Annotated in this window: 55 protein-coding genes and 3 pseudogenes (1 of these 58 cut by a window edge); 37 read left to right on the top strand and 21 right to left on the bottom strand. The window is 73.7% G+C overall.

Going from position 1 to position 55,600, the window contains the following annotated elements:
* The 12 genes and pseudogenes from LWC35_RS23240 to LWC35_RS23190 all read left to right on the top strand — a co-directional run.
* Nucleotides 1-27: the final stretch of an NAD(P)-dependent oxidoreductase gene (locus LWC35_RS23240; RefSeq protein ID WP_232872366.1), read on the top strand. It extends 864 nt beyond the left edge of the window; only the last 27 of its 891 coding nucleotides appear in the window; its start codon lies beyond the left edge, outside the window; the stop codon is at nt 25-27.
* 13 nt (nt 28-40) lie between these two features.
* Entirely contained in the window at nt 41-1,162 is a 1,122-nt protein-coding gene (locus LWC35_RS23235; protein ID WP_232872365.1) for an NDMA-dependent alcohol dehydrogenase, read from the top strand.
* A 31-nt stretch (nt 1,163-1,193) separates the two neighbouring features.
* Nucleotides 1,194-2,291, top strand: a complete 1,098-nt coding sequence (locus LWC35_RS23230; protein WP_232872364.1) for an ABC transporter substrate-binding protein — start codon at nt 1,194-1,196, stop codon at nt 2,289-2,291.
* Nucleotides 2,288-3,820 carry an ATP-binding cassette domain-containing protein gene (locus tag LWC35_RS23225; protein ID WP_232872363.1) on the top strand — a complete coding sequence of 511 codons (1,533 nt, stop codon included), beginning with the start codon at nt 2,288-2,290 and terminating at the stop codon, nt 3,818-3,820. Before LWC35_RS23230 ends, LWC35_RS23225 begins: the two co-directional genes overlap by 4 nt.
* Entirely contained in the window at nt 3,817-4,827 is a 1,011-nt protein-coding gene (locus tag LWC35_RS23220; protein WP_232872362.1) for an ABC transporter permease, read from the top strand. The genes LWC35_RS23225 and LWC35_RS23220 overlap by 4 nt, the downstream gene beginning before the upstream one ends.
* Entirely contained in the window at nt 4,824-5,810 is a 987-nt protein-coding gene (locus LWC35_RS23215; RefSeq protein ID WP_232872361.1) for an ABC transporter permease, read from the top strand. The genes LWC35_RS23220 and LWC35_RS23215 overlap by 4 nt, the downstream gene beginning before the upstream one ends.
* A pseudogene (locus LWC35_RS39495) lies at nt 5,807-5,959 on the top strand (SDR family oxidoreductase); the annotation flags it as partial. The gene LWC35_RS23215 and the pseudogene LWC35_RS39495, both read left to right, overlap by 4 nt.
* Before the next feature lie 38 nt (nt 5,960-5,997).
* A pseudogene (locus tag LWC35_RS39490) lies at nt 5,998-6,510 on the top strand (NAD(P)-dependent oxidoreductase); the annotation flags it as partial.
* A gap of 9 nt (nt 6,511-6,519) precedes the next feature.
* Entirely contained in the window at nt 6,520-6,954 is a 435-nt protein-coding gene (locus tag LWC35_RS39485) for an NAD-binding protein (RefSeq protein ID WP_269804655.1), read from the top strand.
* Nucleotides 6,954-7,346 (top strand): cupin domain-containing protein, encoded by a 393-nt coding sequence (locus LWC35_RS23200; RefSeq protein ID WP_232872359.1) that lies wholly within the window; start codon nt 6,954-6,956, stop codon nt 7,344-7,346. Before LWC35_RS39485 ends, LWC35_RS23200 begins: the two co-directional genes overlap by 1 nt.
* Nucleotides 7,347-7,374: 28 nt before the next feature.
* Nucleotides 7,375-8,091: a GntR family transcriptional regulator gene (locus LWC35_RS23195; protein ID WP_232872358.1), complete on the top strand. Its 717-nt coding sequence runs from the start codon at nt 7,375-7,377 to the stop codon at nt 8,089-8,091.
* Between the two features lie 30 nt (nt 8,092-8,121).
* Entirely contained in the window at nt 8,122-8,436 is a 315-nt protein-coding gene (locus tag LWC35_RS23190) for a Dabb family protein (protein WP_232872357.1), read from the top strand.
* A gap of 238 nt (nt 8,437-8,674) precedes the next feature.
* Here LWC35_RS23190 and LWC35_RS23185 read toward each other — a convergent pair whose 3' ends face one another.
* Complete coding sequence (locus LWC35_RS23185) at nt 8,675-9,619, bottom strand: LysR family transcriptional regulator (protein WP_232872356.1); 945 nt, start codon at nt 9,617-9,619, stop codon at nt 8,675-8,677.
* A gap of 93 nt (nt 9,620-9,712) precedes the next feature.
* Here LWC35_RS23185 and solA point away from each other — a divergent pair.
* Nucleotides 9,713-10,936: pseudogene (gene solA / locus LWC35_RS23180) on the top strand (N-methyl-L-tryptophan oxidase).
* A gap of 39 nt (nt 10,937-10,975) precedes the next feature.
* Entirely contained in the window at nt 10,976-12,328 is a 1,353-nt protein-coding gene (locus LWC35_RS23175) for an aromatic ring-hydroxylating oxygenase subunit alpha (protein ID WP_232872355.1), read from the top strand.
* A 9-nt stretch (nt 12,329-12,337) separates the two neighbouring features.
* Here the strand turns inward: LWC35_RS23175 and map are convergent, their stop codons facing one another.
* The gene (gene map / locus LWC35_RS23170; RefSeq protein WP_232872354.1) at nt 12,338-13,135 is read right to left on the bottom strand and encodes a type I methionyl aminopeptidase; all 798 of its coding nucleotides are present in this window, start codon (nt 13,133-13,135) and stop codon (nt 12,338-12,340) included.
* A 188-nt stretch (nt 13,136-13,323) separates the two neighbouring features.
* Between map and LWC35_RS23165 the strand changes: the two genes are divergently transcribed.
* Together LWC35_RS23165 and LWC35_RS23160 are read left to right on the top strand one after the other, a co-directional pair.
* Nucleotides 13,324-13,701 (top strand): hypothetical protein, encoded by a 378-nt coding sequence (locus LWC35_RS23165; RefSeq protein WP_232872353.1) that lies wholly within the window; start codon nt 13,324-13,326, stop codon nt 13,699-13,701.
* A 67-nt stretch (nt 13,702-13,768) separates the two neighbouring features.
* Nucleotides 13,769-14,341 (top strand): TetR/AcrR family transcriptional regulator, encoded by a 573-nt coding sequence (locus LWC35_RS23160; protein WP_232872352.1) that lies wholly within the window; start codon nt 13,769-13,771, stop codon nt 14,339-14,341.
* 20 nt (nt 14,342-14,361) lie between these two features.
* Here the strand turns inward: LWC35_RS23160 and LWC35_RS23155 are convergent, their stop codons facing one another.
* From LWC35_RS23155 to LWC35_RS23125, 7 genes are all read right to left on the bottom strand, one after another.
* Nucleotides 14,362-15,138, bottom strand: a complete 777-nt coding sequence (locus LWC35_RS23155; protein ID WP_232872351.1) for a methyltransferase — start codon at nt 15,136-15,138, stop codon at nt 14,362-14,364.
* The gene (locus LWC35_RS23150) at nt 15,131-15,514 is read right to left on the bottom strand and encodes a pyridoxamine 5'-phosphate oxidase family protein (RefSeq protein WP_232872350.1); all 384 of its coding nucleotides are present in this window, start codon (nt 15,512-15,514) and stop codon (nt 15,131-15,133) included. Before LWC35_RS23150 ends, LWC35_RS23155 begins: the two co-directional genes overlap by 8 nt.
* Nucleotides 15,515-15,576: 62 nt before the next feature.
* Nucleotides 15,577-15,996 (bottom strand): tautomerase family protein, encoded by a 420-nt coding sequence (locus tag LWC35_RS23145; protein ID WP_232872349.1) that lies wholly within the window; start codon nt 15,994-15,996, stop codon nt 15,577-15,579.
* A 1-nt stretch (nt 15,997) separates the two neighbouring features.
* On the bottom strand, nt 15,998-16,738 hold the full coding sequence (locus LWC35_RS23140; RefSeq protein WP_232872348.1) for an SDR family NAD(P)-dependent oxidoreductase: 741 nt from the start codon (nt 16,736-16,738) through the stop codon (nt 15,998-16,000).
* Nucleotides 16,735-18,210: an aldehyde dehydrogenase gene (locus tag LWC35_RS23135; protein WP_232872347.1), complete on the bottom strand. Its 1,476-nt coding sequence runs from the start codon at nt 18,208-18,210 to the stop codon at nt 16,735-16,737. Before LWC35_RS23135 ends, LWC35_RS23140 begins: the two co-directional genes overlap by 4 nt.
* Nucleotides 18,207-19,226 (bottom strand): 4-hydroxy-2-oxovalerate aldolase, encoded by a 1,020-nt coding sequence (dmpG, locus tag LWC35_RS23130; RefSeq protein WP_232872346.1) that lies wholly within the window; start codon nt 19,224-19,226, stop codon nt 18,207-18,209. Before dmpG ends, LWC35_RS23135 begins: the two co-directional genes overlap by 4 nt.
* On the bottom strand, nt 19,223-20,095 hold the full coding sequence (locus LWC35_RS23125; RefSeq protein ID WP_232872345.1) for an acetaldehyde dehydrogenase (acetylating): 873 nt from the start codon (nt 20,093-20,095) through the stop codon (nt 19,223-19,225). The genes dmpG and LWC35_RS23125 overlap by 4 nt, the downstream gene beginning before the upstream one ends.
* A gap of 199 nt (nt 20,096-20,294) precedes the next feature.
* Between LWC35_RS23125 and LWC35_RS23120 the strand changes: the two genes are divergently transcribed.
* The 3 genes from LWC35_RS23120 to LWC35_RS23110 are packed head-to-tail and all read left to right on the top strand — an operon-like array spanning nt 20,295 to nt 23,489.
* Nucleotides 20,295-21,365, top strand: a complete 1,071-nt coding sequence (locus LWC35_RS23120; protein ID WP_232872344.1) for a VOC family protein — start codon at nt 20,295-20,297, stop codon at nt 21,363-21,365.
* Nucleotides 21,366-21,396: 31 nt separating this feature from the next.
* Nucleotides 21,397-22,947 (top strand): 4-hydroxyphenylacetate 3-hydroxylase family protein, encoded by a 1,551-nt coding sequence (locus LWC35_RS23115; protein ID WP_232872343.1) that lies wholly within the window; start codon nt 21,397-21,399, stop codon nt 22,945-22,947.
* A gap of 41 nt (nt 22,948-22,988) precedes the next feature.
* Nucleotides 22,989-23,489: a flavin reductase family protein gene (locus LWC35_RS23110; RefSeq protein ID WP_232872342.1), complete on the top strand. Its 501-nt coding sequence runs from the start codon at nt 22,989-22,991 to the stop codon at nt 23,487-23,489.
* Between the two features lie 62 nt (nt 23,490-23,551).
* Here LWC35_RS23110 and LWC35_RS23105 read toward each other — a convergent pair whose 3' ends face one another.
* Nucleotides 23,552-24,556, bottom strand: a complete 1,005-nt coding sequence (locus LWC35_RS23105; RefSeq protein WP_232872341.1) for an AraC family transcriptional regulator — start codon at nt 24,554-24,556, stop codon at nt 23,552-23,554.
* A gap of 105 nt (nt 24,557-24,661) precedes the next feature.
* Here LWC35_RS23105 and LWC35_RS23100 point away from each other — a divergent pair, with 105 nt between their 5' ends.
* From LWC35_RS23100 to LWC35_RS23085, 4 genes are all read left to right on the top strand, one after another.
* Entirely contained in the window at nt 24,662-25,477 is an 816-nt protein-coding gene (locus tag LWC35_RS23100) for an IclR family transcriptional regulator (protein ID WP_232872340.1), read from the top strand.
* Between the two features lie 110 nt (nt 25,478-25,587).
* On the top strand, nt 25,588-26,310 hold the full coding sequence (locus LWC35_RS23095) for a 2-keto-4-pentenoate hydratase (protein ID WP_232872382.1): 723 nt from the start codon (nt 25,588-25,590) through the stop codon (nt 26,308-26,310).
* Complete coding sequence (locus tag LWC35_RS23090; RefSeq protein WP_232872339.1) at nt 26,307-27,119, top strand: 2-keto-4-pentenoate hydratase; 813 nt, start codon at nt 26,307-26,309, stop codon at nt 27,117-27,119. Before LWC35_RS23095 ends, LWC35_RS23090 begins: the two co-directional genes overlap by 4 nt.
* Nucleotides 27,106-27,312 (top strand): tautomerase family protein, encoded by a 207-nt coding sequence (locus LWC35_RS23085; RefSeq protein WP_232872338.1) that lies wholly within the window; start codon nt 27,106-27,108, stop codon nt 27,310-27,312. The genes LWC35_RS23090 and LWC35_RS23085 overlap by 14 nt, the downstream gene beginning before the upstream one ends.
* An 18-nt stretch (nt 27,313-27,330) precedes the next feature.
* Here LWC35_RS23085 and LWC35_RS23080 read toward each other — a convergent pair whose 3' ends face one another.
* The 3 genes from LWC35_RS23080 to LWC35_RS23070 all read right to left on the bottom strand — a co-directional run bounded on the left by LWC35_RS23080 (nt 27,331) and on the right by LWC35_RS23070 (nt 30,337).
* Entirely contained in the window at nt 27,331-28,155 is an 825-nt protein-coding gene (locus tag LWC35_RS23080) for an alpha/beta fold hydrolase (RefSeq protein ID WP_232872337.1), read from the bottom strand.
* Between the two features lie 153 nt (nt 28,156-28,308).
* Complete coding sequence (locus LWC35_RS23075) at nt 28,309-29,298, bottom strand: CHASE3 domain-containing protein (protein ID WP_232872336.1); 990 nt, start codon at nt 29,296-29,298, stop codon at nt 28,309-28,311.
* A gap of 199 nt (nt 29,299-29,497) precedes the next feature.
* Nucleotides 29,498-30,337, bottom strand: coding sequence for a nuclear transport factor 2 family protein (locus LWC35_RS23070; protein ID WP_232872335.1), 840 nt, complete (start codon nt 30,335-30,337; stop codon nt 29,498-29,500).
* 911 nt (nt 30,338-31,248) lie between these two features.
* On the opposite strand from LWC35_RS23070, the gene LWC35_RS23065 reads away from it, so the two are divergent.
* From LWC35_RS23065 to LWC35_RS23055, 3 genes are all read left to right on the top strand, one after another.
* A complete protein-coding gene (locus LWC35_RS23065) occupies nt 31,249-33,795 on the top strand; it encodes a Pls/PosA family non-ribosomal peptide synthetase (protein ID WP_232872334.1) in 2,547 nt (848 codons plus the stop codon).
* Between the two features lie 236 nt (nt 33,796-34,031).
* Nucleotides 34,032-34,811, top strand: a complete 780-nt coding sequence (locus LWC35_RS23060; protein WP_232872333.1) for a polysaccharide deacetylase family protein — start codon at nt 34,032-34,034, stop codon at nt 34,809-34,811.
* A 199-nt stretch (nt 34,812-35,010) separates the two neighbouring features.
* The gene (locus tag LWC35_RS23055; protein ID WP_232872332.1) at nt 35,011-36,036 is read left to right on the top strand and encodes a YncE family protein; all 1,026 of its coding nucleotides are present in this window, start codon (nt 35,011-35,013) and stop codon (nt 36,034-36,036) included.
* Between the two features lie 226 nt (nt 36,037-36,262).
* On the opposite strand, the gene LWC35_RS23050 is transcribed toward LWC35_RS23055, so the two are convergent.
* From LWC35_RS23050 to LWC35_RS23035, 4 genes are all read right to left on the bottom strand, one after another.
* Nucleotides 36,263-36,868, bottom strand: coding sequence for a YoaK family protein (locus tag LWC35_RS23050; RefSeq protein WP_232872331.1), 606 nt, complete (start codon nt 36,866-36,868; stop codon nt 36,263-36,265).
* Nucleotides 36,869-36,992: 124 nt separating this feature from the next.
* A complete protein-coding gene (locus tag LWC35_RS23045) occupies nt 36,993-38,093 on the bottom strand; it encodes an acyl-CoA dehydrogenase family protein (RefSeq protein ID WP_232872330.1) in 1,101 nt (366 codons plus the stop codon).
* An 11-nt stretch (nt 38,094-38,104) separates the two neighbouring features.
* The gene (locus tag LWC35_RS23040; RefSeq protein ID WP_232872329.1) at nt 38,105-39,307 is read right to left on the bottom strand and encodes an acyl-CoA dehydrogenase family protein; all 1,203 of its coding nucleotides are present in this window, start codon (nt 39,305-39,307) and stop codon (nt 38,105-38,107) included.
* A gap of 5 nt (nt 39,308-39,312) precedes the next feature.
* Nucleotides 39,313-40,056: an enoyl-CoA hydratase/isomerase family protein gene (locus LWC35_RS23035; protein ID WP_232872328.1), complete on the bottom strand. Its 744-nt coding sequence runs from the start codon at nt 40,054-40,056 to the stop codon at nt 39,313-39,315.
* 285 nt (nt 40,057-40,341) lie between these two features.
* Between LWC35_RS23035 and LWC35_RS23030 the strand changes: the two genes are divergently transcribed.
* Nucleotides 40,342-40,719 (top strand): cupin domain-containing protein, encoded by a 378-nt coding sequence (locus LWC35_RS23030; RefSeq protein WP_232872327.1) that lies wholly within the window; start codon nt 40,342-40,344, stop codon nt 40,717-40,719.
* 21 nt (nt 40,720-40,740) lie between these two features.
* On the opposite strand, the gene LWC35_RS23025 is transcribed toward LWC35_RS23030, so the two are convergent.
* Nucleotides 40,741-40,932, bottom strand: a complete 192-nt coding sequence (locus LWC35_RS23025; RefSeq protein WP_232872326.1) for a hypothetical protein — start codon at nt 40,930-40,932, stop codon at nt 40,741-40,743.
* A gap of 167 nt (nt 40,933-41,099) precedes the next feature.
* On the opposite strand from LWC35_RS23025, the gene LWC35_RS23020 reads away from it, so the two are divergent.
* Together LWC35_RS23020 and LWC35_RS23015 are read left to right on the top strand one after the other, a co-directional pair.
* Entirely contained in the window at nt 41,100-42,938 is a 1,839-nt protein-coding gene (locus LWC35_RS23020) for a chloride channel protein (RefSeq protein WP_232872325.1), read from the top strand.
* Entirely contained in the window at nt 42,935-43,492 is a 558-nt protein-coding gene (locus tag LWC35_RS23015) for a MarR family transcriptional regulator (RefSeq protein ID WP_232872324.1), read from the top strand. Before LWC35_RS23020 ends, LWC35_RS23015 begins: the two co-directional genes overlap by 4 nt.
* Before the next feature lie 98 nt (nt 43,493-43,590).
* On the opposite strand, the gene LWC35_RS23010 is transcribed toward LWC35_RS23015, so the two are convergent.
* Nucleotides 43,591-44,640 carry a LacI family DNA-binding transcriptional regulator gene (locus tag LWC35_RS23010; protein ID WP_232872323.1) on the bottom strand — a complete coding sequence of 350 codons (1,050 nt, stop codon included), beginning with the start codon at nt 44,638-44,640 and terminating at the stop codon, nt 43,591-43,593.
* Nucleotides 44,641-44,765: 125 nt separating this feature from the next.
* Between LWC35_RS23010 and iolG the strand changes: the two genes are divergently transcribed.
* On the top strand, nt 44,766-45,764 hold the full coding sequence (gene iolG, locus LWC35_RS23005; RefSeq protein ID WP_232872322.1) for an inositol 2-dehydrogenase: 999 nt from the start codon (nt 44,766-44,768) through the stop codon (nt 45,762-45,764).
* Between the two features lie 172 nt (nt 45,765-45,936).
* Here the strand turns inward: iolG and LWC35_RS23000 are convergent, their stop codons facing one another.
* Nucleotides 45,937-47,289 carry an MFS transporter gene (locus LWC35_RS23000; protein WP_232872321.1) on the bottom strand — a complete coding sequence of 451 codons (1,353 nt, stop codon included), beginning with the start codon at nt 47,287-47,289 and terminating at the stop codon, nt 45,937-45,939.
* Between the two features lie 382 nt (nt 47,290-47,671).
* Between LWC35_RS23000 and LWC35_RS22995 the strand changes: the two genes are divergently transcribed.
* Nucleotides 47,672-48,454, top strand: coding sequence for an SGNH/GDSL hydrolase family protein (locus tag LWC35_RS22995; protein ID WP_372463083.1), 783 nt, complete (start codon nt 47,672-47,674; stop codon nt 48,452-48,454).
* Here LWC35_RS22995 and LWC35_RS22990 read toward each other — a convergent pair.
* Entirely contained in the window at nt 48,424-49,173 is a 750-nt protein-coding gene (locus LWC35_RS22990; RefSeq protein ID WP_232872319.1) for an FkbM family methyltransferase, read from the bottom strand. The two genes, LWC35_RS22995 and LWC35_RS22990, sit on opposite strands and share 31 nt — an antisense overlap.
* 195 nt (nt 49,174-49,368) lie before the next feature.
* Here LWC35_RS22990 and LWC35_RS22985 point away from each other — a divergent pair, with 195 nt between their 5' ends.
* The 6 genes from LWC35_RS22985 to proS all read left to right on the top strand — a co-directional run.
* Entirely contained in the window at nt 49,369-50,715 is a 1,347-nt protein-coding gene (locus LWC35_RS22985) for an RraA family protein (protein ID WP_232872318.1), read from the top strand.
* Nucleotides 50,715-52,127 carry a TRAP transporter large permease subunit gene (locus LWC35_RS22980; RefSeq protein ID WP_232872317.1) on the top strand — a complete coding sequence of 471 codons (1,413 nt, stop codon included), beginning with the start codon at nt 50,715-50,717 and terminating at the stop codon, nt 52,125-52,127. The genes LWC35_RS22985 and LWC35_RS22980 overlap by 1 nt, the downstream gene beginning before the upstream one ends.
* 45 nt (nt 52,128-52,172) lie before the next feature.
* A complete protein-coding gene (locus LWC35_RS22975; RefSeq protein WP_232872316.1) occupies nt 52,173-52,463 on the top strand; it encodes a nuclear envelope integral membrane protein in 291 nt (96 codons plus the stop codon).
* On the top strand, nt 52,456-53,442 hold the full coding sequence (locus LWC35_RS22970) for a cyclase family protein (RefSeq protein ID WP_232872315.1): 987 nt from the start codon (nt 52,456-52,458) through the stop codon (nt 53,440-53,442). Before LWC35_RS22975 ends, LWC35_RS22970 begins: the two co-directional genes overlap by 8 nt.
* A 62-nt stretch (nt 53,443-53,504) precedes the next feature.
* A complete protein-coding gene (locus tag LWC35_RS22965) occupies nt 53,505-54,281 on the top strand; it encodes an IclR family transcriptional regulator (RefSeq protein ID WP_232872314.1) in 777 nt (258 codons plus the stop codon).
* A 109-nt stretch (nt 54,282-54,390) separates the two neighbouring features.
* On the top strand, nt 54,391-55,600 hold a 1,210-nt coding region (proS, locus tag LWC35_RS22960; protein ID WP_232872313.1), incomplete at its 3' end, for a proline--tRNA ligase.

Here is a 55,600-nt window from a genome sequence, read left to right as displayed (position 1 = left end):
AGCGGGCAGAACAGTACCGACGAGTGAGGACGAGGACGTCATGAAGACACGCGGTGCGATCATCCGGAAGGCGCCGGGCACCTACGAGACCGTCGACCTCGAGCTCGACGCCCCGCGCCAGGGCGAGATCCGGGTGCGGATGGTGGCCACGGGCATGTGCCACTCCGACGACCACTTCGCCACCGGCGACATGGTCCCGGCCGTGTACCCCTGGCTCGGCGGCCACGAGGGCGGCGGCGTCGTCGAGGCCGTCGGCCCGCACACCCCCGGCTGGGAGGTCGGCGACCACATCGTGACCTCCTTCCTGCCCTCGTGCGGGCAGTGCCGCTGGTGTGCGGCGGGCATGCAGAACCTCTGCGACCTCGGCGCGACCCTGCTGATGGGCGGGCGCTTCGACGACCTCGGCAGCTACCGCGTGCACCTGGACGACGGCTCGCCCGTCGGCCAGATGTGCGGGCTGGGCACCTTCGCCGAGCGCACCGTGATCAGCACCCAGTCCGCGGTGAAGGTGCCGAAGGACGTGCCCCTGGAGAAGATCTGCCTGCTCGGCTGCGCGGTGGGCACCGGCTGGGGCTCCTCGGTCAACGCCGGCCAGGTCGCCGCGGGCGACGTCGTGATGGTGATGGGCGTCGGAGGTGTCGGCATCAACGCGGTGCAGGGCGCCCGCCACGCGGGGGCGGACCACGTGATCGCCGTCGACCCGGTGGAGTTCAAGCGCGAGAAGGCCCTCGAGCTCGGCGCCACCCGCGCCTTCGCCGACGTCGACGAGGCCATCGAGTACGGCCGCAGCCTCACCGACGGGCAGGGTTGCGACGTCGCGGTCGTCACCGTGGGCCGCACGACCGGCGAGCACATCGGCAGGGGCTTCGCCGCGATCCGCAAGGCCGGGACCCTGGTCTGCACCGGCATCGGCGACATGACCGAGGTCGGCATCCCGGCGCCGATCACCGAGCTGGTGACCTACCAGAAGCGGATCCAGGGCACCCACTTCGGCTCGTGCAGCCCGATGGGCGACATCCCGCGCCAGATCCAGATGTACCGGGACGGCCGGCTGAAGCTCGACGAGCTGATCACCAAGGAGTACTCGCTCGACCAGGTCGCCTCGGCCTACGAGGACATGCACAACGGCACGATCATCCGCGGCGTCGTCCGCTTCGACTAGGTCCGATCCACCCCACCAAGGAGGTTGGGCTGTGAACGTCAGATCTGCCCGGCGGCGCCCCGCGCTGCTGGCGGCGGGCCTCGCCGCACTGACCTGCCTGGCCGCCGCGTGCGGCGCCGGGCCGTCGACGGAGCCCGGCGCAGCGCCGAGCATCGGGCTGTCGACCTACTACACCGGCAACAACTGGCGCAAGGAGATGGTCTCCAGCTTCCAGAGCGGGGCGACCGGTGCGCAGAAGGCCGGGATCATCGGGAAGTACTCGGTCGCGGACTCCAACGGATCCGTGCCGCAGCAGGCCGCGCAGATCCAGTCGATGATCATCCAGGGCTACAAGGCGATCCTGGTCGAGGCGGCCTCCCCGACCGCGCTCAACGGCTCGATCCAGAAGGCCTGCGACGCCGGGATCACCGTGGTGGCGTTCGACTCGCTGGTCACCGCGGACTGCGCCTACAAGGTCGCCACGGACTACGTGAAGTACGGCGAGCTGGAGACCGAGTACGTCGCACAGCGCCTGGGCGGCAAGGGGAACATCCTCATGGTCCGGGGCATCCCGGGCAACTCCGTGGACAACGACGTCTACGCCGGCGTCCAGAACGTGCTGAAGAAGTACCCGGACATGAAGCTGGTGAGCGAGGTCTACGGCCAGTTCACCGAGTCCGTCGCCCAGCAGCAGGTCGCCGGGGTGCTCCCGTCCCTGCCGAAGATCGACGCCGTGCTCACCGAGGGCAACGACGGCGGCGGCGCGATGCAGGCCTTCCGGCAGGGAGGTGTGCACCCGCTGCCGCTGGTCGTCATGGGCAACACCGGACAGGACCTGCAGATCTGGCAGAAGGTCGCCCAGCAGGTCCCGGACTACACCACGATGTCGGTCTCCTCGTACCCGTCGATGTCGACCGTGGCGATGTGGGTCGCGGTCAACGTGTTGGCGGGCACGCCGGTGCCGAAGCTGGTGTACGCGCCCGTGCTCACCATCCCCGAGCAGAACCGGGACGCGTGGGCGAGCCACCTCGGCTACGGCGAGGTCGCGAACAAGGTGCTCTCGCGCGAGGACTCGCAGCGCTTCATCGACGCGTCGGCCTCGGGCAACCCGCTGCACGTCGACTCCCCGTTGCCGGAGGCGGCGCAATGACCACCGGAGGCGGAAACATGCGCGAGACCCTGCTCTCGGTCGAGGGCGTGACCAAGCGGTTCGGGTCGACCCTCGCGGTCGACGACGCCGCGTTCCGGCTGGCCAGGGGCGAGCTGATCGGCATCGCCGGGCACAACGGCGCCGGCAAGAGCACCGTGCTCAACGTCGTCACCGGCCGCTTGGCCGGGGACGCCGGCACGGTCACGCTCGACGGCACCACCCGGGACGCCACGGCTCCCGTCGCGTCGGCGGACGCGCTGGGCATCCGGATCGTCTTCCAGGAGCTGTCGCTCTGCCCGGCGCTGCGCGTCGACGAGACCGCGGCCGTGTTCGACCGTTCCGTACGCGGTACCTCGTGGCGCACGGCCGCCTGGAACCACCTGCAGACGGTGCTGGACGAGATGTTCCCCGGGCACGGTATCCGCCGACAGCAGCAGATCCGGGACCTCTCGATCGCCCGCCGCCAGATGATCGAGTGCGCGGCGGCGATGCTCCCGGGGGAGGTGCCGGCGAAGCTGGTGATCCTCGACGAGCCGACGTCGTCACTGGACGCCAGCTCCACGGAGAGCTTCTACGCCTACCTGCACCGGCGCGCGGCGGAGGGCCTCTCGGCGATCGTCACCACGCACCGGCTGCACGAGATGATCGACAACCTCTCGCGGCTCTACATCATGCGGGACGGGCGGATCGTCTCCGAGGAGGTCGCGGCCACGTCGACCAAGGAGTCGCTGGTCGCGGCGATGGGCGTCGGCGGGCACGAGGCCGCGCGCGAGCGCACGGTGTCCGACGTGGAGCGGCCCCCGGTCCCGGACGGCGCCCCCGTGCGAGTGCGCATCGGTGACCGCGCCACCGGTGCCGAGGTCGAACTCCGCGCCGGGGAGATCATCGGCCTCGGCGGGCTCGAGGGCCACGGCCAGGTGGCCGTGCTGGAGGCGCTCGCCAAGGCCGCCCGCTCCCGCCTGCCGGGACCGAAACGGACCCTGCGCCAGGACGTGACCGTCGACGGCACCGTGGCCTACGTCAGCGGCGACCGTGGCGACCGCGGCATCTTCCGCTACTGGGACGTCGGCCAGAACGTCACGATCGCGAACCTCAAGCGGCTCAGCACCGCCGGGTTCGTGTCGCGGGGAGCCGAGCGCAGGCTGGTCGACGGCTGGTGGCCCAGGCTGGGCATCAAGGGCGGCCCGGAGGACCCGATCGTCAGCCTCTCCGGCGGCACACAGCAGAAGGCGCTGATGGCCCGGGCCATGGCCGAGGACCCGGACCTGCTGCTGCTCGAGGACCCGACCCGCGGCGTCGACCAGTCCACCAAGGAGGACGTCTACGCCCTGCTGCGGCGGCAGGCCGCGGAGGGCCAGTGCGTGGTCTGGTACTCCACCGAGAACGAGGAGCTCCGGCACTGCGATCGGGTGCTCGTGTTCCGCAGCCACGAGATCGTCGCCGTCCTGGCGGGCTCCGAGGCCACCGAGGACGCCATCCTCTCCTCCTCCTTCGCCGGAGTCTCCTCGTCCGTGGCAGGTGCGTCATGACCCAGAGCGTCCAGACCCGGCCCGGGATCCGGGCCCCCGAACCCCGGCCCGCCCGCCGCCTCACCGGCGGCTCGCTCGGCTCCTGGTTCCTGCCCGTCGTCGCCGCGGTGATCATGTTCGTGGTGATCTTCGCGGTGGCCCCGGCGGCGTCGAGCTACCTCGGCCTGTCGCTGCTGCTGTCCAGCCTCCTGCCGCTGGTGCTCGCGTGCCTGGCGCAGATGTTCGTGATCGCCGCCGGCGACGTGGACCTGGGCATCGGCTCCTTCGTCGGACTGGTCAACGTGACCGTCGCAACGATCCTGCCCACCCACACGCTGACCGGCATCCTGCTGCTGGTCGGGCTGGTGGTGGCGTACGCGCTGATGGGGATGCTCATCGCGGTGCGGCGGCTGCCGTCCATCATCGTGACGCTGGGCATGTCGTTCGTGTGGCTCGGCCTGGCCATCCTGATCCTGCCGACGCCGGGCGGCACCGTGCCGGAGGGCATCGTGTCCTTCGTGGACTGGTCGCCCCCGTTGGTCCCCGGGACGATCGTCGCGATCGTCGTGGTGACGGTGGTCGTCGCGCTGTTCCTCAACCGCACCCGTTACGGCGCAGTGCTGCGCGGCTCCGGGAGCAACCCCGAGGGCATCCGCCGGGCCGGCTGGTCCGTGGTGCGCACCAAGATGGCGCTCTACGGCATCGCCGGACTGCTCGGCGTGCTCTCCGGGATCGTGCTCTCCGGGCAGGCCGCCTCGGGCGACCCGAACATCGCCACCAGCTACGTGCTGCTGTCCATCGCCGGCGTGATCGTCGGCGGCGGCAGCTTCCGCGGCGGTGACGTCTCGCCGGTCGGCACCGTGGCCGGTGCACTCGTCATCGGCCTGATCGCCACCCTTCTGCAGTTCCTGGACGTCCCCTCCAGCTACCAGGTCGGCACCCAGGGCCTCGTGCTCGTCCTGATCCTCGTCCTGCGGGCAGGCGTGACCTGGTGGCGCCGCCGTATCGAGACCGGAGGCCTGGCATGACCGCCACCCTCGCCGCGCCGTCGCGCGAGCCCGTGCTCACGAAGATCACCCGCTCGCCGGCGCTGCCGGCCTTCGTCGGAGCGCTCGTCATCTGGCTGGCCACCTGGCTGGTCTCCGGCAACGGGCTGTGGGGCACGCTGGCCATCGGCGCCAGCGTGGCCACCTACCTGGTCATGGTCGGCATCGGCCAGCTCTTCGTGATCACCTCGGGCAACGGCGGCATCGACCTCTCGGTGCCCTTCGTCATGACGATCAGCGCCTACCTGGGCAGCCAGGTCATGAACGGCGACGACGGCAACCTCGTGCTCGGCCTGATCGTCGCGATCGCGGTCGGCATCGGGGCGGGGCTGGTCAACGCGCTGCTCGTCGAGGTCGTCGGGATGCCGCCGCTCGTCGGCACGCTGGCCGTCGGCTTCACCATCCAGACCGCCGTCCTGGTGTTCTCCAGCAACAGCACCGGCGTGCCGAGCCCGGGCCTGTCGAGCTTCGTCGACGGCAACTGGGGCCCGTTCCCGATCTTCGCGATCTTCGGCGTCCTGCTGACGATCGTGTTCGCGGTGCTGCTCAAGCGCACCAGCTACGGGCGGCGCACCGAGGCCGTGGGGCAGAGCGCCACGGCGGCGCGGCTCGCCGGGATCGACCCGCGGCTCGTCCGGGCCGGGGCGTTCGTGCTCTCCGCGGCGCTGGCCGGGCTGGCCGGCATCCTGCTGGCGGCGCACGCCGGCGGCCCGTCGCTGGAGCTCGGCACGCCGTTCCAGCTGGAGTCGATCGCCGTCGTCGTGCTCGGCGGCTCGCTCATCGCGGGCGGCCGCGGCGTGGTGCCGGGGGTGTGGGCGGGCGCCATGCTGCTCACCCTCCTGGTCACCCTCGTCAACGTCGCGCACGTCAGCTCCGCGGTCCAGAACATCGTCGAGGGCCTCCTGATCGTGGTGGTGCTCGCCGTGGCCCGCAACCCCGCGTTCGGCAGGTCCTGGACCCGGTGATCGAGTTCCTCGGCGGGCAGCAGGCGGTGGACGCGGACGTCGCGACCAGCGACCCGCTGCGCCGGCAGGGGAGCCCGGCGGAGATCGCCGCCGCCGTGGTGTTCCTGGCGTCGGCGGTCTCCTCGTCCATGACCGGCCGGGCGACGGTCGTCAACGGCGGCGCGGGCCGAGCCATCAGCTCGTCCGCTCGTCATACAATGCGGGCCACCCCCCGCGGAAGGAGGCCGACGACGTGCCCAACCGTCGGATCGGATTCATCGGTGTCGGGAACATGGGCGGCCGCATGTCCCGCTGCCTGGTCGCGGCCGGCCGCCGGGTCCTCGCGTACGACAGGGACCCGGAGGTCGCCAGGGCCTCGGGCGGTGACGTGGCGGAGTCCGTGGCCGCCGTGACCCGCGACAGTGACGTGGTCCTGCTCAGCCTGCCGGACAGCACGGTCGTCGAGGCCGTCGTCCTCGGCGAGGACGGGGTCCTGGACTCGTGCCGGGAGGGGCAGGTCGTCGTCGACCTGAGCACGGCCGCGCCCGGGTCGACGCGGCGGATCCACGGCCTGCTGGCCGAGCGGGGCGTCCGGTACGTCGACGCCGGGATCTCCGGCGGCGCCGCGGCGGCCGAGAAGGGCGCGCTGACGATCATGGCGGGCGCCGACCCGGGTGTGCTCGCCGAGCTCGAGGACGTCTTCGAGCCCATCGCGTCCACGGTCCACGACATGGGCGGACCCGGTACGGGCCACACCGCCAAGCTGCTCAACAACTTCCTCAACGCGGTCGCGCTCGCGTCCACCGCGGAGGTCATGGTCGCGGGGAAGAAGGCCGGGCTGGACCTCGACGTGCTGCTGGAGGTCCTCAACACCTCCAGCGGCGTCAACTTCGCCACCCTCAACCGCTTCCCGAAGATCGTGCACGGGGACTACCTCGAGGGCGGCCTGACCAGCGCCCTGATGACCAAGGACGTCACGCTCTACGTCGATCTCGTGCAGCAGCTCGGGGTGGCCTCGCTCAACGCGGCCGGTCCGCTCGCGAGCTTCGGGCTGGCCAACAACACCGGCTACGCCCAGGAGATCAGCAACCGGGTCGTCGACGCGATCGGCGACGTCTCGGGCGGCGTGCGCGTCGCCGAGCCGTGGCCCGCGAAGGAGAACTGATGTATGTCGCACGACGCCGGCTCGAGGGTTCCGCCTCGACGGCCAGGACCGACACCTTCACCGGCGCCGTCTGGGCCGACCCGGTCGTCCCGACCACGGACGGCACCACGATCAACGACGTGTTCTTCTCCCCGCGGGCGCGCACGTTCTGGCACCATCACGAGCACGGCCAGCTGCTGATCGTGCTGTCCGGCAGTGGGTTCGTGTGTCCCGACGGCGCCGAACCGGCTCGGATCGAGCCGGGGGACGTCGTCTGGGTGCCGCCGGGGGAGCGACACTGGCACGGCGCGGCGCTGGACAGCTATCTCCTCCATCGCGCGGTCTCCCTCGGCGCCACCGCGTGGGCCGAGGCCGTCGTCGACGCGGACTACGCGGCCGTCGTCGGCGGCTGACCGTCACGTTCTGCGGGGGAGGACAGGGATGAGCAGAGCCGTGCAGGCCGCGGAGCAGTCGTCCGCATGGAAGAACGCGCAGGTGGGGCGGGTCGCAGCACCGCTGCGCGACCAGGTGCTCGGCATCGTGCGCCAGGCGATCATGGACTTCGAGCTCAAGCCGGGCCAGCGCCTGGTGGAGCGGGAGCTGATCGAGCACCTCGGCGTGTCGCGGTCGACCGTGCGCGAGGTGCTGGGCCAGCTCTCGGCCGAGGGGCTGGTCACGATCGTCCCGCAGAAGGGCGCGGTCGTCACCGTGCCCACCGCGGAGGACGCGGCCGACCTCTACGAGATCCGGGCCAGCCTCGAGGCCCTGGCCGTGCGCCGGTTCGTCGAGCGGGCCACGGAGGCCCAGCGGGCGGCCCTGCGCGCCGCCTTCGACGAGTACGCCCGCGCGTCCGAGGACGGCGCCCTCCCGGCCCTGGTGGCCAAGGACGAGCTCTACCGGGTGCTGCTCGACGGGGCCGACAGCGCACCGATCCAGCAGCTGCTGGCCAGCGCCCAGGGCCGGGTGCGGGCGATGCGCGCGACGTCGCTGTCCGAGCCGGGTCGCGCGAGACAGGCCGTGGAGGAGCTGCGCCTGGTCGTCGAGGCGATCGAGGCGGGCAAGGCGGCGCAGGCCGCGAAGCTCTGCGCCGCCCACGTCCGCGCCGCGGCCCGCTCCGGTCTCCGCCGCCTCGCCGAGATCGAGTCCGACCTCACCTGAACGACCCCACGACCCACGGGAGAACCGATCATGCTGTCCCACACCGTCCTGTTCCGCCTCCGTCGTCCCCTGGGGGAGGGCGACAAGGAGAAGTTCGTCGCCGCCCTGCAGGAGTTCGCGGCCGACGCCCCGCTCGCGGCGGGCCCGGCCCGGGTCGACACCGATCTCGGGCTCCGCGACCCCGAGAACCTCCGGGTCGCCGATGCGACGCTGTCGACCACGTTCGCCGACGCGGACACCTTCGCCCGCTATCTCGACCACCCCCGCCACCGCGCGCTCGTCGCCGAGGTCCTCGAGCCGCTCTGCGAGAGCTGGCTCTCGGTCCAGGCCGACGTCGAGGGGTAGCGCGGGCCGGGGTAGCCCGGACCGGATCCCCGCGCCCGGCCCGCCGAGGGCGACGCCGGCCCGGATCCGGGTCGAGCCTCCACGAGTTCGACATCGACGACGGGGCACCGCTACGGGCTCACGAGACCATCTCGCCGTCGCACGCGGTGCCGCACGGACGCGGTCCTGATCCCACGGCGTCCGGGTGGTGCCGTCCCCTCGGGACCCCCGCCCGCCCGCCCGGCCGGCCGTCGTTCGTTCACGGCGGCCGGGCTCGGCGGGGCCGGGTGAGCTCGGGCAGCTCGGTGGCGCAGACCTGCCGGAGGGCGTCGAGACCTGCGGAGACGGCAGGGCGTCCCGCCGATCCCGCGCGGACCGCGGTGAGGACGTGCCGGGTGGGCAGGGGCGGGCCGTCGACCGGGATGCGGCGGGTGTCGTGGCGGCCGGGCAGGTCGGCGAGGCGGGGGACGAGGGCCACGCCGAAGCCGCCGGCGACCAGCGCGGCACCGGTGTCCCACTCGTCGGCGTGGTGGGCGACGCCCGGCTGGAAGCCCGCACTGGTACAGGCCAGCACGACCAGCTGGTGGTAGGCGCCGCCCGGCGCCCCCACGATCCAGGGGTCCGCGGCGACCTCGTGCAGGGCGACGGCGTCCCGGTGGGCCAGCGGGTGTTCGGGGCCCACCAGGACGTCGAGCGGCTCGGTGTAGAGCGGCTGCTGTTCGAAGGCGGGGTCCGCGCGCGGCGGGATGTCGGGGGTCGCGACGACGATCGCGATGTCGACGTCGCCGCCGGCGAGGAGGTCGAAGGCGCGAGCGGGTTCGTGCTCGCACAGCCGCACCCCCAGGGCGGGGTGGTGCCCGCGGAGGCGGACGAGCGCCCGCGGGGCGACGACCGCGGCGGCGGTGGAGAAGGCGCAGAGGCGGAGCGACCCGGTGAGATCGCCGGTGCGGTGGGCGGCGAGATCGGCCTGCGCCCGCTCCCAGGCGGCAGTGAGCGTGGCGGCGTGCTCCAGCAGGGTGTGGGCCGCGGGGGTGAGCCGGACGGTGCGGCCCACGGGCTCGAGGAGGGGGACGTCGAGCTCGCGCGCGAGGGCCTGCATCTGGTGCGAGACCGCGGAAGGCGTCAACCGGCACACCTCGGCCGCGGCGGTGACGGTGCCGTGGCGCGCGATGGCCTGCAGGACCTTCAGCCGCCGGTCGATCATGTACGAAGCGTACAAGGTCAGCTGCACGAAGTTCCGATGGACGTGAACATTCACCGGCGGTGACACTCCTCCGGCGACAGACCGGCGCGGGATGTGCGGACCGGTCTGTCCTCGAGAGGCATCGGGGGCGTGCGTGGACCGTTGTCAGGTGATCGTCGTCGGGTGCGGGGGCCTCGGCTCGGCCGCGCTCTACCGGCTGGCCCGCCGGCTGGGGAGCGGGGTGGTCGGCCTGGAGCAGTTCGCGCTCGGGCACGACGTGGTGCCTCGCAGGACCACTCCCGGATCATCCGGCTCGCGCAGCACCAGCGCGAGTACGCCGCCCTGGCCCGGCCGGCCTACGCCGCGTGGGCCGAGGTGGAGGCGGAGTCGCGGCAGACGCTCGTGACCCGCACCGGTGGGCTCGTCATCGAGGACCGCGCCGCGCGGCGGGACGTCGACTCCGGGACCCGCAACATCGAGGGCTACACCGCGGTGTTCGACGAGTTCGCCGTCGACCACGAGCTCCTCGACGCCGACGCGCTGCAGGCCCGCTGGCCGCAGTTCCGGCTCGACGGCGGCGAGCAGGCGCTCTACCAGTCCGAGTCCGGCCTCGTCGACGCCGCCCGGGCCAACGCGGTGCACGTCGCGCTCGCCCGGGCCCACGGCGCGCAGGTCCACGAGCACACCGCCGTCCGGGCGGTGCGGCCCGACGGGGAGGGCGTGCTGGTGGAGACCGACGACCGGACCTACCGCGCCGACCGCGTCGTGGTCGCCGCCGACGCCTAGACCAACCAGGTGCTGCGGGACTGCGGCCTCCGGCTGCCCCTGACGGTGACGCAGGAGCAGGTCACCTACTACGCGACCCCGCACCTCGCGGAGTTCTCGCCCGCCCGGTTCCCGGTGTTCATGTGGCACGGCGAGCACAACTTCTACGGGTTCCCGGTCTACGGCGAGGTGGCCACCAAGCTGGGCCAGCACATGGGCGGGCACGAGACCTCCGCGGACGAGCGCACCTTCGAGCCCGATCCCGTGCGCCGGAAGCGGTACGCGCGGTTCGTCGAGCAGCACCTGCCGCGCTTCGGCGGCCCCGAGCTGTACACCAAGACCTGCCTCTACACGGTGCCTCCGGACCAGAACTTCGTGCTCGACACGGTTCCGGACCATCCGCAGGTCACCGTCGCCGTCGGCGCCGGGCACGCCTACAAGTTCGCCGCGCTCCTCGGCGAGCTGCTCGCCGACCTCGCCCTCGACCGGCCCCCCGCCCATCCGATCGAGGCCTTCTCCCTCACCCGCCCGGCCCTGACCGACCCGACGTTCGTGCGCTCCTTCCACGTCTGAGCGTCGACTTCCACCACACCCCCGGAGGGGCCGACCACGATGAACACCGGGACGAGCACCGGGACGAGCACCGGGACGACGCCCGCGAGTCCCTACGGGCCTCCCTACGCGGCACTGCCGGCCCGCCCGGTCGACCCGGCGTCGTTCACCGACGAACGGCTCTACGCCCCCACCCGGCTGCCGGTCGGGTCGGCCTCGACGCTGCTCCCCGACGCCTACACCAGCCCGGAGTTCTTCGCCCTCGAACGGGAGAAGGTCCTTGCCACCAGCTGGGTCGCCGTCGGGTGCACCGCCGAGCTCGACCGGCCCGGCGCCTGCCTGGTCGCCGAGGTCGCCGGGCGCTCGGTCATCGTCACCCGCAACCGGGCGGGCGAGCTGCGCGCCTTCCACAACGTCTGCCGGCACCGGGCGACCGCGCTCCTGCCCGCCGGTGCCGAGCACGTCGGGCGGGGCGACCGGATCCGGTGTCCGTACCACGCGTGGGCCTACGACCTCGACGGCACGTGCCTGGGCACGCCCCTCTTCGAGGGCTCCGACATCCCCGTGGGCGAGGAGCCGGTCTTCGACACCGCTCCGGCGCAGGACTTCGACCGGAAGGACTACGGCCTGCTCCCCGTCGCCGTCGACAGCTGGGGTTTCCTGGTGTTCGTCTGCCTCGAGCCCGCGCCTGCGCCCCTCGCCGAGCAGCTCGGCGACCTGCCGCAGCGGTTCGCCGCGTACGAGCTCGACCGGTGGCTCCCGCAACGCCGCCGCACCTACGAGGTCGCCGCCAACTACAAGCTGGTCGGCGAGAACTTCATGGAGTACTACCACCTGCCCTGGGTGCACCCCGAGCTCAGCAAGGTCTCCCGGTTCTCCGACCACTACCGCTGGCAGGGTCCCGGCATGTACACGGGCATGTGCACCACCCCCGTCTCCCGGAACACCGACGCCGGCGGCTGGGAGGGACTGCACCCGGCCGGCTCCCTCACAGGGTCCGACGCCGAGAGCGGCCGCTTCGTCTGGCTGTTCCCGACGACCGCGCTGGCGGTGCTGCCCAACCACGCCTTCGTGCTGTTCAACCGGCCGGTCGGTCCGGCCCGGACCGTCGAGACCGCGGTCCTGCTCTGCCATCCCGACTCCGTGGCCCACCCGGACCGGGAGGACGACCTGGACCGGCTCGAGAAGTTCTGGGACCACGTCAACCGCCAGGACCTGGAGATCGTCGCGCGCGTCCAGGAGGGCTTGCAGAACCCCGCCTACCGCGGCGGCCGGATGTGCTTCCGGTTCGAGGAGCCCCTGCACCGCTTCCAGAACATGGTCGTCGACCGGATGGTCGGCCTGCGCCGGGTCCCGGAGGGCGACGCCGACACCGCGACGCGGATGTTCCCGGACCCGCCCACGCCGGACTGACGGGACCGGTTACGCGGCGCCCCGGGTCGCGGGCTCCTCCGTTTCGCGGCGGGTGAGCACCAGGGGCACGTCCTCGGTGACGGCGACCGTGTGCTCGGAGTGGGCGGTGCGGGAGCCGTCGGCGGACCGGATGGTCCAGCCGTCGGGGTCGTAGACGATCCGGTCGGTCGTGCGCGCGAACCAGGGTTCGATCGCGAGGGTCAGGCCCGGCCGGAGCGGCAGGCCGCGCCCCGCCCGGCCCTTGTTGGAGACGTGCGGGTCCTCGTGCATGGTGCGGCCGATGCCGTGACCACCGAACTCGTCGTTGACCGGGTAGCCGTGGTGAGCGGCCACCGCCGAGATGGCGGCCGAGATGTCGCCCAGCCGGTTGCCCGGACGCGCCACCGCGATCGCCGCCTCCAGCGCCTCCTCGGTGGCGCGGACGAGCCGCAGGTCCTCCTCGGCCGGGGTGCCGACGACGACCGTGCGCGCGGAGTCGGCCACCCAGCCGCCGATGCCGACCGCCAGGTCCGCGGTGAGCACGTCCCCGTCGCGCAGCGTGTAGTCGTGCGGCAGGCCGTGCAGGACGGCGTCGTTGACCGCGAGGCAGATGACGTTGCGGAAGGGCCCGCGCCCGAAGGAGGGCGCGTAGTCCCAGTAGCACGAGTCCGCCCCGCGCCGCTCGATCATCCGGCGCGCGTGGTGCTCCAGGTCCAGGAGGTTGACGCCCACGTCGGCGAGCCGGCCGACCTCGGAGAGCACCTCGGCGACGAAGCGCCCGGCCACGTGCATGCGCTGGATCTCCGCGGGCGTCTTCAGTTCGATCACGAGTACCTCGCGTCCCGGGTGTCGGTATAGTTATACCGGGACCCTAGCACGGATCGGTATAGTTATACCGATACCCTCGGAAGCGCGGCCTCCACGGTCGGGCCGGGACGTCGACCTCGAGGCCGAAGGGCTGCGCCGGCGGGCCGGGACGCCACCGGAACGACCCCGGTACCGCCTATGGTCGGAGGATGACGGCACGGACCCCGCCGCGCGTCCTGGTGATCGGCCTCGACCCCTACCGGGTCCCCGGCCCCTGGGACCCGGAGCCGGTCGCGACCGCGATCGCGGAGTGGACGGCACGGTTCGCCGAGCAGGGGATCGGCGTCCGGAACTGCCTGATCGGGCTCGACGGCAGCGACGACGTCGAAGCCGTCGTCGGCGCGGCCCTGCGGGACCACCCGTGGGAGTGCGTCGTGGTCGGCGGTGGCATCCGGAAGTCCGAGGAGCAGCTGGACCTGTTCGAGACGGTCGTCAACCTGGTCCACCGGCACGCGCCGGGCGCCGCGATCGCCTTCAACCGCACGCCGTCCGACGTCGTCGAGGCGGCCGTGCGCCGGCTCCCGTGAGCGACGGGGCCGGCTGCGGGTGCCCGTCGGCCCGACGGGACAAGGGTCGCGTCACTATGCTGGCCGCATGCCCCGCTGGCGACCGGATGCGCGAGAACGGCTGGTCCTCGCCGCGCTCGACCTGTTCACCGAGCAGGGCTACGACAACACCACCGTCGCCCAGATCGCGGAGCGCGCCGGGCTGACCAAGAGCACCTTCTTCCGGCACTTCCCCGACAAGCGGGACGTCCTGGCGGCCGGGCAGGGCACGCTGTCCCGCCTGCTCACCGAGGGGATCGCGGCCGCACCCGCCGACGCCACGCCCCTGGCCGCGGTGGCGGCCGGCCTGGAGGCGGCCGGGCGGGCCATGACGTCCTTCAACCGCGAGCTCGCCCCCAGGCTCGGCGCGGCCATCGCCGCCAGCACGGAGCTCCAGGAGCGCGACGCGCTCAAGCAGGTCGGGCTGGCCGCGGCGATGGCCGAGGCCCTGCGGACCCGCGGCGTGCCCGACCCCGCCGCCGGCCTCGCCGCCGAGCTCGGCGTCCTCGCCTTCAAGACGGCCTACGCCCGCTGGTCCGCTCCCGACAACGAGCTGGAGCTCGGCGAGCTGGCCCCCGCGGCGCTCCGGGAGCTGCACGCGGCGAGCGCGGAGCTCACCTGAGCCGGTGTCCTCCCGGGAGTTCAGGCACCGGCGCGGCGCCCGACCAGGTGGAACGCGCGGCTGAGTTGCCGGTACGGGTCCTGGGACGCGGCCCGGAGCTCGACCTCGGCCACCGCCGCCACGTCGGTGGTCCCGAGGGGGAGCTCCATCCAGTCGCTGAACAGCCACACGCCGTACCAACCCTCGACCTCGACCCCGCCGTCGCGGAGCAGCGCCGACAGGCCCTCGACGGTGTCGCCGCGGGTCTCGGCCCCGAGCACCCCGACCTCCGTGGCGGCGTCGAAGGCGGCCAGGGCGTCGGCCCACCGCCGCTCGAGCGCCGGCCGCACCGCGAGCGTCCTCGCGTTCAGCGCCATCAGCGACACCACGCCTCCGGGCCCGGTGCACCGGCACACGGCATCCACCATCGGCCGTGGGTCCTGCTGGTACAGGAGCACGCCGTGGCAGAGGACCGCGGCGAACCGCCGGCCCCCGGTGAGGACGTCGGCCTGCTCGCCCGCGCCCTCGACCAGGCGGACGCGACGGCGCACCTCCTCCGGCTCGCCCCGCAGGCGCTCCTCCGCCCGCGAGAGCATCGCCGGCGACGAGTCCAGCACCGTGACGTCGTGGCCGAGCCGGGCCAACGGCAACGACTGGTGCGCGGCGCCGCCGCCCACGTCGAGGACCGCGACCGGCGGCGACGGGAGGTGGCGGAGCAGCTGGCGGTGCAGGACGTAGGTCCGCACCCGGCCCTTGACCGAGGCGTACGCGCCGTCGACGAACGCGTCCGCCAGCGGAGCCCAGTGATCCTCAGCCACCCTCGGCGACCGCGGGGATCTCGACACAGTCGGCGCCGCAACCGGGTCCCGGTCCGGGCGCGGGCGCGGGCCGGTGCAGGACCGCCCGCGTGGGCGTGACCACGAGCGAGTCGCCGGACAGCCCCGCTCCGCCGTCGACGATCAGCGAGTACCCCTCCGCGGAGCCCGGCGGCCAGACCAGCGTGACGACGGGTCGTGCGGCCAGGTTGCCGCGGGTCCTGCGCCCCAGGTCGCCGACGACGAGGACGGCGTCGGTCACCACGGGGGACACGGCGGTGACGTGGGGCCTGCCGTCGTCGCCGATCGTCACCAGGTACGCGAAGTCGTAGCGGGCGACGGTCGCGGCCAGTTCGGCGGTGGGGACGGCGATGCTCACGCCGCCGAGCCTAAGGTCGGGCCCGGCGGATGGACAGCACGTCGGGAGCCCGACCCGATCGGCTACGCGCGGGCGTCGTCGGCGGAGGGGAGCCGTCCGGCCCGCGCCACGCTCGCGGGCGTCCCCCCGATTCCCCAGTTCTCGGGGTGGACCTCGACGACGTGCCCGCGCACCGCGGACGCGGGTACGTCGAGGAGCTCCACGAGCAGCCCAGTGAGGCGGCGGAGCAGCTCGGCCCGTTGCGGCGCAGGGCGACCCGCGAGCACGACGGCGGTGAAGTACGGCGCGGGTGCGCCGCCGTCGGCGACGGGGACACCGCCGACGGCGAGCAGGTCCGGCTCGACCGGCACGAGGACGACCCGGATCCGCTCGATCGGCGAGTCCAGGACCTCGGCGTACACCGCGCTCGCCCGGACCAGCAGCTCACGGCCCTGGTCCGGGGTGAAGGTCCCCCGGACCAGGTGGAAGTGCGCGACGGGCATGTCACTGCACCCCGTGCCGGGTACCGCCGTCCACCGCGATCACGCCGCCGTGCAGGGCGGCGGCCTCGGGCGCCAGCAGGGTCTCGACGGTCCAGGCGATCTCGTCGAGCGTCGGGAGCCGGCCCAGCGTTGTCCTGCCCAGGTACCCCGCCCGCACCTCCTCCGGGTCGACGCCCTGCTCCGCCGCCTGGGTGGCGATGATCGCGTCGAGCCGCGGGGTGTCGACGGGGCCCGGCGCGATCGTGTGGGTCGTGACCCCGCGTGGTCCGTAGAGGGCGCTGACCTGCCGCATGAGGTTGAACAGCGCGGCGTTCGCGGTGCCCGGTCCCGCGTCGAGGGGCCCGGGCTCCAGCCCCAGCGAGCCGCCGATCGCGACGAACCGGGAGCCCGCCTCCAGGCGGTCGCGCACCGCGTGCAGCAGCCGCAGCACCCCGCCCGCCTTGAGGTTCACCGCCGCGCCGAGTGCGTCCGGGTCGATGGTGTCCGCCGAGCCGCGCACCGGGAGACCGGCGGCGAACACGGCGAGCCGGACGGGCCCGTCGAGGGCCTCCCGGATCGCGTCGACGGAAGAGTTGACCCCGATGTCCGCGACGCACGGCCGCACCCCCGGGTGGTCGGCCGCGAGCGTCGCCAACGCGCGGCCGTCGCGGCCGACCGCCACCACCGGGTGCCCGGCCTCGGTGAGTCGGGCCGTGATCGCGGTCCCCATGGCGCCGGAGGCGCCCACCACCACACACGTCATCGCAGAACCTGATCCCGAAGCCGCAGCATGACCGCGCGCGGCTCCGTGAAGAACTCCCTCGAGTACCGCCCGCCCTCGCGCCCGACGCCGCTGATGCCCTCCCCGCCGAACGGCAGCCGCAGGTCGCGCTCGAAGAAGGTGTTGATCCACACCGTCCCCGCCCGCCAGCGCGCGGCCATCCGGTGCGCCCGGTCGAGGTTCTGCGTGAACAGCATCCCGGCCAGTCCGTACGGCGAGTCGTTGGCGATGCCGAGGGCCTCCTCCTCGGTGTCGAACCCGAGGACGGTGACGACCGGGCCGAAGATCTCCTCCCGCGCGGTCCGCGAGGCGTTGGTCAGGCCGGTGAGCACGGTCGGCGGGTAGTGGAAGCCGCCTGCGAGCTCGCCCCCGAGCCGCTCGCCGCCGGTCACCACCGTGGCGCCCTCGGTCTGCGCGAGCTCGACGTAGGAGTGCACCTTGTCCAGGTGCCGTTGCTCGATCAGCGGCCCGAGGAACGTGCTGTGCTCCTTGGGGTCCCCGACCGCGAGCTGCTCCGCCTCGGCGGTGAACCGGGCGAGGAACTCGTCCCGGACGGAGTTCTGCACCAGCAGCCGCGAGCCCGCCAGGCACACCTGCCCGTTCCCCGCGAAGATCGCCCGGATCGACTGGGGGACGGCCACGTCGAGGTCGGCGTCCGCGAACACGATGTTCGCCGACTTGCCGCCCAGCTCCGCGGAGACCGGGGTGTGGTTGGCCGCCGCGGCCGCCAGCACCGCCGCGCCCGTCGCGCTGGATCCGGTGAAGGTGATCCGGTCGACGCGGGGGTCGGAGGTCAGCGGACCCGCGACCTCGTCCCCGCCGAAGCCGTGCACCACGTTCAGCACGCCCTCGGGGAGCCCCGCCTCCAGCGCCAACGACGCGAAACGGGCTGCGGTCAGTGGTGTGTGCGGTGCCGGTTTGAGCACGACCGTGTTGCCGAACGCGAGCGCGGGCGCGATCTTCCAGGTCGCCAGCATCAGCGGCGCGTTCCACGGGCTGATCGCCGACACGACGCCGGCGGGCGGGTACAGCGTGTAGGACAACAGCCCGCCGTCCGGGTACGCCTCGTTGGCCGCCATCGCGGCGTAGTCGGCGAAGAACCGCAGGTTGAGGGCCACTCGCGGAATCTCGGCGTGCAGGGACTGCGTGATCGTCTTACCGCCGTCCCGGGTCTCCAGCAGCGCCAGCTCGTCCCGGTGGGCGTCCACCGCATCGGCCACGGCGTGCAGGACCTGCGCCCGTTCCTTCGGCGTCATACGAGGCCACGGCCCCTCGTCGAACGCCGTGCGGGCGGCCGAGACGGCGGCGCGGCCGTCCTCGACGGTGCCGCGCGCGACGGTCCCGAGCAACGACCCGTCGTGCGGGTCCCGGGTCTCGAACTCGCCCCCGTCCGAGGCGTCCACCCACTCCTCGCCGATGAGGTGCCGGACGCGCTGCGCCGCCGGCGCGCTCACTGTGCGGCCCCCACGACCGAGCGCCCGGCCAGTTCGTGCGCCACGTCGATGATCATGTCCTCCTGGCCGCCGATCACCCCGCGCCGCCCGAGCTCGAGCAGGATGTCCCGCGCCGGCACGCCGAACTTCGCGGCGGCGCGCTTGGTCGGGTGGAAGAAGGTCGAGTAGACCCCGGCGTAACCGAGGATCAGCGCGGTCTCGTCGACGATCTGCGGCTCGGTCATCAGCGGTGCGACCACGTTCTCCGCGGTCTCGACCAGCGGGAAGAGGTCCACGCCGGTGTCCCAGCCCGCGCGTTCGAACGCGGCGGCGAGGACCTCGGTCTGCGCGTTGCCCGCGCTCGCGCCGAGCCCGCGCAGCGAGCCGTCGATGTACTCCGCGCCGTTCTCGGCCGCGACGAGGGCGTTGCCGATCCCGACCCCGAGGTTGTTGTGGGCGTGGAACCCGATCCCGGTCGCGACGGCGGACCGCAATGCCGCGACGCGCGCCCCGGCCTGCTGCGGGACCATCGCGCCCGCGGAGTCGACGACGTAGATGACGTCCGCGCCGTAGGACGCGAGCTTGCGCGCCTGCTCGGCGAGGGGCGCCGGCTCGAGCTTGTGGCTCATCATCAGGAACGTCATGACGGTGAGGCCCCGGCTCTTGGCCCACTCCACCGGCTGCTGCGCGCAGTCCGCCTCGGTGCAGTGCACGGCGACCCGCACGGTGCGGGCGCCCGCCTCGGCGGCCTGCCCCAGGTCGGTCAGGGTCGCGATCCCCGGTACGTAGAGCACGGCGACGTCCGCGTTCTCGGCCGCCCCGACGGCGGCCCGCACGTAGTCCGGGTCGGTCTCGGCCGCGACGCCGTACTGGATCGACGAGGCGCCGAGCCCGATGCCGTGGGCGACCTCGATGGTCCTGACCCCCGCGCGGTCCAGCCCGCGCGCGACGTCCGCGACGTTCTGCGCCGTGAACCGGTGCTTCACGCTGGACATGCCGTCCCGCAGCGTGGTGTCGACCAGGGTGACCTTCTTCATCGGAGGGCTCCGATCTGCTCGGTCGCCAGGACCTCGGCGACCTGCGCGGCGGCGGCGGTGATGATGTCGAGGTTCCCGGCGTAGGTGGGCAGGAAGTCCCCGGCGCCGACGACCTCGAGCATCACGGTGACCAGGTCCCCGTCGACGTCGACCAGCCGCAGCGAGTAGCCGGGCACGTACTCCTGGACGCGTCCGACCATGTCCGTCACGGCCTGCTCGACGAGGGCGGCGTCGGGGCGCCGGACCCGCGCGTACACGGTGTCCCGCATGTTCATCGGCGGCTCGGCCGGGTTGATCACCGAGATCGCCTTGGCCCGGTCGGCCCCCGCGACGCGCGCCAGCGCCCGGCCCGTCTTCTCGCTGAACTCCGACAGGTTCTGCCTGGTCCCCGGGCCGGCGCTCTTCGACGCGATGGCCGCGACGATCTCGCCGTACGCCACGTCCGCCACGGAGTTGATCGCCGCGAGGATCGGGACGGTCGCCTGCCCCGCGCAGCTGACCATGTTCAGGTTCGGCGCGCCCAGGTGCTCGTGCAGGTTCACCGCCGGCACCACGTAGGGCCCGACCGAGGCGGGCGTCAGGTCGATCGCCGTGATCCCTGCCGACGCGTAGCGGGGCGCGGCGGCCGTGTGCACGCTCGCCGACGTCGCCTCGAACACCAGGTCCGGCAGCTCCGGCTGCGCGAGCAGCCAGTCCACGCCCTCCGCCGACGCCTCGAGCCCGGCCGCGCGGGCGCGCCGCAGGCCCTCGCTCGACGGGTCGATGCCGACCATCGCCACCGGCTCGACGTGCTCCGCGCGGAGCAGCTTGTACATGAGGTCGGTCCCGATGTTCCCGGAACCGACGATCGCGGCCTTGAGCCGACTCATCCGTGGTCCTCCCTCGTCGTCCCGGTCGCGACGCTAGGGAGGCGGGCACCCCCGGACCGCCGCCGTCCGGATCTCCGGGACGGCCGCGGGACGCCGGCCACGGGGTCGTCCGGGCTTCCCGGACAGGGCTGGTCGGCGCCGTCGGGCACGGCCGAAGGTGACCTCCACGACCACCGGACGTCGATCCACAGGAGCACCGATGACCGAACTGAGCCCCCCGCACGAGATCAGCCACCTCGCGCGCGTCGAGCTGCTCAGCCCGAAGCCGCAGGAGACGCTGGACTTCTTCACGAAGCTCCTCGGCATGTACGTGACCCGCCAGGAGGGGCAGTCCGTCTACCTGCGCGGATACGAGGACCCGTACCCCTGGAGCCTCAAGGTCACCGAGTCCCGGACCGCCGGGATGGGGCACGCCGCGCTGCGCACGTCGTCCGCCGACGCGCTGGAGCGCCGGGCCGGCTCGCTGAGGTCCGCCGACGTCGAGGGCACCTGGGGCGAGGACGAGTTCGGCTACGGCAAGACCTTCTCCTACAAGTCCCCGGACGGCCACGACCTCGCCCTGCTCTGGGAGGCCGAGACCTACCAGGCCCCCGAGGAGCTGCGGAGCAAGATCCTCACCCGCGCCTCGAAGAAGCCCCTGCAGGGCATCCCGGTCAAGCGGATCGACCACCTGAACCTGATGTCGTCCGACGTGACCGCGGTCAAGGAGTCCTTCGAGCGGCACCTGGGATTCAAGACCACCGAGCGGGTCCTCGACGACGGCACGGAGATCGGCGCGTGGATGAGCGCCAACATCCTCGGCCACGAGGTCGCCTGCATGCGCGACGCGACCGGTGGCCGCGGCAAGCTGCACCACGTCGCCTTCTACTACGGGAACCAGCAGCACAACGCGGACGCCGCGGAGATGTTCCGCGAGTACGACATCCGCATCGAGTCCGGCCCGGACCGGCACGGCATCACCCAGGGCCAGTTCCTCTACGTCTTCGAGCCCGGCGGCAACCGGATCGAGCTGTTCGGCGAGCCCGGCTACCTGCACCTGCAGCCCGACGCCGAGACCAAGACCTGGCTGATGCAGGACTTCGACACCGCGCTCGCGATCGGCGGGGCGAAGCTGCCGTTGGAGACCTACTTCACCTACGGCACCCCGAGCCCGCTGTCGCTGGAGGAGCACGAGGCGCAGTTCTCGACGCCGACCCCGGAGGCCGAGCCGGCCGCGGAGATCCCCGACGCGATCGAGGGCTCCCGCGCGACCGCCGGCTCCCTGGCCTGACCACCCGCATCGACTCGAGGAGGAGACGACGATGACGACCACCGAGGCGCGCCCCACCACCCGTCCGATGACGGGCGACGAGTACCTGGAGTCCCTCCGCGACGGCCGTGAGGTCTGGTTCCGCGGCGAGCGCGTCGAGGACGTCACCACCCACCCGGCGTTCCGCAACTCCGCCCGCTCCATCGCGCGGCTGTACGACGCGCTGCACGAGCCCGAGGCCGCCGGTGTGCTGACCGTCCCGACGGACACCGGCAACGGCGGCGTCACGCACCCGTTCTTCAAGACCGCCCGCTCGTCCGAGGACCTGGTCCGGGCGCGCGACGCGATCGTGGGCTGGCAGCGCATGACCTACGGCTGGATGGGGCGTACGCCGGACTACAAGGCGTCCTTCCTCGGCACGCTCGGCGCGAACGCGGACTACTACGGGCCGTTCAAGGACAACGCGCTGCGCTGGTACAAGCAGACCCAGGAGCAGGTCTCGTACCTCAACCACGCGATCGTCCACCCGCCGATCGACCGCGACAAGCCGGCCGACGAGACCGCGGACGTGTGCGTCCACGTCGTCGAGGAGACCGACGCCGGGCTGATCGTCTCCGGCGCGAAGGTCGTCGCGACGGGGTCGGCGCTGACCAACGCCAACTTCATCGCGCACTACGGGCTCCCGGTGCGCAAGAAGGAGTTCGGCGTGGTCTTCACCGTGCCGATGAACTCGCCCGGCCTGAAGCTGATCTGCCGCACGTCCTACGAGTACAACGCCGCGGTGACCGGCAGCCCGTTCGACAACCCGCTCTCGTCGCGCCTCGACGAGAACGACTCAATCATGATCATGGACCGGGTGCTGGTGCCGTGGGAGAACGTCTTCCTGTACGACGCGAACGCGGCCAACAACTTCGTCATGGCCTCCGGCTTCCTGCCGCGCTTCACCTTCCACGGCTGCGCGCGGCTCGCGGTCAAGCTGGACTTCATCGCCGGCTGCGCGATGAAGGCGGTCGAGATGACCGGCACGTCGAGCTTCCGCGGCGTGCAGATGCAGATCGGCGAGATCCTCAACTGGCGCGACCTGTTCTGGGGCCTGTCCGACGCGATGGCCAAGTCCCCGCAGGAGTGGGTCGGCGGCGCGGTGCAGCCCAACGTCAACTACGGGCTGGCGTACCGGACGTTCATGGGCGTGGGCTACCCGCGGATCAAGGAGATCATCGAGCAGACGCTGGGCAGTGGGCTGATCTACCTGAACTCGCACGCCAGCGACTGGAAGAACCCCGAGGTCCGGCCGTACCTGGACCAGTACGTCCGGGGCTCGAACGGCATCGAGGCGATCGACCGGGTCAAGCTGCTCAAGCTGCTGTGGGACGCGGTGGGCACCGAGTTCGGCGGCCGGCACGAGCTCTACGAGCGCAACTACGGCGGCGACCACGAGGCCGTCCGGTTCCAGACGCTGTTCGCCTACCAGGCCAGCGGCCAGGACCTGGCGCTCAAGGGCTTCGCCGAGCAGTGCATGTCCGAGTACGACGTCGACGGCTGGACCCGGCCGGACATGTTCGACAATGACGACCTCGAGGTCGTCCGGCGGCTGGCGCGGTGAGCACGGTGGCGGCGGTGTCGTCTCGACCGTCCCCTCTGGACATGCGGAAGGCGTTGGGGCGCTTCGCGAGCGGCGTCACCATCGTCACCACGGCTCAGCCGACCGACTCCGGGGACCGGAACGAGGCCTCGGTCCACGGGATGACGGCGAACGCGTTCACCTCGGTGTCGCTGGACCCGCCGCTCGTGCTGGTGTCCATCGCCAACCGGGCGAAGATGAACGGCCGGATCCTCGAGACCGGGCGCTACGGCGTCTCGGTGCTGGCCTGCGACCAGGAGCCGCTCGGCCTGCACTTCGCGGGCGCGCCGCAGGACGACCCGGACCTGGTCCGGTTCGTCTGGCGCGGCGACGTCCCGCTGCTCGACGGCGCCCTGGTCCACCTGGCCTGCTCGCTGGAGGCCTCGCACCCGGCGGGCGACCACACGCTGCACATCGGGCGGGTGGAACGGCTCTGGTACGCGGACGGCAGGCCCCTGGTGTTCTACACCGGCAGCTTCCGCGCCCTGGAACTGACGGGCCGCGACGAACCGTGGGGATTCTGACGGTTTCCCGACGGCCACCGGATGCCGGTTCCTCGTGCCCCGAGGAGCCGGCATTCGTGCTGTCACGCGTGCGGTTCCGGCGCCTTCCGGAATGCGCCGGGTGTCATTCCGACCTGCCGTCGGAATGTGCGGTGGAAATGCGAGTAATCGCGGAACCCGCAACGACGGGCGATGTCCTCGGCCGTGAGGTCCGTGGTGCGCAGGAGCTGCCCGGCCCGACCGATCCGCTCCCGGACCAGCCACGCACTCGGGGTCGTGCCGGCCTCGGCGAACAGCGTCTGGAGGTGGCGCTGCGACATCCCCAGCTCGCGGCAGACCTGGGTCATGGAGCGTTCGGCGTCGTGCAGCCCCTCCCGCAACGCCGCCTTGGCGCGCTGCAGGTCCCTGAGGCGGGCCTGCTGGGTCGTGCCCGTCACCGCGGGTCCCGCGGTGAGTGCCTCCACGAGCAGGTCCAGGGTGGACCCGACCAGGACGGGCGAGGACCGCCGGACGCTCGCCGGATCGAGCCTGGGCACCTGCTGCACGAACTGGCTGAGCATCCCGCCGATCCCGGACCGGCCCGGGACGGCGCAGGCGGTGGTCCCCGCGAGGGTCGACTCGGGCAGCCTGGCGAGCATCCGCTCGCGTGGCACCCGCACCACGACCTGCTCGAAGTCGTGCGGGAGCCGGAACTCGAAGGGCCGGTCGCAGTCCAGCACCGTCACGGCACCGTCCCGGAGCCGGCACGTGCGCCCGTCCTGGGTGACCTCGGCGTACCCCTGCGTGACCAGGCACAGCAGGAAGTCCTGCCGCCCGTCGGAGGCGATCATGGCGGGGCTGCGGACCACGGTGTGCGGCGCGGACATCATCCAGGTGAAGTCCAGCCCGCCGACCGGGCGCGAGAACAGGCTGCCGTCGAAGCGCTGGCTCGGGCGCGGGACGTGCAGGTCCAGCTCGCAGTACTGGGAGCTGATCGCCTCGCTCCACAGCGCGCGGCCCTCGCGCGGGTCCAGCCCGTTGGTCGACACGAGCGCGACGGAGCCGGGCGCCGTGCGCCCGGCGCCAGGTTCCCCTGCGCCTGCAGCCATGTCGCGGATCCACTCCGATCCCTACCGTCACGGACCAGGTGATCCCGGCCACGGTGACTATATACCGCCGCCGGGCACGAGCAGGGACGCTCGAGGGAGAGTGACATGGCGAATCTCCAGACGATTCAGAAAATCGGTCCCATCCTGGATCTGTTCACCGCGGAATGCCCCGAGTGGGGCGTCCGCGAGGTCGCGGCCACGGTCGGTATTCCACGTTCGACGGCGCACTCGGTGATGGCGAGCCTGGTCGAGACCGGCCTGCTGCAGTGCCGGGCGCGCGGCCGGTACCGGATCGGCTGGCGGGTCGTCGAGCTGTCCGAGGCGCTGCGCGGCACGATCGACGTGCGGTCCTGCGCGGCCCCGCACCTCGACCGGCTCGTCGAGACGCACGGCGAGACCTGCCACCTCGCCGTCCTGGAGCGCGGTCGGATCCTCTACGTGGACAAGCTGCTCGGCACGCACAACATCTCGGTGCGCGGCGCGAACGTCGGGGCGCGGCTGGAGGCGCACAGCACGGCCGTGGGCAAGGTGCTGCTCGCCCAGCTCGAGCACGCGGAGCTGAGCCGGATGATCGACGGCGCCCCGTTGCGCAGGCACACCGCGACGACCGTGACCGACCCGACCGCGTTGCGCGCGACGCTGCGGCAGGTCCGCGGCACGGGCTACGCCGTCGACCTCGGCGAGACCATCCCGGAGGTGCACTGCGTCGCGGCCCCGGTGCGGGACGAGATGGGCTCGGTGGTCGCGGCCGTGAGCGTGAGCGTGCCCGCCAGCCGGTTCCGCGCCCGCCGGGCGGAGCTCACGCGGGCCGTCGTCGAGACCGCGCGTGGGGTGTCCCGGGACCTGGTGGACGCCGCCGCGCCCCAGCCCGCGTCCGCACTGCCGGCCGCCGTCGTCGGCCTCGAGCGGACCGCCTCGTGAGCACCGGCACGCGCGGGAGCACCGGGAGCATCGGGACTACCGAGGGCATCGAGGCCCTGTTCGCCGACCGGCTGCTCCAGGTCCACCGCGACGGCAGGCCGACCGCGCCGCTGAGCGACGAGCTCGCCGACGCCCCGCTCGACCTCGCCTACCGGATCCAGCAGCGGCAGGTCGCCGCCTGGCAGGCCGCGGGCGACGTGGTGAAGGGGCACAAGGTCGGGCTCTCCTCGCGGGCGATGCAGCAGCAGATGGGCGTCTCGCAGCCGGACTTCGGGCATCTCACCGCGAGCATGTTCCATCTCGAGCACCAGCCGATCCCGGCGGGGCGCTACCTGCAGCCGCGGATCGAGCCGGAGGTCGCGTTCGTGCTCGGCGCCCCGCTGACCGGGCCGGGCGTGACCGTCGCCGAGGCCGCCCGGGCCGTCGAGTACGTGCTGCCCGCGCTGGAGATCGTCGACTCGCGGATCGAGGAGTGGCGCATCGGCATCTTCGACACGGTCGCCGACAACGCGTCGTCGGGCGGGGTCGTGCTGGGCAGCCGCCCGGTCCGGCTCCCGGACGTGGACCTGCGGCTGGCGGGCTGCACCCTGCACGTCAACGGCGACCTGGTCGCCACGGGGGCCGGGGGAGCGGTGCTCGGGTCTCCGTTGTCCGCGCTGGTGTGGCTGGCCAACACGGTCGGGCCCCTGGGCGTGACCCTCGAACCCGGGCACGTCGTGTTGCCCGGCTCGATGACCCGGGCCTTCCCCATCGCCCCGGGCGACACCGTCACCACCCGCATCGCCGGCGTCGGGGACGTCACGGCGGTCCTGGCCCGGGAGGAGCAGGCATGAGCGAGCCGTCGGCACCGAACTGGACGGTCGACTCCGTCGCCACCGAGCTGCTGGCGGCGGCGGATGCACCCCGTGCCCGCAGCGCGATCAGCGCCGAGTGGCCCGGCCTGGACGTCACCACCGGCTACGCCGCGCAGGACGCCGCGCTCGCCCGCCGGCTCGCCCGCGGCGAGCGGCTGACCGGGGTGAAGCTCGGGGTGACCTCGCGGGCCAAGCAGCGGCAGGTCGGCGTCGACCGGCCCTCGACCGCGTGGCTGACGGACGCGATGGCGTTGCCGGCCGGCGCCTCCGTGCCGCGCTCTCGGCTGGTCCAGCCCCGCGCGGAGCCCGAGATCGCGTTCGTGCTGGGCGAGCGGCTCGCCGGGCCCGGGGTGACCGCGGCGAGGGCGCTGGGCGCGGTGGCGCACGTCGTGGGCGCCATCGAGATCATCGACAGCCGGTTCTCGGGCTACCGGTTCTCGGTGGCGGACGCCGTCGCCGACAACAACTCGTCGGGGTTCTTCGTCACGGGCCCGGTGGTCCGGCGCCCCGAGGACCTCGACCTGGCCCTCGAGGCCTGCCTGCTGGAGGTCGACGGCGAGGTGGTCGACTCCGCGACCGGCGCCGCGGTCCACGGCCACCCCGCCGAGGCCCTGGCCTTCGCCGCCAACACCCTCGCCGAGCGCGGCCGTACCCTGGAACCGGGCTGGGTCGTCCTCACCGGCGGGATGACGGACGCCGTCCCGATCCGGCCCGGCGCGCGGATCGCCGCGCACTTCACCCACCTCGGAAGCATCACCCTCGACGGAGGCGACCGTGCCGATCATTGAGGTCACCCTCGCGGAGGGCCGCACCCCGGCCCAGCTGCGCGCGCTGATCCACGAGCTCACCGAGGGCGCCCGCCGGGCGCTCGATGCCCCGATCCCCTCGATCCGGGTGATCCTGCGCGAGACGCCGCCCACCCATTTCGCAGCCGGCGACGTCACGCTCGAGGAGCGCCGAGCGCACGGGACGGAGACGTGATCCGCGCGCGGAGCCCGCTCAGGAGCGGATGAAGTCCAGGAGGTCGGTGTTGATCGTCTCGGCCTGGGTGGTCGGCATGCCGTGCGGGAAGCCGGCGTAGGTCTTCAGGGTGCCGTTCCGGACGAGCTCCGCCGACAAGGGGCCGGAGTCGGCGTAGGGGACGATCTGGTCGTCGTCGCCGTGCATCACCAGCACCGGCACCGTGATCGTCCTCAGGTCCTCGGTGAAGTCGGTCTGGGAGAAGGCGACGATGCCGTCGTAGTGCGCCTTCGCGCTGCCCATCATCCCCTGCCGCCACCAGTTGGCGATGATCGCCTCGGAGGGCTCCACCCCGGGACGGTTGAAGCCGTAGAAGGGTCCGGAGGGCAGGGCGCGGTAGAACTCGGACCGGTTGGCGGCCAGCTGGGCCTGGAGGTCGTCGAACACCTTCTTCGGCAGCCCGCCGGGGTTCGCGTCGGTCCGCACCATCAGCGGCGGCACGGCGCTCATCAGCACCGCCTTCGCCACCCGGTCCTCGCCGTGCCGGGCGAGGTAGCGCACCACCTCGCCGCCGCCGGTGGAGTGCCCGACGTGCACCGCGTCGCGGAGATCGAGATGGGCGGTCAGCGCGGCCAGGTCGTCGGCGTAGTGGTCCATGTCGTGACCGTCGGGGGTCTGGGTGGAGCGGCCGTGCCCGCGACGGTCGTGGGCGATGACGCGGTAGCCCTGCTGGAGGAAGAACAGCATCTGGGTGTCCCAGTCGTCGCTGGAGAGCGGCCAGCCGTGGCTGAAGACGATGGGCTGTCCCGAGCCCCAGTCCTTGTAGAAGATCTCCGTGCCGTCGGGCGTGGTGATCGTGGCCATACGATGCCTCCGGTTGGTCCGACCTGGCGGCCGCGGACGCGCGGGCCGCGTCCTCCCACTCTGGTGGCGGGTCACCGGGCCGGATACCGCCGAGTGACCCCGCGGGCGCTCCGGTGGGTGGCGGGACGCCCGGTCGGTGGGCCGGGCCCGGGCTCAGCGCGGGGGCGCGGCGGGATCCGGGCTCTCGAAGATCGCCTTGCGGATGGCGGTGATGGCGAGGTCGAGTCGGTGGACCACGCGGTGCAGCTCGGCCTCGGCCCGGGGATGGCGACCTGCGAGCGCGGTGACGGTCAGGGTGAGCGAGGACAGCTCGACGATGACGTCGTGGCGCAGGGTGTCCGCCATCCGTTCGGCCTGGTCGGCACGGGCGCGCAGGCGTTCGGTCCGCGCGGTCTCCGCGGCGTGGTCGGTGAGGCGGTCGCGCATCGTCGCGACGCCGCGGCCGACCGTGGCGAGCTCGCGCAGGCCGTCGTCGTGGATCGGGTGGGCGAGGTCCCCGGCGGCCACGGCGGCGACGTCGTCGCCGAGCCGGGTGAGGGGAGCGAGCACCCAGCGCCGCTGGAACCGCACCGCGGCGACCCCCAGCGCCACCCCGAGGACGGCCACGCCGACGAGGACGCCGACGAGGCGCCGGCGGGCCGCCGCGGCGTCGGCCGCGGCCGCGTCCGCCTCGGCGTGGATCTGCGTGCGGAGGGTGTCGACACGCTCGCGGAGCACGTCGAAACGCATCTTCCCCAGGCCCTGGGCGGCGAGTGCCGAGGCCTGGACGGCGTCGCCCGCGCGCCGGAGGTCGATGAAGGGTCGGGCGGCGTTGGTCGTCCAGTCGTCGTGGGCGGCGGTGACCGCGGTCAGGGCACCGGACAGCTCCGGGACGACCGTGCCGAGCAGCCGCTGTTCGGCGGCGATCCGCGGCATCGCGGCGGTGTAAGGGTCCAGGAAGCCGTCCTCGCCCGTGAGGACGTACCCACGCAGGCCGGTCTCCTGGTCGACGAAGGCGGTCTGCAACCGCTCGACCGAGGTGAGCGCGGGAGCGAGACGGTCCATCATCACCCGGTCGGCCCCGGAGGCCTGCGCCATGCTGCCCACCGCCACCGCGAGCAGGGCGAACAGGGCGACCAGCACGACGACCACCAGCGCCTGCATGCGCCCCCGGAGCGATCCGCGGAGCTCGGCCGGCCACCGTCGTCGGCGTGGCCGGTGCGCCGCGGCAGGCTCGGTCGGCTCCCCCCGGTCGGAATGCTCCACAGCGCCTCCTCATCCCGGCGGAACCTCGACGGTCGAGAGAGTTCCGAACGGAGCCCGGAGTGGCAAGACCGTGACGACGGCCGCGCTCAGGCCGCGCTCAGGCCGGCGCCCCGGGCGGGTCGTCCGGCGGCTCGGCGTCGTCGTAGAGGCGCGCCGCGGCGAGGAGCCCGTCCGGGCCGCGGTCGAACACGCCCAGCCCGGCCTGCGGAGGGAGGTCGCGGGTGCCCCAGCGCACGAGGTTGTACTCCAGGGCGCAGCGCGCACCGTCGTCGGTGACGGCGCAGGCCTGCAGCTCGATGCCGCCACCGGCGCCGAAGCACCTCCGGAAGTGGCTGCGGAGCTCGTCGCCGCCGCGATGGGTGGGCCGTTGCCCGGCGGGCTCGCGGAAGTACCCGTCGGGGGCGAAGGTGCCCACCACCCCGTCGGTGTCGCCGGCGGCCAGGGCGCGCCGGAAGCGCTCGACGACATCGGCGACCCGGACGGCCCCCGGCCCGAGGACGGGGGAGCGGAGGTGGTGACGCCCGTCGAGGGGGCGCTGGCTGAAGTAGGAGCGGAACACGACCGAGCGCTCCGCGGACTCGGCGACGACGGCCACGGGCCAGTCCAGGTCCTGCCCGTCCCGGCGGATGTGCGCGAGCAGCTCGACGACGGCCCGGTTCCCGACGACGACGGAGCCCTCGGTCTCCACCCGCGCGTGGTGCTCCTCCAGGAGGGACCGGCTGCGCGCGACGAACCGGCGCAGCTCCCGGTGCCCACGGACCTCGCCGAGGCGGGGATCGTGGATCACCACCTCCCCGGGCCAGACGTCCTCGAGGGCGTGGGTGTCGGCCCCGTCGAGCGCACGGAGGTACTGCCCGACCGGGTCGGCCCTCCCCGCGCTGCGGGTCTCCCTGCGGACCAGCTCGACCGCACCGGCGAAGTCCGGGAACCACGGCATCCGCGGCGCCCCTAGGCCGGATCGGTGTCGGCCGGGAGCCGACGGGCGGGGCCCTCGACGACGTCCTCCACGATTCCCGCCCCTCTGCGGTCGGTGCCCGCATGCCGGGGGTGGCCCGCAGCGGTCCGCTCGCAGGAAGGGTCGTCGTCCGCGGACGGTGTCGCCTCCTCCCGCCCGGGTGATCCGACGTCCGGCGCGGAGGCGGAGGAGCGTCGGCCCGCCACCGACAGCACCACCCGGCACCCGGGTCCCCGTTCGGTCTCCAGCCCCAGGTCACGCCGCGGTGGCTGGTCGCAGATGTCCGTGGTGTGGTCCCCGTCCCGCGGCCGGGTGGCAACGCCGTCGGCAGCAACAGAAGCCTGCGCCTACCCGGCCGACGTTCGGCCAAACGGTGGGGCACGGTCCGGCGCCGAACCCGAGCGGCCGTCGATCACATCGGCGAGTGGTGATTGGTCACGAATGGGGCCGCATGCCTACGACGATCGAGTGAAGGTTTCCTTGTGGTGCAACGGGTGTGCCCCGACCGAGGATCTGTCATCGCACCGTGCCGCACGGCACGGCCCATGGGGGGTGGATCGGCGGCGCCGCGTGCGCCGCCGATCTCGGAGGGGGACCGATGACGGCCGACGCCCGGCTGCACGAGATCGAACACCGGCGGTGGGCGCCCCGAGGCGCCGCCCCGGCCCACCGACGGCACCCGGCTCACCGGCCCCGGTCCTCGCTGACCGGGCGGAGCCACGCAGGGACACCCACCGGAGTGCCCGCGTCCGCCGTGCGGACCGGCCCTCCGGCACACCGGCCGCCTCCCACGCCGACAGGCACCGCGGCCGGCCGCCTCACCGGTACCCCTCCGGACGCGCGCGTCCGGCACGGCTCCGGTACCGGATCCGCACGTCCGGAAGTGAGACCTCGTGGCAGGAACACCTGTCGACCTCGAGCCGGGACGGCCCGGCGCCACCGACACCGAGACCGCGCTCGCCGCGCTGTTGGCCGAGGTCATGGACCTGGAGCGGGTAGGACCCGCCGACGACTTCTTCGACCGGCTCGGCGCCGACTCGATGGTGCTGGCCCGCTTCTGCGCGAAGGCGCGCAAACGGCCCGACCTGCCGTCGCCGTCGATGCGCGACGTCTACGACCACCCGACGGTCGCGGGCCTCGCCGCCGCTCTGGGCGCGCCGCCCGCGGCGGACCCCGGACCCGGGGAGGAGGTGGTCCCGGCGCCCGTGCCGGGGGCGCCACCCGCGCGGGCCCGGACCGGCACCGCCGGCTACGTCCTCTGCGGCGTCCTGCAGTTCCTGGCGTTCGTGGCCTACGCCTACGGCTTCGCGATCGCCACCACGCTCTCCTACGAGTACGTCGTCGCCGGCGGGCCCGGCCTCGCGAGCCTCTACGTGCGGGCGGTCGAGGCGGGCGGGGCGATCTTCGTGGCGATGTGCCTGCTGCCGATCCTGGCCAAGTGGCTGCTCGTCGGGCGGTGGCGGCCGCGGGAGATCCGCCTCTGGAGCCTCGCCTACTTCCGCTTCTGGCTGGTCAAGACGCTGGTCCGGGCAAGCCCGCTGCTCCTGCTGACCGGCGGGCGCTCGCACACCAGCTCGGCCTCGCCGCTGATGGTGCTCTACCTGCGGGCCCTCGGCGCGCGCATCGGCAGGGGCGTCACGATCTACTCCCGGACGCTCCCGGTCTGCACCGACCTGATCACGCTCGGCGCCGGCACGGTCGTGCGCAAGGACGCGCAGCTGAACGGCTATCGCGCCCACGGCGGGGTGCTCCAGACCGGCCCGGTGACCGTCGGGCGCGACGTCGTCGTCGGCGAGGGGGCCGTGCTCGACATCCGGACCGCGATGGGCGACGGGTCCCAGATCGGGCACGCGTCCGCCCTGGTCGCCGGGCAGTCCGTGCCGGCCGGGGAGTCGTGGCACGGCGTGCCCGCCGTGCCCGGCGGCGCCGACCTGCACACCGGCGGGACGATGCGGTGCGGCGGCGTGCGCCGCACGGTGCAGGCGGTGGTCCAGCTGGTCCTCGCGGTGGCGGTCTACCTCCCGGTCGGGGTCGGGTTCGCGGGCGTCCTGCTCGACGAGTCCCCGCTAAGCGGTGTCCTGGACTCCGCGCCGATGGCCTTCACGACCTGGACCTTCTACCGCGACGCGGTGGCGGTGACGAGCGTGCTCTTCTTTGGTGCCCTGCTGCTCGGGCTGGTGGGCGTGGCGGTCGTGCCGCGGCTGCTGAACCTGCCGCTGCGCCCGGACCGGACCTACCGGCTCTACGGGTTCCACTACGGACTGCACCGGACCATCGGCAGGCTGACCAACGTCCGGTTCTTCAACCGGCTGTTCGGGGACAGTTCGTACATCGTGGGCTACCTGCGCTGGATCGGCTACGACGTCGACCCCACCGAGCAGACCGGGTCGAACTTCGGGACCGAGCTGCGCCAGGAGACGCCGTTCCACGTGACCGTGGGGCGGGGCACGATGGTCGCCGACGGGCTGTCGATCATCAACGCGGACTTCTCGGCGACCTCGTTCCGGATCTCCCGCGTGACCATCGGGGCACACAGCTTCCTCGGCAACCGGATCCTGTACCCGTCCCAGGGGCGCACCGGCGAGAACGTCCTGCTGGCCACGAAGGTCCTCGTGCCGATGGACGGCGAGGTGCGCCACGACACCGGGCTGCTCGGGGCCCCGTGCTTCCCGATCCCGCGGACCGTGGAGCGCGACCACCGGCTCGCCGGCGTGCCGTCCCGGACCGAGCTCCGCCGGCGGCTGTCCCGCAAGAACCGGTACAACCTGCGCAGCATGGCGGTGTTCCTCGCCGTCCGCTGGGTGCATGCACTGGGGATGGTCCTGCTGGCCATGGGCGCCTCCGACCTCTACCGCCACCTCGGCGTGGAGGCGGTCACCGCCGACCTGGTCGGGTCCCTGCTGTTCACCGTGGTGTACTTCTGCCTCGTCGAGCGGGCCATGCTGCGGTTCCGGTCCCTGGCGCCGCGGTCCTGCTCGATCTACGACCGGTACTTCTGGTGGCACGAGCGCTTCTGGAAGCTCGTGATCCCCGACTTCGACCAGGCCTTCGCCGGCACGCCGTTCAAGAACCTGCTCTCGCGGGCGCTCGGCGTGCGGCTCGGCCGCCGGGTCTTCGACGACGGCTGCTTCCTCCCGGAGCGCACCCTCGTGACGATCGGCGACGAGGCCACCCTCAACTTCGGCACCGTCGTGCAGTGCCACTCGCAGGAGGATGGCGCCTTCAAGTCCGACCGCAGCACGGTCGGGGCGCGGGCGACGCTCGGCGTCGGGGCCTTCGTGCACTACGGCGTGACCGTCGGCGAGGGCGCGGAGCTCGACGCCGGGACGTTCGTCATGAAGGGCGAGGAGGTCCCGCCGGGCGCCCGCTGGGAGGGCAACCCCGCCCGGGAGGCGGCGCCGGGCGCGGCCGCCGTGCTCACCGCACGCGCAGGGGGGTGACCGTCGTCCCGCCGGACCGGCCGGTCCGGCGGTCACGGCGCGGGGGCCATCCGCCCGGCCCGTGAGCGCGCGGGTGCCGGACGAGGGCGCCCACGGCGGCGTCCAGGTCGGCGCCCGGATCCGCCCGGACCTGACGGGCAGCACGCACCGCGGCGCCTACGGTCGCGCATGTGCAACGGGATCGCCACGGTGTGCCGGACCGCCCCGCCGTCGCGGACGGTCTAGGGTCCGGCGTCGTGCGTCGAGACAGCCCGCCCGGGACGAGCAGGCGGAACGTCCTGCGGGCCGCCGTGGTGCTGCCGCTGGCCGCCGCGTGCTCGGCGCCGCCCGGTGCGGCCGGCCCGTCGGTGCCGGCCGGCCCCACGACGTCCACCGGGGCCGTGACCTCCGCGGGCGCCCCGCCCCCGGCCCGCCGCCCACCGTCCGGTGAGGTCGAGCGGGCCACGAGCGGACGCCCGGAGGTCGCGCTGACCTTTCACGGTGCGGGCGACCTCGATCTCGCCCGGCGGGTGCTGGGCACGCTGCACGACCGTGGTGCGGGGGCGACCGTGCTGGCCGTCGGCACCTGGCTGCAGCAGTCCCCGGACGCCGCGCGGATCGTCACGGACCTGGGGCACGAGCTCGGCAACCACACGTGGTCGCATCGCGACATCGACGGGCTGGACGAGACCGCGGCCCGGGTCGAGATCGAGCGGTGCCGCGACCTGATCGCGGCGGCGACCGGTGGACCGGGGGCCTTCTTCCGGCCCTCGCAGGCCCAGCACGCGACTCCCGCGGTGCGGGCGCTGGCCGCGGCGGCGGGCTACCCGACCGTGCTGTCCTACGACGTCGACTCGCGGGACTTCACCGACCCCGGTGCCGCCGCGATCCGGCGCAACGTGGCGGCCGCGACCGCCGGCAGCGTCGTCAGCATGCACCTGGGCCACCCCGGGACCCTGGCCGCGCTGCCCGGACTTCTCGACGACCTCGCCGCCCGGGGGCTCACCCCCGTCACGGCGACCAGACTGTTCGGCTGAACGTGGGGGTACTCGGGTGAAGGCTCGTCGAAGGCTCGCGACGGCGGCGGTGCTGGCGGCGATGGTGGTGCTCGGGGGATGCAGTGCGGGCGGGGGGTCGACGGCAGGGTCGACAGCAGCACCCCCGTCGGCGGCGTCCCCGTCGGGTCCGGCGGCGGCCACCCCGTCGCCCGCGGCGGGGGTGGACGGGCTGCCGGGTATGCCGCCGGTCACGGACGCGCACAACGTCTACGCCGACGCGGGGGCGAACATGCTCTCCGATGCGGCGAAGGCCGCGAAACCCCTGGTCTACGTGCCGCACACCAAGTCCGGCGAGGTCCGGGTGATCGACCCGACGACCTTCGCCACGGTCGGGACCCATCCGCTCGGCGGGGAGCTGCAGCACGTGGTGCCCTCCTGGGACATGCGCACGCTCTACGCCACCGACGACACCACGAACAAGGTCGTGCCCTTCGACCCCGTGACCGGCAAGCCCGGCGCCGCGATCCCGGTGCAGGACCCGTACAACATGTACTTCACCCCGGACGGCGCCTCGGCGATCTCGGTGGCCGAGGCACAGCGGCGGCTCGTGTTCTACGACCCGCACACCTGGCAGCAGCAGGGCGAGCTGCCGACCCCGGACTGCGCGGGCATCGACCACGCCGACTTCACCCCGGACGGCCGCACCGCCGTGTTCACCTGCGAGTTCGCCGGGCGGGTCGCGGTGGTCGACATCGCGCACCGCTCGTTGGTGCGGATGGTCGACATGCCGAAGCGGAACCGGCACATGGGCCCGCAGGACATCAAGCTCGCCCCGGACGGGTCGGTGTTCTACATCGCCGACTCCGACCAGAACGGGGTGTGGGTGCTCGACGGGGCGGCGACGCACGTGATCCGGGAGATCCCGACCGGGCACGGGGCGCACGGGTTGTACCTGTCCCGGGACGCGACGCGGTTGTTCGTGACCAACCGGCACGAGGGCTCGGTCAGCGTGCTCGACGCCTACACCGGCGCGCCGATCACGAAGTGGACGATCCCGGGCGGGGGCAGCCCGGACATGGGCAACGTGTCCGCGGACGGCTCGCAGCTGTGGTTGTCCGGTCGCTACGACCGCGCCGTGTACGTGCTCTCCACGACCGACGGCAGCCTCATCAAGAAGATCGACGTCGGTGACGGCCCGCACGGGCTGTGCGTGTGGCCCCAGCCCGGGCGCTACTCGCTCGGCCACACCGGGATCACCCGGTAGCCGTCACTGCACCTCGAAGTCGGCCGGCGCAGGCGCTCCCGGATCTCCGTCCCCTCGAACGGGCAGTTCGAGGCGGAGCGGCCGTGTGTTGCGGTAGCAGTCGTCCGCCCGCGGGCCGTTCCAGGTCCGCAGGGCCTCGCGCTCCTCGAGCCCGCGGTTGTCGCGGCGGTAGGCGTCGGAGGTGACGGGCCACGGGCGGCATCCGCTCCAGAGCCACACCGCACCCTCACCGCGGCGACGTCCTCCGCACGAGCAGCGTCGAGACGGCGACCAGCACCACCGGCAGCACCAGGGCCGCCCAGCGGGCCGTGGCCAGCAGGGCCGCGGCCACCAGGGCGCCCGCGACCAGGGCGAGCAGCTGCCGTGCGGCGGCGAGAGCGCCGCGCCAGTCCCCGCGGGTCGCCAGGCCGTGGGCCCCGGTGGTGAGCACGCCGGTCATGTAGGTCGTCGAGTTCCGCAGCCGCAGGCCGACGACGCTCTGCCCGCCGAGCGCGACCCCGGCCAGCAGCAGGACCGGCCAGGTGACCCCGGTCAGCCAGAACGGCAGGGCGACGACGAGGGCCGCCAGCTCGGCGAGCAGGGGACCGGCGAGGGCCTCCGGCCGGTCCCGCCAGGCCCGTGCCCAGACCAGGACCCCCGACGCGAAGGCGCCGACCGCGATCCCGAGCGGCGCCAGCCGACGGGCGTCGAGCCCGACCAGCCCGTCGCCCAGGTTGACGAGGTTGCCGGTCACGATCCCGGCGAACGCCCCGCCGAGCGCGACGAGGGCGAGCAGGTCGACCGCCCCCGCCGCGGCGGCGAGCAGGGTGGCCGCGACCGCGCGCCGGGGCACCCGACGCCGGGTGTCGCGGCGGCCCCTCGGCGGGGCGGGGGAGTCGTCCCTGTCAGGAGAACGAGGCACGCGGTCGATCGTGGACCCGCCAGGCCGGAGGCGGTCGGTCGGGCCGGGCCGAGAGTCAACCGGCCGCCACCGGTGCCTCCCGCAGCCCCGCGCCGAGGCGCCTGAGGTGGTGGTCGGTGGCGCCGAAGAGGGCGTCGAAGGCCAGGATCCGCTTGTGCAGGTGGCCGATCGGCAGCTCCTCGGTCATGCCCACCCCGCCGTGGGTCTGGACGGCGGACTCGCCGACGAGCCTGCCCAGCCGCCCGACCTGCGCCTTCAGCACGGCGACGTCCTGCGGCGCCAGGCGGTCCGCCTCCGCCAGCGCCGTGGTGTGGAGCAGCGTGGAGCGCGCCTTGACGAAGGCGATCTTCATGTCGGCGAGGCGGTGGGCGACGGTCTGGAAGCTGCCGATGGGGACACCGAACTGCTCCCGTGTCGACGCGTACTCGGCGGTGCGGCGCAGCAACGCGCCCATCGCGCCCACGGCCTCGGCGGCCAGGACCACGACGGCGCGGTCGAGCACGCCGCGCAGGAGGGGCTCGGCGTCCGCGGCGAGGAGGGTGCCCGGGGTGCCGTCGAACCGCAGGTGGGCGGCGCGGCGGCCGTCGACGCTGGTGAACGGCGTCGCGGCGGGCGCCGACGGGTCGACGAGGAACAGGCCGAGTCCCGCGTCCACGCGCGCCGAGACGACCAGGACGTCCGCGTCGGCGCCGTGCAGCACGAGCTTCTTCTCGCCGGTCAGCGCGTACCCGTCCGCGCTGCGCTCGGCCTTCGTCGTGACCAGCGCGGGATCGGGCGTCCCGCGGCCCTCCTCGTGGACGAGGGCGCCGATCGCCTCGCCGGACGCGATCCGCTCCAGCGCGTCGGGCCGCCCGACGGCGGCCAGAACGCCGCCCGCGAGCACGATCGAGGCGTCGTAGGGCTCGACGAGCAGGTGCTCGCCGAACACCTCCGCCACCGCGACGACGTCGACGACGGACCCGCCGAGCCCGCCGGCCTCCTCGGGGAAGGGCAGGGCCGTCAGGCCGAGCTCGACCAGCCGCGCCCAGACCTCCGGTGACCAGCCGGTCTCCGAGCGGACGATCGCCTGGCGGGCCTCGAAGGAGTAGTCGCGCTGCAGGGCGCGCGCCACGCTGTCGCGGAGCAGCGCCTGCTCCTCGGTGAAGGTGAAGTCCACGGAGGCCTCCGTCAGGATCGCAGGGTGCGGGCGATCAGGTCGCGCTGCACCTCGTTCGTGCCGGCGTAGATCGTGGTCGCGCGGCTGTTCAGGTAGTACGGCATCGCGATCAGCGCGAGGTCCCTGCCGAGCGGCTCGGCGGCGGACCCGACGTGCAGCGCCTCGCGCTGGTCCGGGAGCCCGTCCAGGCCGACGACCCGGGTCATCAGCACGGAGATGCGCTGGGTGAGCTCGGAGCTCATGACCTTGTTCAGCGACGGGTAGGCCGGGTCCTGCGCGATCGGGTGCCCGCTGATCGCGAGCTTCTCGAAGTGCTCGTAGGAGGCGACCTCGGCCTCCAGCTCGCCGAGGTCGCGCTGGACGAGCGGATCGTCGGCGAGCGTGCCGCCGAAGCCCGAGGGCGTCTCGGCCGCCGCCGCGCGGGCCACCTCCAGCCTGCGGCGCAGCATCGGGCTGTGTGCCGACCCGCCGCGCTCGTGCGTGAGCAGCTGCTTGGCCACCGTCCAGCCGTCGTTCTCCGCACCGACCCGGTTGGCCTGCGGCACCCGCACGTCGGTGAAGAACACCTCGCACTGCTCCGGCGCCCCGTCGAGCCCGATGATCGGGCGCACCTCCAGGCCCGGGAGGTCCATGCGGTCGAGCAACAGGAACGTGATGCCCTGCTGCTTGCGCCCCTCCCGGCTGGTCCGGACGAGCATGAACATCCGGTTGGCGTGGTGGGCGTAGGTGGTCCAGATCTTGCTGCCGTCGAGGACGTAGTCGTCCCCGTCGGGGACCGCCATGGTGCTCAGCGAGGCGAGGTCGGAGCCGGCGCCGGGCTCGGAGTAGCCCTGGGTCCAGTAGTCCTCGCCGGAGAGGATCCCGGGCAGGTAGCGGGCCTGCTGCTCGGGCGTGCCCAGCTCCATCAGCAGCGGGCCGATCATGCGCAGGCCGTTGGGCAGCAGCGGGGGCAGGCCGCGCTTCTGGTACTCCTCGGCGAACACGTACCGCTGCTCGACCGACCAGCCGGTGCCGCCGTGCTCGACCGGCCAGTCCGGGGCGGACCAGCCGCGGGCGTGCAGGATCCGGTGCCAGGCCATGACCTGGTCGAACGGGCCGAAGACGCTGGTGGTCTTGCGGCCGGCCTCGCGGATCTCCGGGGTGGGCGCGGTGTCCAGGAACTCCGCGACCTCCTCGCGGAACTTCTCCAGGTCGGCGTCCGGCGCGACGTCCATGCGGGTCAGCCCTTCCGGCTCGTGAAGGCGGCGATGCGCTCCCGGGCGTCCGGCCCGCGACCCTCGCCCTCCAGGACCTCCCACTGCAGGCCGGCGTCGAGCGGGCGTCCGTCGGTGGCGTCGAGCAGGCGCTTGTTCGCCGCGTGCGAGAAGGGGGACCGGGCGGCGATGCGCGAGGCGAGCGACTCGATCTCGGCGTCGAACTCCGCGAGCGGGACGGCGTACTCGGCCAGCCCGATCCGGACGGCCTCGACGGCGTCGATCATGTCCGCGGTGAACATCAGCCGCTTCGCCGTCGCCACCCCGACCCGCCGGGGGAGCCGTTGGCTCATGCCCCAGACCGGCGTGAGGGCCCACTTGGCGTGGGTGTCGCCGAAGCGGGCGTCGTCGGCGGCGACCAGGAAGTCCGCGGCGAGGGCGACCTCGAGCGCACCCGTGTAGCAGTGCCCGTGCACGGCGGCCACGACCGGCTTCGGCAGCTTCTCCAGCATCCGCAGCGTCTCGCTGTGCCAGCCGCGCGACGGCACCGCCTCACCCGCGGCGATGTCCGCCAGGTCGTGGCCCGCGGAGAAGCACCGGCCGGCGCCGCGGAGGACGACGCAGCGGACCGCCGCGTCGTCCGCGAGTGCCTCGACGTGCGCGCGCAGCTCGGTGAACATCGCCACCGTGAGCGCGTTGAGCTTCTCCGGACGGTTCAGCGTCAGCACCGTCCACCCGTCGTGGTCGGTGCGGAGCACGAGTTCGCCCACGGACGCCCCCTTCCCAGTCTGAACGAACGAACGTTAACCGGTGGGCAGCCTGCGGAGAAGGGCGGGCTCCTCGGGCGGGACCACCGCGACCGCCCCGGGGCTAGGCCGTGTCTCCCAACCCGCCACCACCGCTCCCGGCGCCCACGCCGTCCCCGCCGGCGTTGCCGGGCCACCCGAATACGCCCGGTATGAGGGCGGCCCGGCTGCCTTGCCGGGAACGACGTGGATCACCGGGCCCGGCGGCGCCGGATTGAGAGACACGGCCTCGGGGGGCAGAGTCGGAGCATGCCCGACGAACGAGCGACCCCGCGGGTCGTGCACGATCTGCACCCCCTCCTCGCCGACGGCGCCACGGTGCCGGCGGGGGTGGTGTGGCGGTTGGCGGAGCCGGGCCGCCAGCTCGACGCCAACGTCCTCCGCCTGGGTGCGGACCAGGTCGTCGAGACCCACACCGAGGCGGACCTCGACGTGCTCCTGGTGGTCGTGTCCGGCACCGGCACCCTCGAGGGCGCCGACGGCGCGGTCGCGCTCGCCGCAGGGACGATGCTGTGGCTGCCGCGCGGGTCCACCCGCAGGCTGCGGGCCGGCGGGCAGGGGCTCGGCTACCTCACCGTGCACCGCCGCCGCCCCGGCCTGCAGATCAAGCCGGGCCCGCCGGGGTGAGCGCGGAGGGGTCGTGGGGCGTCAGCCTCGGGTCTCCGGGTGCCTGAGCCGCGCGCAGTCCCGCTCCACGGAGGCCCACATCGCGCGGGCCGTGGGGTCGTCCGCGACCCAGTCCGCCGCCTTGCGCGCGGCCTCCGTGTCGCCGTTCTCGGCCAGCACGTGGAGTTCGACGAGCTGCTCGATCCAGTCCGTTCCCCGCCTCAGTTCTGCCATCACGCAACGATTGCGTATTCGCACGACAACTGCAGCCGCGCCGTGACGGACGACACAAGCACCGGTCTACCGTATGCGTGGGCGCAATCATTGCGCCGTGCAGCGAGCATGGTCACGATGACGCGGTGAGATCCGACGACTCCCCGCCCGGTTCCTCCGGTCCCGCCGTGTCCCCGCCCCGTCACCTCGGTGACTTCACCCTGAACCGCCGCGTCCTGGTGACCCTCGCCTGGTCGGTGCCGATCGGGGTCCTCGGGGCGGTGGCGGCGTGGGCGTTGCTGCGGTTGATCGCCCTGATCACCAACGCCGTGTTCGTCCAGCGGCTGTCCGCCGAGATGGTGTCGCCCGGGGCCGCGCCCCATCCGTGGTGGCTGGTGCTGTGCGCCCCCGTGGTCGGGGGCCTCGTCATCGGGCTGATGGCGCGCTACGGCTCGGAGAAGATCCGCGGCCACGGGATGCCCGAGGCGATCGAGGCGATCCTCATGCGCCGCAGTCGGGTCGAGCCCCGCATCGCCGTGCTCAAGCCGACCTCGGCGGCGATCAGCATCGGCTCCGGCGGGCCGTTCGGCGCCGAGGGCCCGATCATCATGACCGGCGGCGCGGTGGGCTCGATCCTGGCGCAGCACCTGCACCTCTCGGCCGACGAACGCAAGGCGCTCATGGTGTCCGGCGCGGCGGCCGGTATGGCGGCGACGTTCGACGCGCCGCTCGCCTCGGTGCTGCTCGCGGTCGAGCTGCTGCTGTTCGAGTGGCGACCGCGCAGCTTCCTCCCGGTCACCTGCGCGGTGGCCGTCGCGACGGTCCTGCGGGCCCCGCTGCTGGGTGCGGGCCCGCTCTTCCCCGTGGACCTCGGTGCCGTCCGCACCGTCCCGGTCGTCGACCTGCTCTGCGTGGGCGCGGGGGTCGTCGGCGGACTGCTCGCCGTCGCGGTGACGGCGTTGGTCTACTTCTCGGAGGACCAGTTCGCCCGGCTGCCGGTGCACTGGATGTGGTGGCCCGCGATCGGCGGGCTGATCATCGGGATCGGCGGGCTGATCGAGCCGCGGGCGCTCGGGGTCGGGTACGACGTCATCGGCGAGCTGCTCACCGGCCGCGCCACGGTGTCGCTGATCGTCGGCATCCTGCTGGTGAAGAGCCTGATGTGGGGGCTGTCGCTCGGCTCGGGCACCTCCGGCGGCGTCCTCGCCCCGGTGTTCATGATCGGCGCCGCGCTCGGCGCGGTGGAGGGGCTGGTCTTCCCCGAGGTCGCCCCGGGCTTCTGGGCGATGGTCGGGCTGGCGGCCGTGGTGGGGGGCGTCATGCGGTCCCCGCTCACCGGTGTGGTGTTCTCCCTGGAGCTGACCCACGCGTGGTCCGCGCTGCTGCCGCTGCTGATCGCCTCGGCCTCGGCCTACGGGGTGTCGGCGCTGCTGCTGCGCCGCTCGGTGCTCACCGAGAAGATCGCCCGGCGCGGCTACCACCTCTCCCGCGAGTACGACGTCGACCCGCTCGAGGTCCTGCTCGCCGACGAGGTCATGGCCGCCACGCCCGCCGTCGTCGCGCCCGACACGCCGCTGCCGCCGTCGCCCGAGCTCCTGGCCGCCACGCTCGCCCGGCAGGAGGTCGACGGGGGCTCGCGGGCCGCGGGCGGCGGCCCGCCGCTGCAGCGGCTCTACCCCGTGGTCGACGACGACGGCCGGCTCCGCGGTGCGGTGACCCGGCAGACCCTTGTGGCACCCGGCGGGGCCTGCTCGGTGGGCGACGTGCTGATCGAGGACCCGGTGGTGGTGCACGCCGACGACACCCTGCGCGAGATCGCGTCCCGGTTCGCACGCCACGGGATCACCGCCGCACCGGTCGTCGACCGCGCGGACCCGGCGCGACTGGTCGGGCTGGTCACCGTCGACCACCTCCTCGACGGCCGGCTGCGCGACCTCGCGGAGGAGCACGACCGCGAGCGCCCGCTGGGCCTGCGCTCCTGGCGCCCCGGACGCCGGCGGGACGGGTACGCGACACTACGGCCATGACCGACGCCGCCGCCGTCCCCGACCCGCCCACGCGCGACCAGGTCGACGCGGTGATGCGGACGGCCCGGGTGCTGGTGGGCGTGACGGCGCGCTCGTTCGCGGCGATCGAGGACCGCGTCACCCTGCCGCAGCTGCGGATCATGGTCATGATCGCCAGCCGCGGGCCGCTGAACCTGGGGAGCATCGCCGCGAGCCTGGACGTGCACCCGTCCAACGCCAGCCGGGCCTGCGACCGCCTGGCCGCCGCCGGCCTGCTCGACCGCCGCGACGACCCCGCCGACCGGCGCAACCTGCTCCTGCAGCTGACCGAGGCCGGCGCGCGGCTGGTCGACGAGGTCACCGCGCAGCGCCGGGAGGCCATCCACGACACGCTCGAGAAGATGCCGGTGAGCCGGCGCCGGGGGCTGGTGGCCGCGCTCAGCGCCTTCGCCGACGCGGCCGGCGAGCCCGCGGAGGCCGCGTGGAGCCTGGGCTGGACCACCGAGAACCCCGTGCGGTCCCTGCCGCTGCGCGACCCCGACCCGGACGCCGCAGAGGCCGACGGAGCCCGGTAGGCCGCCGAGGGCGGGGAGTGCGTCCCGGTGGCGGTCGACGCCGCGCGGTCCGCCGACCCTCGACCCCACGCTCAGCGCGCCGGACTCGACCCTCGGGGTCAGGGTCTGACCGGCCGGTCCGTCCGGCGGGGCCGGGTGGCGGGTGCCGGCCCGGTCGTGCCCCGCTCCACGAGCCGGGGGGCGAGGGTGAGGTCGCGCGGCGGTGCGTCGCCGTCGCCCTCGAGCCGCGCGACGACCGCCTCGACGGCGAGGCGGGCCATCTCCGGGGCGTCCTGGGCGACCGTCGTGAGGTCGACGTGGGTGAGGCGCGCGAGCCGCGAGTCGTCGTAGCCCATCACGGAGATCTCCGCCGGCACCGCGACGCCCGCGCGGCGCAGGGTGTCGAGGACGCCGACCGCGCACCGGTCGTTGCCGGCGAACACCGCGGTGACCTCGCCCGGGTCGTCGAGGAGGGCACGGGCGGCCTGCACCCCGGACTCCTCGGTGTGGTCGCCCGGCACGACGTCGGGGGCGAGACCGTGGCGGCGCACGGCCGAGCGGTAGCCGCGGCGCCGCTCGGCGGCCCCGGGATGGCGCCCGCCGTCGACGTGCCGGACGTGGCGGTGGCCGAGGCCCACGAGCAGGTCCACCGCCGCGGCGGCACCGCGGGTGTCGGCTGCCCGGACGGCGTCGACGCCCTCGCCGCGCCGGCCCACGAGGGTGACCGGCAGCCGGCCCGCGAGCTCCCGGAGCCCGGCGGCCTCGGCCTCGGTGGCGATCAGCAGCAGCCCCTCGCACCGCGAGCGGATCAGTCCCTCGACGACGCGGTGCTCGGGGTGCGACGGCACCCGGGCGCCCAGGACGAGCTCGTAGCCGTGGTGCTCCGCAGCCGGGTAGACGGACTCGAGGAGATCGGCGTGGAAGGGGTCGCCGGCGTCGAACACCACCCCGAGCACCCGGGACCGGTGCTCGCGCAGCAGCCTGGCCGCGGGGTCGGGGCGGTAGCCCAGCTCCTCCGCGGCGCGCAGCACCGCGGCGCGCGAGGCCGCGCCGGGGCCGGGGGCACCGCGGATCACCAGGGAGGCCAGCGACTTGGAGACGCCGGCCCGTGCCGCGACCTCGACGAGCGTGGCCCGGCGCGGGCCGGCCGGGCCGTCGGGGGCGGTCACGGCGGCATCGTAGCCCGGCTTGGACCGTTCCAACGAGACCCTTGACGCGCACCGGCGCGGCCCCCACACTCCCACCCGGCGCTTGGACCGTTCCAAGTCGTCTCCCCTCGGCGAAGGAGCAGGGCATGGTGCGGGTCGGTGTGATCGGCTGCGGCCGGATCGGCAGGGTGCACGCGGACGCGATCGCGGTGCACCCCCGCGCGGAGCTCGCCGCGGTGTACGACCCGGTCGAGCAGGCCGCCCGCGAGGTGGGCACGCAGTTCGGCGCCGCCTGGGGGACGGAGGTCGACGCCGTCCTCACGGACCCGGCGATCGACGCGGTCGTGGTCGCCTCGCCCACCCCCACGCACGTCGACCTGCTCACGCAGGCCGTGCGGAGGGGCAAGGCGGTGCTGTGCGAGAAGCCGATCGACCTCGACCTCGCCCGGGTCGACGCGTGCCGGGCCGAGATCGGCGCGCTGACCGAGCGGGTCATGGTGGGCTTCAACCGCCGCTTCGACCCGTCGTTCCGCGACATCCGCACGCGGGTGGCGGCGGGGGAGATCGGCGGCCTCGAGCAGCTCGTGATCATCAGCCGGGACCCGTCGCCGCCGCCCGCGGGTTACGTCGCCACCTCGGGCGGGCTGTTCCGGGACATGACGATCCACGACTTCGACATGGCGCGCTTCTTCCTGGGCGAGGTCGTGGAGGTCACGGCCACCGGGTCGACCCTGGTCTCCGAGGAGATCGCCGCCACGGGGGACATCGACGGCGCCGTCGTGGTGCTGCGGGGCGCGAGCGGTGCGCTGTGCTCGATCACGAACTCGCGCCGCTGCGCCTTCGGGTACGACCAGCGGCTGGAGGCCTTCGGCGCGCTGGGCATGCTCACCGCGGCCAACCAGCTCCCCACCAGCGTCCGCTTCTCCGGCGCGACGCGGACCGAGGTCGCCGCGCCCTACCACAACTTCTTCCTCGACCGGTACACCCCGGCCTACCGCGCCGAGATGGACCACTTCGTGACGGCCGTCGAGACGGGCTCGGTGCCCTCGCCGGGGTTCGGCGACGGCCGGGCGGCGCTGGTACTGGCCGAGGCGGCGAACGAGAGCCTGCGCACCGGGTCGACCGTGAAGGTCGTCGAGGGATGACCGTCCGCCGGGGGGATGCTGTCCACGGCCGGGTCCGGGGCGGCAACGCCGGCGCGCTCTGCGGCCTGCCGCTGCTCCCGGGGACCGGGTACGACCTGGGCCGAGGACGGGGAGGACCACGGACCGCACGAGGCCCGGGCCGGGTGGACCGGGGCCTCGTCGCGGGTGCGTCTCACTCGGCGGTGAGGGAGGTGTCGCGGGTCTCCGGGAGGACCCACAGGCACCCGACGGAGATCAGCAGCAGCGCCGCCGTGCAGACGCCGAGGGCGATCGGGCCCCAGCCGGAGGCGACGAGCGGGGCGGCGGCCACCAGGATGCCCGCGCCCCCGGCGACCCCGCCGAGGTTGTAGCTCAGGCCGGCGCCGGTGTAGCGGTGCCGGGTGGAGAACATCTCGGGCAGGTAGGCGCCGAGCGGACCGTAGGCCAGGCCGATGAGGCCGAGGAGGACGACGATCCCGGTGCCGATCGCGACGGGCGAGCGGGTGTCGAGCAGCGGGAAGAGCACCAGCGACCACACGGCCAACGCGATGCATCCCGCCAGGACGAGCGGGCGCCGTCCGAACCGGTCGGACAGGACGGCGGCGCCGGCGGTGATCGCGACCGTGGCGACCGAGCCGACGATGTCGATCACGAGGATGCCCGCCGTGCTCATCCCGAGGGTCTTCGTCGCGTAGCTCGTCAGGAAGACGGAGGCGATGGACATGGCGGCGAACACCCCGGTGGTCAGGCCGGTCGCCAGCAGCATCGTCCGGGGCTGGCGCCGCCACACCTCGAGGAACGGCACGGCGCGGCGCCGGGGTGCACGGGCGGCGGCGCTGAAGACGGGCGTCTCCTCGGTGTGCAGCCGCACGTACAGCCCGACCCCGATCAGCAGCGCGCTGAGCACGAACGGCACCCGCCAGCCCCAGCTGAGGAACGCTGCGCTCGTCTCGCCGACCCCGAGGTCGACGGCGAGGAAGGTGGCGGCGGCGAGCGCGAACGCGACGGTCGCGCCGACCTGCGGGTAGAGGGCGAAGCGGCCGCGTCGCCCGTCCGGGGCGTTCTCGGACGCGAACAGGGCGGCCCCGGCCCATTCCCCGCCGACGGCCAGGCCCTGCAGGGCGCGGAGGGCGACCAGCAGGATCGGGGCGGCGATGCCGATGGTCGCCGCGCCGGGCATCAGCCCGACGGCGACGGTGCACAGGCCCATCATCATCAGCGTGACGATCAGCGTCCGCTTGCGGCCGAGCCGGTCGCCGATGTGACCGAACAGGACGGACCCCACGGGCCGGAACACGAACACCACGGCGAAGGTCCCGAACGCCGCGAGGGCGCCGACGACTCCGCTCGTGTCCGGGAAGAACACCTTGGGGAAGACGAGCGCGGCGGCGGTGCCGTAGATGAAGTAGTCGTAGTACTCGATCGTGGTGCCGGCCATGCTGGCGAGGTTGATCCGGCGGATCGCCCGGCGGTCGGGCGGCGGTCCGGCGGCGGGGGCCGGGCCGGACGTCGGGGCAGGCGACGGGGTGCGGACGGCGGTGGTCATGGTTCCCTCTTCCGGTCGGTGTGGTGCGGTGATCCAGAGGGTCGTCCGGTGAGGACGCCGCCGGGATCGACCGGCCGACCGGGCCCCGGGGGGATCCCGGGCTCGGGTGATCGGGGGACGTGCCCGTCCGCCGGGGGATCAGCCGAAGCTCGACTCCCGCCCCGCCTCCGGGCGTACGCCGTTGCCCGACGGGCCGTCGGCGTCGTCGACCGAGCCGCCGGCCGACCGCTTCGCGGCCCACTCGGCCTGCCGGTAGGAAGCCTGGCGGGGCGCGGTCGCCCGCTCGGTACTCGCGATGCTGACCGGCTCCGACCCTACTTGACGAACGTTCGCTCAGCGAGGCCCTCGGGGGCCGCGGCTCGTCGTGGGGACAATGGGGCCCGTGCGGTACGTGGCGATCGGGGACAGCTTCACGGAGGGCGTCGGGGACGAGCAGCCCGACGGGTCGACCAGGGGATGGGCCGACCGGGTGGCCGCGGGGCTCGCGGCGACCCGGCCGGAGGGCATTCACTACGCCAACCTCGCCGTCCGCGGGCGGCTGCTCGAACCGATCGTCACCGAGCAGCTCGACGCAGCCCTGGCGCTCGACCCCGCGCCCACGCTGATGACCCTCAACGGCGGCGGCAACGACATGCTCCGCCCGCGCGCCGACGTCGACCGGCTGGCCGCGCTGCTGGAGCGGGCCGTGCGGCGGTGCGCCGAGGCCGGCGTCCGGCTCGTCCTGCTCAGCGGCGCCGACCCCTCCTCGCAGCTCCCGTTCGGGCGGGCCGTGCACACCCGGGCGGAGCTCCTCACCACCCGCGTGGCGGAGATGGCCGCGCGGTACGGCGTCGAGCTCGTCGACGTCTTCCACGACGCCGAGATCCGCAGGCCCGGGTACTGGTCGCCGGACCGGCTCCACCTCGACGCGGAGGGACACCGGCGCGTCGCCGCGCTGGTCCTCGCAGCGCTCGGCGAGGGCGCGGCGGTGCAGGAGGTGCGCACCGACTCCCCCCGCCACCGCCGGCTGACGGCGGAGCTGCGGTACTACCGCGAGCACGTCCTGCCCTGGATCGGGCGGCGCCTGCGCGGTAGGTCCTCCGGCGACGGCCGCACGGGCAAGTACGTCGACTGGGTCCCGGTCCCGCCGCCGCGTCAGGAGGCCGGCGCGGACAGCCGCGCGTAGACGTCGCCGGAGCGGCCGAGCGGGCGGTGCCGCTCGAGCAGTCGCACCAGCTCCCCGGCCGTGAGCCAGCGGTCGCTCGCGAACCGCAGGGTCTCGACGGGGGAGTAGTTGTACGTGTAGGGCCCGAGGCGGGACACGAGCTCGAGCGCGGCCAGGGCGCCGTCGTGCGCGGGCGGCAGGTACTCGAACGACAGCGCCTGCAGCGGGGTGTGCAGCCCGGTCAGCACCTCGACCTCGAAGCCCTCGACGTCGATCTTGCAGAAGGCCGGGACGCCGTACGTCTCCACGAGGTCGTCGAGGGTCACGACGTCGACCTCGACCTCGTGGTCCCACCGCACCCGGGAGAAGCCGTCGTCGCCGGAGACGGTGCGGATCCAGTCCGCCGACATCGACGACACCGTCGGCGTGCGGCGCGAGACCCCGATCCGCGCCCTCCCGGACCGGGCGCCGACGGCGCCGGGCAGGACCGTCACCCCGGGATCGCGGCCGAAGAACAGCCGGAGCACCCGCACGCAGTCCGGTTGCGGCTCGACCGCGACCACCCGGGCCCCGATCCGCCGCCACGCCCGCACCCGGCTGCCCACGTGCGCGCCGACGTCGAGCGCGAGGTCGCCGGGCCCGAGGAACTGCCCGTAGAACCGCACCATCCGCCGGTGCCGGCCGGGGATGCCGTGGTACATCGCCAGGGACCGGCCCATTCCCCACGCTCGCGCCAGCATCGGCCGACCGTACCCTGCCCGCCCGTCCCTGATGCCGCTTTCGTCCTGGCCCCGGCGGCCCCACCACCGCGCTGCCCGCCTGGCACGAGTGGCGATCTCCTGCGGTGACCCGGCCTTGACGAGCTTCCCAACCCGTGGCAATACTCCTCATGCAACGAGAAGACTTACCACTGTGTGGAACTGCAAGGAGGCAGCGTGCGGGCATCGGTTCTGGGGCTGGGAGAGGCCGGGTCGCTGTACGCGACCGGCCTGGTCGCGCAGGGATGGGTCGTCACCGGCTACGACCCGGCGGACAACGCCACCCCGCAGGGCGTGACCCGGGCGGCGAGGCCCGAGGACGCCGTGCGGGGCGCCGAGGTGGTGTTCAGCCTGGTCGGCGGGAAGGGGGCGGAGGCTGCGGCGGACTCGGTGGCCGGCCACCTCGAGCCGGGCGCGCTCTACGCCGACATGAACGCGGCCGACCCGGCGGTGAAGGTCCGGATCGCGGCCGCGGTGGGTGGGTCCCGCTTCGTCGACGTCTCGGTGATCGGCTCGGTCCCGACGCACGGATCGGCGACCGGCGTGGTCGTCAGCGGCGCGGGGTCCGCCGCGGCGGCGCGGGTGTTCGCCGCGCTCGGCGCTCCCGTCGAGGACATCGCGGGCGCACCGGGCGACGCGTCGGCGCGCAAGCTGCTGCGCAGCTCGTTCATGAAGGGCCTCGGCGCGCTGGTCGTCGAGGCGGTGTCGGCCGGGCGCGCGGCCGGCGCCGAGGAGTGGGTGCGGGCGCAGATCGCGGCCGAGCTCTCCGGCGCCGAGGCCGCGGTCGACCGGCTGCACGACGGCACGCTCAAGCACGCCGCCCGTCGGGCGATCGAGTCCGACGCCGCCGCCGCGCTGCTCGACTCGATCGGGGTCCGGCCGGTGATGACGCGGGCGGCGGCCGAGCTCCACCGCGACCGCGCCGACGCCGCGCTGGCGCCGACCGAGGACCTGCTCGCCGCCTTCGAGGGGCTGGCCGTGGCGAACATCGGCGACGCACGGGACCGTATGGGCATGCTCGACGGCGGGATCCACGCCCTCTGGAAGGGTGCGCGGGGGGTCGGCCGCGCCCGCACCGTGTGGGTGCGCAGCGGCGACAACCAGGCGCTGCACCGCGCCATCGCCGTCTCCCGGCCGGGCGACGTGCTCGTGGTCAACGGCCAGCGCGACACCACCCGCGCCCTGCTCGGCGAGCTGATGGCCGAGCGGGCCAAGCGCCGCGGGGTGCTGGGGATCGTCGTCGACGGCGCGCTGCGTGACGTCGGCGAGCTGGAGAAGATCGGCTTCGCCGCGTGGGCCCGCGCGGTCACCCCGGCCGGCCCGTACAAGAACGGCCCGGGGCAGGTCGACGTGCCGGTCGCGGTCGGCGGGGTCGTGGTGCGACCCGGTGACCTCGTCGTCGGTGACGACGACGGCGTGATCGTCGTCCCCGCCGCCGAGGCCGCCGCCAGCCTGCTGGGGGGCCGTGCCGTGGAGGCCGACGAGGCGCAGCGCCGCGCCGCGATCCTCGCCGGGACCGCGTGATGACGGGGGTGTGGGCGCTCGTCGCGTTCGTGGGCGTGATCATCGTCTGGAACGCGGTCGCCAAGCGGAACATCGGCGAGGCGATGATCCTCGGGTTCGCCGCGGTCTGTGTGTTCGCGCTGGTCGCGGACGGTGCCTCGGCCTGGGGATCGATCGGCGAGGCCCTCCTCGACGCGATGCAGGAGGAGGTCACGTTCGCCGGGCTGGCGTTCGTGTTCATGTCCTACGTGCTGACGAAGACTCCGGTGCTGGACAAGCTGATCGACCTGCTCAACTCCGTACTCGGTCGGCTGCGGGGCGGTCCCGTGTACACCGCCACCGTGGCGGGCGGGATCTTCGGCGCGATCGCGCACGTCGGCGCGGCGGTGACCGCGGCCGTCGGGTCGGTGACCGTGCCGTGGATGAAGCGCTCCGGGGTCAGGCCCGAGCTGGCCGCGACGGTCGTCGCGGGTGGTGCGGGGATGGGCGTGAGCTTCCCCTTCTCCGCGACCATGTTCATCCTGGTCGGCGGGCTCGCCGCCCAGGGCGTCATGCAGCCGGACGAGATCGTCGAGCCGCTCGCGTTGGCCGGCCTGTGGTGCCTGGGCTACCGGATCGTGCTGGCCTTCTTCCTGGTGCGCCGCAACGGGATCGAGCCGATCGCCGCGCAGGACCGGATCCCGTTCGGGCGCAGCCTGCGCTCCGGCTGGACCTCCCTGCTGCTGTTCGTGCCGATCCTCGTGCCGTTGCTCCTGACCCGCGGACCGGTCGCCGAGGCGCTCGGCACGTACTCCGGCGTCGGCGAGGCGTTGAAGAAGCCCGTCGAGCTGGCGGACGGCACCACCCTGCCCGCCCAGCCCTACGCGATGCCGGACGTGATCAGTCTGATCACCTGGATCCCGGTCCTGATGATCGCGCTGGTGCTCTTCCTCGGTCGCAAGCACCTGCCGCGCACCACCTCCGGCTGGTGGTCGACGATCGGGAAGGCCGCACCGTCCTTCGGGGTCATCGGCATCACCATCGTGGCCGCGTTCTCCGCGTCGAACGTCCTGGCCGACCTGGGCCTCGCGGGCCAGCTGGAGGCCGTGCTCGCCGGGCTCTCCGCGCCGGCCTGGATCATGGCGATCGCGATCGGCGTCGTCATCGTGGCGATCGCGATCCCCCTCACCGCGAGCGCGACCATGGCCGCGGTCGGCCCGGTCGCCGTCGTCGCCCTGGCCGGGGCCGGCGTCGCGGCACCCGTCGCGGCCGCGGCCGTGCTGATCTTCGCCTCCACCGAGGGTGCGTCCCCGCCGTCGGGTGCGCCGATCTACGTCGCCGCCGGCATCGCCCGGGTCGACCCGGTGAAGACCTTCCTGCCCCTGCTCAAGTACTACTGCCTGCCGATCCTCGCCCTCGGCGTGTTGATCGCCGTCGGCGCCCTGCCCGTCTGACCGGCCGCCCGACCCTGCCCCACCTGAAGACGAGGAGCCCGCCCCATGAGTTCGACGATGAGCCCACCGGCCCCCGCCCCGGCCGGGGCCACCCGGATCACCACCTTCCTGTTCGCCCTGTCCGTCGTGTTCTTCCTGCTCGCCGGTCTGGCGATCGTGGTCGGCCAGGTCGTGACCCTCGCCGCCGGCGACGCCACCGCGGCGCGGCAGTGGGCATCCGCCGTGGCCCCCTACGCGTTCGGCGGCGCCTCGGTCTCGGGCTTGCTGTCCTTCGCGCTGTCCTACCGCAACGGTCCGGACGGGCACGGCGAGCCGGAGGACGCCGAGGATGACTGACGCCGTCGGCACGCGGATGGACGTGCCCACCTACGCCGAGCTGCGTGGGCACCTCCCGCCGGGCTCCAGCTGGGGCGTCTTCCGCGAGGACCCCGAGCGCGGCACCGCCAACTTCGCGGGCCCCGCGCAGGTGCTCGACGGCGTCGCGGTCGTCACCCGGGGCGCCGTCTTCTCCCTCGACCACGCCCTCGACGCCTTCGACCCGCCCATGGCCCGCGCCCGCTCGGCGCCACGCCACGAGCTCCTCGCCGCGCACGCGGAGGCGCGCGACGACGTCCTCCACGGCTTCTACCTGCAGGCCACCTCCCAGGTCGACGGGCTGCGGCACCGGCGCGCCTCCGGGCACGGCTTCTACAACGGCGTCCCCGACGCGGACATCCGCGTCGGCCACCCCGCCCTCGGCGTGCAGCGGTGGGCCGAGAAGCCCGTCGTCGGGCGCGGGGTGCTGGTCGACGTCGAGGGGTTCCTCGCCGCCGAGGGCACCCCGCTGGACCACCGCGGTGGACCCGCGCTGGACGTGGACGTCCTGGACCGCGCGCTCGACGCCCAGGGCGAGCGGGTGCGCCCGGGGGACGTCGTGCTCGTGCACACCGGCTGGGCGCGCTGGTTCCTCGACGCCGGCGCCGACCTGCGGGCCGAGGTCCGCGACGCCCGCCGCGCCACCGGCTTCCGGCAGACCCTCGACCTGCCCGAGTGGCTGTGGGACCACCAGGTGGCCCTGTTCGCGACCGACACCTTCGCCGTCGAGGTCCTGCCCGTCGCCGCCGACACGTATGTGGAGAGCGCCCCCGAGGACGCCGGGATGATGCACCAGGAGCTGATCGCCAAGCTCGGCGTCCCGCTCGGCGAGCTGTGGAACCTCACCGACCTCGTCGCCGACAGCAGGATCCACGGCCGGTGGGACGCCCTGGTCGTCGTCAAGCCGCTGCACCTCGTCGGCGGGGTCGGCTCGCCGCCCAACGCGACCGCGCTGCGGTGAGGACGGGCTGCGGTGGGAACGGGAGGCCTCACCACTGTGTGGAAGGATGACGACCGGCCGAGGTGAGGGGGACCGGGACGGTGGAGCAGGCGAAGCCCGCGACGAGCATGCGGTCGCTCGAGCGTGCCCTCGACGTGCTCGAGGTCCTCGACGCCGGCCACCACGCGTTGCGCCTGAGCGAGATCGCCCGGCGGGCCGGGCTGCCCGTCGCCACGACCCAGCGAATCCTCGGTGTGCTCGAGGCCCGCGGCCGGGTCGAACGGGACGCCAACGGCTACCGCCCCGGCGTCGGGCTGATCTTCGGCGCGCACGCCTACCTCACCAGCAGCCCGCTGGTCGGCGCCGCGCGGCCGGTCCTGCAGGACCTGGCCGGCGCCACCGGGCTGACCGCCTCGCTGTTCAAGCGTCTCGGCTGGTCGCGGGTGGTGCTCGCGCGCGTCGCGGGGGACGCACCGCTGCGCTACGAACTGCCCATCGGCGAGCGCCTGCCCCTGCACCTCGGCGCCGGTAAGGCGCTCGCCGCCCACATGGAGCCCGCGGAGCTCGAGGAGTTCCTGGCCCAGCTCGGCGACCACACGCTCGCCAACGGGACGACCGTCGACCGGGACGACTTCGTCGCCGAACTCCGGAGCATCCGCGAGCGCGGCTACTCCCAGGCGCGGGGGGAGCGCGAGCCCGGCATGGCCTCGGTCGCCGCCCCCGTGCTCGACGCGGAGGGCGCCGCCACCGCCGCCGTCCAGGTGACCGGGGCGCTGGCCGACATCCCCGCCGAGCGCGTGCCCGAACTGGGCCTCGAGCTGCAGCGCGCGGCGCTCGCGATCTCCCGCCGCGCGTACTGAGCCGACCTCCGCGGCCGGCATAACCGGTTGCCCGGCCCGGCTAGCGTTCCCGCTGTCAGCTCATGATTCCCGGTGTGCCCCGGGCACGCCCGCAGCGGAAGACCGGAACGTGGCCAAGGCAGTGCTCACCCCGCAGGCGGCGAACTTCCCCGCCTGGTACCAGGACGTCGTCGCTCGCGCCGAACTGGCCGAGACCGGCCCGGTGCGCGGGAGCATGGTCGTCCGACCGTGGGGCTACGCGATCTGGGAGCTCATGCAGGCCGACATGGACCGGCGGATCAAGGCGACCGGTGCCGTGAACGCGGCGTTCCCGATGTTCATCCCGATGAGCTTCCTCGAGAAGGAGCAGGAGCACGTCGACGGCTTCTCCCCGGAGCTGGCCGTGGTGACCCACGGCGGCGGGGAGGAGCTCGCCGAGCCGCTGGCCGTGCGCCCCACCTCCGAGACGGTCGTCAACCACTACTTCGCCCGGTGGGTCCAGTCCCACCGGGACCTGCCGCTGATGCTCAACCTCTGGAACAGCGTGGTGCGCTGGGAGCTGCGGCCGCGACTGTTCCTGCGCACCACCGAGTTCCTGTGGCAGGAGGGGCACACCGCCCACGCCACCCGCGAGGAGGCGGACGAGGAGACCCGGCGCATGCTCGAGGTCTACCGGCGGTTCATGGAGGAGACGCTGGCGATCTCGGTGGTGACCGGCGAGAAGTCGCCGGGCGAGCGGTTCGCCGGGGCCGAGCACACCTACACCTGCGAGGCGCTGATGCGCGACGGCAAGGCGCTGCAGATGGGCACCAGCCACGACCTGGGCCACAACTTCGCCCGCGCCTTCGACATCCGGTACTCCGACGCCGCCGGGGAACGCCGCTCCGCCGCCACCACCTCGTGGGGCACGTCGACCCGGATGGTCGGCGGGGTGATCATGGTCCACGGCGACGACCACGGGCTGCGCCTGCCCCCGGCGATCGCGCCCCACCAGGTGGTGGTCCTGCAGCTCGACGCGGGGACCGAGGGCGCCGCGGCGGCCGCGCGTCTCGCGGCGGAGCTGCGCGCCGCGGGCGTCCGAGCGCATGTCGACGACCGGACCCACACGTCGTTCGGGCGCCGCTCGGTGGAGTGGGAGATCAAGGGCGTGCCGGTGCGGATCGAGCTCGGCGCGCGGGAGCTGGCGTCCGGGCAGGCCACGCTGGTCCGCCGGGACGACCGCAGCAAGAGCGCGGCCCCGCTCGCCGGCGCCGCGCGCGTCGCCGCGGGCCTGCTCGACGAGATCCAGCAGGCGCTGCTCGCGCAGTCACGCACCTTCCGCGAGGAGCACACCCACCCCG

Source organism: Pseudonocardia kujensis (assembly GCF_021283305.1).
Taxonomy (GTDB): Bacteria; Actinomycetota; Actinomycetes; order Mycobacteriales; family Pseudonocardiaceae; genus Pseudonocardia; species Pseudonocardia kujensis.
Note: the sequence above shows the minus strand (reverse complement) of the source record. Positions and strands in the feature narration are given on the sequence as shown.

Coding starts and splice junctions, on each gene's coding strand:
- LWC35_RS23235 (WP_232872365.1), top strand. CDS start 41: ATGAAGACACGCGGTGCGATCATCCGGAAGGCGCCGGGCACCTACGAG.
- LWC35_RS23225 (WP_232872363.1), top strand. CDS start 2,288: ATGACCACCGGAGGCGGAAACATGCGCGAGACCCTGCTCTCGGTCGAG.
- LWC35_RS23220 (WP_232872362.1), top strand. CDS start 3,817: ATGACCCAGAGCGTCCAGACCCGGCCCGGGATCCGGGCCCCCGAACCC.
- LWC35_RS23215 (WP_232872361.1), top strand. CDS start 4,824: ATGACCGCCACCCTCGCCGCGCCGTCGCGCGAGCCCGTGCTCACGAAG.
- LWC35_RS39485 (WP_269804655.1), top strand. CDS start 6,520: ATGGGCGGACCCGGTACGGGCCACACCGCCAAGCTGCTCAACAACTTC.
- LWC35_RS23200 (WP_232872359.1), top strand. CDS start 6,954: ATGTATGTCGCACGACGCCGGCTCGAGGGTTCCGCCTCGACGGCCAGG.
- LWC35_RS23195 (WP_232872358.1), top strand. CDS start 7,375: ATGAGCAGAGCCGTGCAGGCCGCGGAGCAGTCGTCCGCATGGAAGAAC.
- LWC35_RS23190 (WP_232872357.1), top strand. CDS start 8,122: ATGCTGTCCCACACCGTCCTGTTCCGCCTCCGTCGTCCCCTGGGGGAG.
- LWC35_RS23185 (WP_232872356.1), bottom strand. CDS start 9,619: ATGATCGACCGGCGGCTGAAGGTCCTGCAGGCCATCGCGCGCCACGGC.
- LWC35_RS23175 (WP_232872355.1), top strand. CDS start 10,976: ATGAACACCGGGACGAGCACCGGGACGAGCACCGGGACGACGCCCGCG.
- LWC35_RS23165 (WP_232872353.1), top strand. CDS start 13,324: ATGACGGCACGGACCCCGCCGCGCGTCCTGGTGATCGGCCTCGACCCC.
- LWC35_RS23160 (WP_232872352.1), top strand. CDS start 13,769: ATGCCCCGCTGGCGACCGGATGCGCGAGAACGGCTGGTCCTCGCCGCG.
- LWC35_RS23145 (WP_232872349.1), bottom strand. CDS start 15,996: ATGCCCGTCGCGCACTTCCACCTGGTCCGGGGGACCTTCACCCCGGAC.
- LWC35_RS23140 (WP_232872348.1), bottom strand. CDS start 16,738: ATGACGTGTGTGGTGGTGGGCGCCTCCGGCGCCATGGGGACCGCGATC.
- dmpG (WP_232872346.1), bottom strand. CDS start 19,226: ATGAAGAAGGTCACCCTGGTCGACACCACGCTGCGGGACGGCATGTCC.
- LWC35_RS23125 (WP_232872345.1), bottom strand. CDS start 20,095: ATGAGTCGGCTCAAGGCCGCGATCGTCGGTTCCGGGAACATCGGGACC.
- LWC35_RS23120 (WP_232872344.1), top strand. CDS start 20,295: ATGACCGAACTGAGCCCCCCGCACGAGATCAGCCACCTCGCGCGCGTC.
- LWC35_RS23115 (WP_232872343.1), top strand. CDS start 21,397: ATGACGACCACCGAGGCGCGCCCCACCACCCGTCCGATGACGGGCGAC.
- LWC35_RS23110 (WP_232872342.1), top strand. CDS start 22,989: ATGCGGAAGGCGTTGGGGCGCTTCGCGAGCGGCGTCACCATCGTCACC.
- LWC35_RS23105 (WP_232872341.1), bottom strand. CDS start 24,556: ATGGCTGCAGGCGCAGGGGAACCTGGCGCCGGGCGCACGGCGCCCGGC.
- LWC35_RS23100 (WP_232872340.1), top strand. CDS start 24,662: ATGGCGAATCTCCAGACGATTCAGAAAATCGGTCCCATCCTGGATCTG.
- LWC35_RS23090 (WP_232872339.1), top strand. CDS start 26,307: ATGAGCGAGCCGTCGGCACCGAACTGGACGGTCGACTCCGTCGCCACC.
- LWC35_RS23080 (WP_232872337.1), bottom strand. CDS start 28,155: ATGGCCACGATCACCACGCCCGACGGCACGGAGATCTTCTACAAGGAC.
- LWC35_RS23075 (WP_232872336.1), bottom strand. CDS start 29,298: ATGCAGGCGCTGGTGGTCGTCGTGCTGGTCGCCCTGTTCGCCCTGCTC.
- LWC35_RS23070 (WP_232872335.1), bottom strand. CDS start 30,337: ATGCCGTGGTTCCCGGACTTCGCCGGTGCGGTCGAGCTGGTCCGCAGG.
- LWC35_RS23055 (WP_232872332.1), top strand. CDS start 35,011: ATGCCGCCGGTCACGGACGCGCACAACGTCTACGCCGACGCGGGGGCG.
- LWC35_RS23040 (WP_232872329.1), bottom strand. CDS start 39,307: ATGGACGTCGCGCCGGACGCCGACCTGGAGAAGTTCCGCGAGGAGGTC.
- LWC35_RS23030 (WP_232872327.1), top strand. CDS start 40,342: ATGCCCGACGAACGAGCGACCCCGCGGGTCGTGCACGATCTGCACCCC.
- LWC35_RS23025 (WP_232872326.1), bottom strand. CDS start 40,932: ATGGCAGAACTGAGGCGGGGAACGGACTGGATCGAGCAGCTCGTCGAA.
- LWC35_RS23015 (WP_232872324.1), top strand. CDS start 42,935: ATGACCGACGCCGCCGCCGTCCCCGACCCGCCCACGCGCGACCAGGTC.
- iolG (WP_232872322.1), top strand. CDS start 44,766: ATGGTGCGGGTCGGTGTGATCGGCTGCGGCCGGATCGGCAGGGTGCAC.
- LWC35_RS23000 (WP_232872321.1), bottom strand. CDS start 47,289: ATGACCACCGCCGTCCGCACCCCGTCGCCTGCCCCGACGTCCGGCCCG.
- LWC35_RS22990 (WP_232872319.1), bottom strand. CDS start 49,173: ATGCTGGCGCGAGCGTGGGGAATGGGCCGGTCCCTGGCGATGTACCAC.
- LWC35_RS22980 (WP_232872317.1), top strand. CDS start 50,715: ATGACGGGGGTGTGGGCGCTCGTCGCGTTCGTGGGCGTGATCATCGTC.
- LWC35_RS22975 (WP_232872316.1), top strand. CDS start 52,173: ATGAGTTCGACGATGAGCCCACCGGCCCCCGCCCCGGCCGGGGCCACC.
- LWC35_RS22970 (WP_232872315.1), top strand. CDS start 52,456: ATGACTGACGCCGTCGGCACGCGGATGGACGTGCCCACCTACGCCGAG.